This is a genomic window from Cuniculiplasma thermophilum (genome assembly GCF_052315355.1).
Lineage (GTDB): Archaea > Thermoplasmatota > Thermoplasmata > Thermoplasmatales > Thermoplasmataceae > Cuniculiplasma.
Map to the genome: position 1 here is coordinate 1 of NZ_JBLSDF010000003.1, position 57,671 is coordinate 57,671.

Annotated in this window: 51 protein-coding genes and 1 tRNA gene (1 of these 52 running past the window's edge); 22 read left to right on the plus strand and 30 right to left on the minus strand. The window is 38.6% G+C overall.

The genetic code is table 11. The features are described from left to right. The 7 genes from ACNF42_RS00790 to ACNF42_RS00820 form a co-directional block, all read right to left on the minus strand. Window positions 1–128: transposase (locus ACNF42_RS00790; RefSeq protein ID WP_443337946.1), on the minus strand; the 128-nt coding region annotated here is incomplete at its 3' end. Then, complete coding sequence (locus ACNF42_RS00795; RefSeq protein WP_443337826.1) at window positions 128–370, minus strand: transposase; 243 nt, start codon at window positions 368–370, stop codon at window positions 128–130. The genes ACNF42_RS00795 and ACNF42_RS00790, both read right to left, overlap by 1 nt. An 89-nt stretch (window positions 371–459) precedes the next feature. After that, window positions 460–1,800, minus strand: a complete 1,341-nt coding sequence (locus tag ACNF42_RS00800) for a DUF790 family protein (protein WP_443337828.1) — start codon at window positions 1,798–1,800, stop codon at window positions 460–462. Then, window positions 1,763–3,112, minus strand: a complete 1,350-nt coding sequence (locus ACNF42_RS00805; RefSeq protein WP_443337831.1) for a DEAD/DEAH box helicase family protein — start codon at window positions 3,110–3,112, stop codon at window positions 1,763–1,765. Before ACNF42_RS00805 ends, ACNF42_RS00800 begins: the two co-directional genes overlap by 38 nt. Window positions 3,113–3,738: 626 nt before the next feature. Then, complete coding sequence (locus tag ACNF42_RS00810) at window positions 3,739–4,977, minus strand: MFS transporter (RefSeq protein WP_443337833.1); 1,239 nt, start codon at window positions 4,975–4,977, stop codon at window positions 3,739–3,741. A gap of 211 nt (window positions 4,978–5,188) precedes the next feature. Further along, window positions 5,189–6,364 (minus strand): thiolase family protein, encoded by a 1,176-nt coding sequence (locus ACNF42_RS00815; protein WP_443337835.1) that lies wholly within the window; start codon window positions 6,362–6,364, stop codon window positions 5,189–5,191. 75 nt (window positions 6,365–6,439) lie between these two features. Then, window positions 6,440–7,798, minus strand: coding sequence for a PQQ-binding-like beta-propeller repeat protein (locus ACNF42_RS00820; RefSeq protein WP_443337837.1), 1,359 nt, complete (start codon window positions 7,796–7,798; stop codon window positions 6,440–6,442). Window positions 7,799–7,982: 184 nt separating this feature from the next. On the opposite strand from ACNF42_RS00820, the gene ACNF42_RS00825 reads away from it, so the two are divergent. After that, complete coding sequence (locus tag ACNF42_RS00825) at window positions 7,983–8,777, plus strand: glycosyltransferase family 2 protein (RefSeq protein WP_443337839.1); 795 nt, start codon at window positions 7,983–7,985, stop codon at window positions 8,775–8,777. A gap of 117 nt (window positions 8,778–8,894) precedes the next feature. Here the strand turns inward: ACNF42_RS00825 and ACNF42_RS00830 are convergent, their stop codons facing one another. Next, the gene (locus ACNF42_RS00830) at window positions 8,895–9,257 is read right to left on the minus strand and encodes a DsrE family protein (RefSeq protein WP_443337841.1); all 363 of its coding nucleotides are present in this window, start codon (window positions 9,255–9,257) and stop codon (window positions 8,895–8,897) included. 334 nt (window positions 9,258–9,591) lie between these two features. On the opposite strand from ACNF42_RS00830, the gene ACNF42_RS00835 reads away from it, so the two are divergent. From ACNF42_RS00835 to ACNF42_RS00845, 3 genes are all read left to right on the plus strand, one after another. After that, window positions 9,592–11,328: a 2-oxoacid:acceptor oxidoreductase subunit alpha gene (locus ACNF42_RS00835; RefSeq protein ID WP_443337844.1), complete on the plus strand. Its 1,737-nt coding sequence runs from the start codon at window positions 9,592–9,594 to the stop codon at window positions 11,326–11,328. A gap of 5 nt (window positions 11,329–11,333) precedes the next feature. Further along, on the plus strand, window positions 11,334–12,185 hold the full coding sequence (locus tag ACNF42_RS00840; RefSeq protein ID WP_443337847.1) for a thiamine pyrophosphate-dependent enzyme: 852 nt from the start codon (window positions 11,334–11,336) through the stop codon (window positions 12,183–12,185). A gap of 72 nt (window positions 12,186–12,257) precedes the next feature. After that, entirely contained in the window at window positions 12,258–13,559 is a 1,302-nt protein-coding gene (locus ACNF42_RS00845) for a hypothetical protein (protein ID WP_443337849.1), read from the plus strand. A 6-nt stretch (window positions 13,560–13,565) separates the two neighbouring features. Here the strand turns inward: ACNF42_RS00845 and ACNF42_RS00850 are convergent, their stop codons facing one another. From ACNF42_RS00850 to ACNF42_RS00870, 5 genes are all read right to left on the minus strand, one after another. Beyond that, a complete protein-coding gene (locus ACNF42_RS00850) occupies window positions 13,566–14,840 on the minus strand; it encodes an MFS transporter (RefSeq protein ID WP_443337852.1) in 1,275 nt (424 codons plus the stop codon). 163 nt (window positions 14,841–15,003) lie between these two features. Then, the gene (locus tag ACNF42_RS00855) at window positions 15,004–16,047 is read right to left on the minus strand and encodes a DUF5808 domain-containing protein (protein ID WP_443337854.1); all 1,044 of its coding nucleotides are present in this window, start codon (window positions 16,045–16,047) and stop codon (window positions 15,004–15,006) included. Next, on the minus strand, window positions 16,044–16,532 hold the full coding sequence (locus ACNF42_RS00860; RefSeq protein ID WP_443337856.1) for a GntR family transcriptional regulator: 489 nt from the start codon (window positions 16,530–16,532) through the stop codon (window positions 16,044–16,046). The genes ACNF42_RS00855 and ACNF42_RS00860 overlap by 4 nt, the downstream gene beginning before the upstream one ends. Window positions 16,533–16,966: 434 nt before the next feature. Beyond that, on the minus strand, window positions 16,967–17,941 hold the full coding sequence (locus ACNF42_RS00865; RefSeq protein ID WP_443337858.1) for an esterase/lipase family protein: 975 nt from the start codon (window positions 17,939–17,941) through the stop codon (window positions 16,967–16,969). A 305-nt stretch (window positions 17,942–18,246) separates the two neighbouring features. After that, window positions 18,247–19,188, minus strand: a complete 942-nt coding sequence (locus ACNF42_RS00870; protein ID WP_443337860.1) for a bactofilin family protein — start codon at window positions 19,186–19,188, stop codon at window positions 18,247–18,249. A gap of 144 nt (window positions 19,189–19,332) precedes the next feature. Here ACNF42_RS00870 and ACNF42_RS00875 point away from each other — a divergent pair, with 144 nt between their 5' ends. Together ACNF42_RS00875 and ACNF42_RS00880 are read left to right on the plus strand one after the other, a co-directional pair. Then, complete coding sequence (locus ACNF42_RS00875) at window positions 19,333–19,743, plus strand: winged helix-turn-helix transcriptional regulator (RefSeq protein ID WP_443337862.1); 411 nt, start codon at window positions 19,333–19,335, stop codon at window positions 19,741–19,743. Between the two features lie 170 nt (window positions 19,744–19,913). Beyond that, window positions 19,914–21,353 (plus strand): MFS transporter, encoded by a 1,440-nt coding sequence (locus tag ACNF42_RS00880; protein WP_443337864.1) that lies wholly within the window; start codon window positions 19,914–19,916, stop codon window positions 21,351–21,353. 6 nt (window positions 21,354–21,359) lie between these two features. On the opposite strand, the gene ACNF42_RS00885 is transcribed toward ACNF42_RS00880, so the two are convergent. Continuing rightward, entirely contained in the window at window positions 21,360–21,989 is a 630-nt protein-coding gene (locus tag ACNF42_RS00885) for a winged helix-turn-helix domain-containing protein (RefSeq protein WP_443337866.1), read from the minus strand. Window positions 21,990–22,039: 50 nt separating this feature from the next. On the opposite strand from ACNF42_RS00885, the gene ACNF42_RS00890 reads away from it, so the two are divergent. The 3 genes from ACNF42_RS00890 to ACNF42_RS00900 all read left to right on the plus strand — a co-directional run bounded on the left by ACNF42_RS00890 (window position 22,040) and on the right by ACNF42_RS00900 (window position 24,664). After that, window positions 22,040–23,254, plus strand: a complete 1,215-nt coding sequence (locus tag ACNF42_RS00890) for an MFS transporter (RefSeq protein ID WP_443337868.1) — start codon at window positions 22,040–22,042, stop codon at window positions 23,252–23,254. Between the two features lie 49 nt (window positions 23,255–23,303). After that, a complete protein-coding gene (locus tag ACNF42_RS00895) occupies window positions 23,304–23,672 on the plus strand; it encodes a hypothetical protein (RefSeq protein WP_443337870.1) in 369 nt (122 codons plus the stop codon). Window positions 23,673–23,809: 137 nt separating this feature from the next. Beyond that, complete coding sequence (locus tag ACNF42_RS00900) at window positions 23,810–24,664, plus strand: DMT family transporter (protein WP_443337872.1); 855 nt, start codon at window positions 23,810–23,812, stop codon at window positions 24,662–24,664. Here the strand turns inward: ACNF42_RS00900 and ACNF42_RS00905 are convergent. Genes ACNF42_RS00905 through ACNF42_RS00915 form a run of 3 tightly spaced genes read right to left on the minus strand, consistent with a single transcriptional unit; the run spans window position 24,656 to window position 28,376 of the window. After that, on the minus strand, window positions 24,656–25,216 hold the full coding sequence (locus ACNF42_RS00905) for a 2-oxoacid:acceptor oxidoreductase family protein (RefSeq protein WP_443337874.1): 561 nt from the start codon (window positions 25,214–25,216) through the stop codon (window positions 24,656–24,658). The genes ACNF42_RS00900 and ACNF42_RS00905 overlap by 9 nt on opposite strands. Further along, window positions 25,213–27,051, minus strand: coding sequence for a thiamine pyrophosphate-dependent enzyme (locus ACNF42_RS00910; RefSeq protein WP_443337876.1), 1,839 nt, complete (start codon window positions 27,049–27,051; stop codon window positions 25,213–25,215). The genes ACNF42_RS00905 and ACNF42_RS00910 overlap by 4 nt, the downstream gene beginning before the upstream one ends. Before the next feature lie 53 nt (window positions 27,052–27,104). Continuing rightward, window positions 27,105–28,376 carry an adenylosuccinate synthase gene (locus ACNF42_RS00915; protein WP_443337878.1) on the minus strand — a complete coding sequence of 424 codons (1,272 nt, stop codon included), beginning with the start codon at window positions 28,374–28,376 and terminating at the stop codon, window positions 27,105–27,107. A 395-nt stretch (window positions 28,377–28,771) separates the two neighbouring features. Between ACNF42_RS00915 and ACNF42_RS00920 the strand changes: the two genes are divergently transcribed. Together ACNF42_RS00920 and icd are read left to right on the plus strand one after the other, a co-directional pair. After that, entirely contained in the window at window positions 28,772–29,218 is a 447-nt protein-coding gene (locus ACNF42_RS00920; protein WP_443337880.1) for a hypothetical protein, read from the plus strand. A gap of 248 nt (window positions 29,219–29,466) precedes the next feature. After that, window positions 29,467–30,678 carry an isocitrate dehydrogenase (NADP(+)) gene (gene icd / locus ACNF42_RS00925; protein ID WP_443337882.1) on the plus strand — a complete coding sequence of 404 codons (1,212 nt, stop codon included), beginning with the start codon at window positions 29,467–29,469 and terminating at the stop codon, window positions 30,676–30,678. Here the strand turns inward: icd and ACNF42_RS00930 are convergent. Both ACNF42_RS00930 and thiD read right to left on the minus strand, forming a co-directional pair. Continuing rightward, window positions 30,675–31,859: a hypothetical protein gene (locus ACNF42_RS00930; RefSeq protein ID WP_443337884.1), complete on the minus strand. Its 1,185-nt coding sequence runs from the start codon at window positions 31,857–31,859 to the stop codon at window positions 30,675–30,677. The genes icd and ACNF42_RS00930 overlap by 4 nt on opposite strands. Window position 31,860: 1 nt before the next feature. Then, the gene (thiD, locus tag ACNF42_RS00935; protein ID WP_443337887.1) at window positions 31,861–32,655 is read right to left on the minus strand and encodes a bifunctional hydroxymethylpyrimidine kinase/phosphomethylpyrimidine kinase; all 795 of its coding nucleotides are present in this window, start codon (window positions 32,653–32,655) and stop codon (window positions 31,861–31,863) included. 114 nt (window positions 32,656–32,769) lie between these two features. Between thiD and ACNF42_RS00940 the strand changes: the two genes are divergently transcribed. Beyond that, a complete protein-coding gene (locus ACNF42_RS00940; RefSeq protein ID WP_443337889.1) occupies window positions 32,770–33,210 on the plus strand; it encodes a hypothetical protein in 441 nt (146 codons plus the stop codon). On the opposite strand, the gene lipB is transcribed toward ACNF42_RS00940, so the two are convergent. The 6 genes from lipB to lipA are packed head-to-tail and all read right to left on the minus strand — an operon-like array spanning window position 33,207 to window position 39,399. After that, complete coding sequence (gene lipB, locus ACNF42_RS00945) at window positions 33,207–33,875, minus strand: lipoyl(octanoyl) transferase LipB (protein ID WP_443337948.1); 669 nt, start codon at window positions 33,873–33,875, stop codon at window positions 33,207–33,209. The two genes, ACNF42_RS00940 and lipB, sit on opposite strands and share 4 nt — an antisense overlap. After that, window positions 33,841–35,160 (minus strand): dihydrolipoyl dehydrogenase, encoded by a 1,320-nt coding sequence (lpdA, locus tag ACNF42_RS00950; protein WP_443337891.1) that lies wholly within the window; start codon window positions 35,158–35,160, stop codon window positions 33,841–33,843. The genes lipB and lpdA overlap by 35 nt, the downstream gene beginning before the upstream one ends. Window positions 35,161–35,167: 7 nt before the next feature. Continuing rightward, window positions 35,168–36,553 (minus strand): dihydrolipoamide acetyltransferase family protein, encoded by a 1,386-nt coding sequence (locus tag ACNF42_RS00955; protein ID WP_443337893.1) that lies wholly within the window; start codon window positions 36,551–36,553, stop codon window positions 35,168–35,170. 5 nt (window positions 36,554–36,558) lie between these two features. Further along, window positions 36,559–37,533: an alpha-ketoacid dehydrogenase subunit beta gene (locus tag ACNF42_RS00960; protein WP_443337895.1), complete on the minus strand. Its 975-nt coding sequence runs from the start codon at window positions 37,531–37,533 to the stop codon at window positions 36,559–36,561. Further along, window positions 37,530–38,522 (minus strand): thiamine pyrophosphate-dependent dehydrogenase E1 component subunit alpha, encoded by a 993-nt coding sequence (locus ACNF42_RS00965; RefSeq protein WP_443337898.1) that lies wholly within the window; start codon window positions 38,520–38,522, stop codon window positions 37,530–37,532. The genes ACNF42_RS00960 and ACNF42_RS00965 overlap by 4 nt, the downstream gene beginning before the upstream one ends. A 7-nt stretch (window positions 38,523–38,529) precedes the next feature. Next, window positions 38,530–39,399: a lipoyl synthase gene (gene lipA, locus ACNF42_RS00970; RefSeq protein WP_443337900.1), complete on the minus strand. Its 870-nt coding sequence runs from the start codon at window positions 39,397–39,399 to the stop codon at window positions 38,530–38,532. 136 nt (window positions 39,400–39,535) lie between these two features. Between lipA and ACNF42_RS00975 the strand changes: the two genes are divergently transcribed. Continuing rightward, a tRNA-Ile gene (locus tag ACNF42_RS00975) sits at window positions 39,536–39,610 on the plus strand. 217 nt (window positions 39,611–39,827) lie between these two features. On the opposite strand, the gene ACNF42_RS00980 is transcribed toward ACNF42_RS00975, so the two are convergent. After that, the gene (locus ACNF42_RS00980; protein ID WP_443337902.1) at window positions 39,828–40,919 is read right to left on the minus strand and encodes a site-specific DNA-methyltransferase; all 1,092 of its coding nucleotides are present in this window, start codon (window positions 40,917–40,919) and stop codon (window positions 39,828–39,830) included. 628 nt (window positions 40,920–41,547) lie between these two features. Here ACNF42_RS00980 and ACNF42_RS00985 point away from each other — a divergent pair. After that, a complete protein-coding gene (locus ACNF42_RS00985; protein ID WP_443337905.1) occupies window positions 41,548–44,826 on the plus strand; it encodes a YncE family protein in 3,279 nt (1,092 codons plus the stop codon). Between the two features lie 369 nt (window positions 44,827–45,195). Here ACNF42_RS00985 and ACNF42_RS00990 read toward each other — a convergent pair whose 3' ends face one another. Continuing rightward, entirely contained in the window at window positions 45,196–45,492 is a 297-nt protein-coding gene (locus tag ACNF42_RS00990; RefSeq protein ID WP_443337907.1) for a hypothetical protein, read from the minus strand. A gap of 506 nt (window positions 45,493–45,998) precedes the next feature. On the opposite strand from ACNF42_RS00990, the gene ACNF42_RS00995 reads away from it, so the two are divergent. Further along, complete coding sequence (locus ACNF42_RS00995) at window positions 45,999–46,748, plus strand: carotenoid biosynthesis protein (protein ID WP_443337910.1); 750 nt, start codon at window positions 45,999–46,001, stop codon at window positions 46,746–46,748. Window positions 46,749–46,750: 2 nt separating this feature from the next. Here the strand turns inward: ACNF42_RS00995 and ACNF42_RS01000 are convergent, their stop codons facing one another. After that, window positions 46,751–47,683: a deoxyhypusine synthase gene (locus tag ACNF42_RS01000; protein ID WP_443337950.1), complete on the minus strand. Its 933-nt coding sequence runs from the start codon at window positions 47,681–47,683 to the stop codon at window positions 46,751–46,753. Window positions 47,684–47,732: 49 nt separating this feature from the next. Continuing rightward, a complete protein-coding gene (locus tag ACNF42_RS01005) occupies window positions 47,733–48,728 on the minus strand; it encodes a phosphosulfolactate synthase (RefSeq protein WP_443337911.1) in 996 nt (331 codons plus the stop codon). 103 nt (window positions 48,729–48,831) lie between these two features. On the opposite strand from ACNF42_RS01005, the gene ACNF42_RS01010 reads away from it, so the two are divergent. The 4 genes from ACNF42_RS01010 (at window position 48,832) to ACNF42_RS01025 (ending at window position 52,903) form a co-directional block, all read left to right on the plus strand. Further along, on the plus strand, window positions 48,832–49,497 hold the full coding sequence (locus ACNF42_RS01010) for a phosphoadenylyl-sulfate reductase (RefSeq protein WP_443337913.1): 666 nt from the start codon (window positions 48,832–48,834) through the stop codon (window positions 49,495–49,497). 1 nt (window position 49,498) lies between these two features. Then, a complete protein-coding gene (locus tag ACNF42_RS01015; protein WP_443337915.1) occupies window positions 49,499–50,614 on the plus strand; it encodes a sulfate adenylyltransferase in 1,116 nt (371 codons plus the stop codon). Window positions 50,615–50,748: 134 nt separating this feature from the next. Then, complete coding sequence (locus tag ACNF42_RS01020) at window positions 50,749–51,492, plus strand: ABC transporter ATP-binding protein (RefSeq protein WP_443337917.1); 744 nt, start codon at window positions 50,749–50,751, stop codon at window positions 51,490–51,492. Further along, on the plus strand, window positions 51,482–52,903 hold the full coding sequence (locus ACNF42_RS01025) for a hypothetical protein (protein WP_443337919.1): 1,422 nt from the start codon (window positions 51,482–51,484) through the stop codon (window positions 52,901–52,903). Before ACNF42_RS01020 ends, ACNF42_RS01025 begins: the two co-directional genes overlap by 11 nt. Window positions 52,904–53,017: 114 nt before the next feature. On the opposite strand, the gene ACNF42_RS01030 is transcribed toward ACNF42_RS01025, so the two are convergent. After that, entirely contained in the window at window positions 53,018–53,935 is a 918-nt protein-coding gene (locus ACNF42_RS01030) for a hypothetical protein (protein WP_443337921.1), read from the minus strand. A 234-nt stretch (window positions 53,936–54,169) separates the two neighbouring features. Here ACNF42_RS01030 and ACNF42_RS01035 point away from each other — a divergent pair, with 234 nt between their 5' ends. The 3 genes in view from ACNF42_RS01035 to ACNF42_RS01045 are tightly spaced (each overlapping or abutting the next) and all read left to right on the plus strand, a layout consistent with a single transcriptional unit that may run on beyond the window. Next, window positions 54,170–54,670: a PadR family transcriptional regulator gene (locus ACNF42_RS01035; RefSeq protein WP_443337923.1), complete on the plus strand. Its 501-nt coding sequence runs from the start codon at window positions 54,170–54,172 to the stop codon at window positions 54,668–54,670. Beyond that, a complete protein-coding gene (locus tag ACNF42_RS01040) occupies window positions 54,639–56,120 on the plus strand; it encodes an MFS transporter (protein ID WP_443337925.1) in 1,482 nt (493 codons plus the stop codon). Before ACNF42_RS01035 ends, ACNF42_RS01040 begins: the two co-directional genes overlap by 32 nt. Beyond that, on the plus strand, window positions 56,101–57,671 hold the 5' portion of the coding sequence (locus ACNF42_RS01045; RefSeq protein ID WP_443337928.1) for a COG1361 S-layer family protein. 64 nt of this gene lie beyond the right edge of the window; 1,571 of the gene's 1,635 nt are visible here — the first part of the coding sequence; it begins with the start codon at window positions 56,101–56,103; its stop codon lies off the right edge, out of view. The genes ACNF42_RS01040 and ACNF42_RS01045 overlap by 20 nt, the downstream gene beginning before the upstream one ends.

Genomic DNA, 57,671 nt, shown 5'->3' on the forward strand with positions numbered 1-57,671 from the left:
TCAACAACAGCTGAATTTATTCCAGATTTTATGGCCTCAAGGATGCCCTTGAGATGTCTCTTTATGGTTTTTCCAAGCCTGATTATATCGGGCATCCTTGATCTGTATGCCCATGATATCCATTTCATCAGATATGATTCCGCAATGCTAAAATTAAGGTGCCATAACCTTTGAAGTGATATGCATGTGATGTCTGCAGATCGAGAGATTTGACAGACATGAGACGATCCCTTTCCCTTTCTGACAGATCATAATAATTCTTCAGCCATTTGTACCTTGTGTGTTTCAGTATATCATTATCTCTTGCCGCATCCATAACAGCAGGGGTCATATTCTCTGTAATGAATCTTTTAGGGTTGGAGAAGTTCAAAAAGAAGATCAGTAAATAATAATTATTGGGGAAAATAAATTCCAGAGAACATAGGAAAAATATTCCTACGGGATATGAAAAATTCAAATTCACGTCTCTTTTCCTGTAACCTCAATTCTGAGTCCCCTCCACTTTATTTTGTAGCCAAGATTTGAAAGGACGCTGTATGGATCAAGACCCATGAATTCAAGATAATCTACCATTGAGTAGGAATCGGGATATAGGTCCTCAAGATGCCTTATTACATCAGTGCTTACCGTCCTTTTTTCTGTGTTATTTTCCTTTCTTTCCTCTTTTCCGTGTTTCTCAATGATCCTCTCTTTCTTCCCATTTACTTTTTCAATATATTCCTTAACCGAATACCAGTCAACTCTGTTCTTGAAGCACTTCTCCCCGGATGGGCATTTCTCATTATTCCTGAGTAAAGTGAACACAAATACCTGTTTTCCTCCATTTTTAAGGATTCTGGCAAGCGAGTGATTTTCCTCAAGATTGATTGGCCTTGATATGATCACCAAAGCAAAATCTCCTGAGACTTTTATTATATAATCCGCAAAATAGTGTTTTCCATCAACGAGGGTACCCTTAACATCCTCACTAACGAATTCCGGGAGTTCTTCCCATGAATAGTTTTGGATATAAAGCATATCTCTGAGGGCGCTGTTGAAAAAATATCTGTATGTTGATTTTTCTCTTTTTTTTCCAAGTTCTAATTCGGCTTCTGCCTCCCAGCCATCCAGTGTGAGCAGTCTTCTGAGGAACAGGGCAAATAGTGGGCCATATCTCTCAGTTTTTCCTACGTTAGAAGTTGGCCCGGATATTTTAAGTGTCGTAATATGATCATCACGGGTTAAGGAGAAAAGCAATCCTATTCTTCCAAGAAAGCGAAGAAGTGCAGGATCCGAATGTTCCATTTTCAGGTCAATGGAAGATGCCCGCATAAGTGCAGTTTCAACCTGTTCCAGATTAAATTTTCTTATTACTATGTCCGTATCCATTTGCGGAATCTTTTCAAGAACCTTTTCAGAATCAAGATCACCATAAAGATTTTTTTCGATCTCCTCAGGTTTTATCCCTAATTCCCGGCCTATCTTTTCCAAAAGTTTTTCTCTCGATTCGGGTGAAATTACAGGGGTTTCTGGATCCGAGAATACTCTTTTTCTCAAGACGCTGGGTGGAATCTTTGAATAGGAGTAAAAAGTACATTCTCTTGAAATTACAGTGAATATCCCTCTCACAATTTTTGGGTTCTGAGACCTGAGTTCAAGATCCTTTATCCTCTCTTCAATTTCTTCGTAAGTTGATCCTGTGCTTTCCCTAAGAACTTCCATTACAGATTGGGCGTAATCGCTGCTGGATATATCAAGCAGTACGCTTCTTGCTATGCCTGACTTATTCTTCCTTATCATCATTAACTGAGATGGGAACACCTTTTCTCCTCCTTCTTGAGGTACCGTATTCAGAAGTACCCTTGGCAACAATTTCGTACATAACTGCCCTCTTTCCCTGGCTTGGTCTCAGTATCCTTCCAAGCCTCTGCCTGAACTGTCTGCTACTTCCTGATCCACTCAGTACTATGCCAACAGATGCATCGGGTACATCAATGCCCTCATCAAGAACTCTTGAAGTTGTCAATGCCCTGACCTCTCCATTTCTGAACATATCAAGGTATAATTTCCTCTCCGGGCCAGGGGTGAGATATGTTATACACGGAATGAGAAATTCCTTTGAGATCATATATGCTGATTCTGTATCGTCGGAGAATATGAGTGTCTTCTCTCCTCTATGTTTATTCATCACATATCTCACAATATCCTTCTTCACCCTTGCGTTGAACGCCACCTTTCTGGCTTTTCTCCATGCTGTTAGGGCCTCTCTCCCTTCCGGATTCCATGATGACATTATGAATTTTTGAAAGTCCCACGGGCCTTTCATGGTTATTCGATGTCTCCTGAGATAGGAAACAAATATTTCATGATTTTTTTCATATTCTTCTTCTTCCTCCTGCTCAAGTTCAACTGGGATTCGTACGATTTCATAATTGGAAAGGTATTCACTCAGTTCATCATATCCCAGTTCGAATATCTTTCCACCCATGTACCTTTCAAGATCCTCATGAAGCATGTCAACACGCTCAAAGGTGGCTGTCAGACCTATTCTGTATGGAGATGCATACATCTTTCCGATTTCCAGATACCTTTCAGATGCCATATGGTGCACTTCATCAGCCACGAGAAGCTTGAATCTGTTTCCAAGTGATTCTGCCATTAGATATGCCGAGTCGTAGGTTGCAACCGAAATATGCTCAATCTCCCTTATTCCACCTCCTATCTGTCCTATTTTAATGTGAAAAGCATCCTCAAGTCTTTTTCTCCACTGTTGTACAAGTTCAATGGTGGGGGCCACCACAAGTGCCGTTGTTTTTAAGATACTTATAGCCTCAATACCAATGTGGGTTTTTCCAGCAGCCGTTGGAAGAACAACCACTCCACCATATTCGTTCTTTGTCCAGACTTCTATGGCTTTCCTCTGGTATGAACGTAACTTCTCATTGTGCGAAACATTAACTGTCTCATCAGTAAATACATGATCTTCAATCTCAGGAAAGAGTCTTTTTATATCCCTGTATCTGAATGCAAGAGTTCTGTAAGATCCAATTCTCGAATCATATTGAATCCAATCAGGTATTTTTTTATCCATATCGTCAATGAGCAGACTACCTCTGCTGAAATTCATTCTCATTCTAAAAAACAATGATCTTCAATCTTAAAATGTTTTTCAGTTATTTTTTAGGGGGTCGTGTCAAATTTATTTTCGTCACAACTGCATGATCATTTCAGATTAAGATTTTTAGAGGATGAAGAAAATTCAAATAAACTTTGGTTTAATCCTAAATTTTCTCCTCTTTGAATCAATAATATCCCCTGAAAGACGTGTAGAGAGTTTGATATCCAGGTATCTCTGGAATTAGAATCCAGTCAACAACATCTTGGAGGTTCAGAATGCAATGAGATAATGAATTTTGAATATGGATATTTTTGGATTAGGGTTTACATAAGAGAAAGCATTGAATAAATTATGCACAAATGGGCATAACTGGTAATCACTTGTCCAGAAATGGGAATTGTAACCAAGTTAAGATGAAATGAAGTAATTTCATAGGCTGGAAAGATCACAGTGGAATATGAAAGTGAATCCAGAAATTGTAGAGAATGAATAATAACAGGGAGCTTTCCTGAATTGAACATTGTTAAATTCTGTTAAGAATTTCTCACAGGGATAAATGAAATTAGGTAAACAGATACTGAAAATCAGGGAAGGCAGTAATGGAAAGGAATGGTAATAAAAGGAATATATGGTGTTTTCTATTACTGAGCTATTTGATCCTTCTCAATTTTCCATCCAAAGAAGAGAACTGTGGTGATGAAACCGAGGGCGCAGGTTATGGATAGAAAAATTAGTCCTGCACCGGGAGTTAGGAGTCTCAAATAACCATATGCAATAACTCCAGTGAGTCCGCCCAATCTTCCAAACATTTCACTTATTCCCTGTCCTGTCCCCCTGACACTTGTTGAAAATGATTCTGCTGGTGCAATAACCGTTGTTTTGTCAGGACCCAGGGCTCCAAAAAAGAAAGCTCCCCCGAGAAGAAGGACGGATATATATGAAGGAACCGCAAGATTTTCAACTAACAATAACCCCATTATTCCAAGCATTAAGGATCTGAAAAAGAAACCGGTGCTCTGAAGAAATTTTCTACCTACTTTAGAAATGATTATTACTGTTATCAAGGAAGCAGGTATTGTAAACAATTTGACAATAACACTTCCCGTATCGGCTGAATAAAAGGAATTACCTATGAGTGATACAAGGAGAATTGGGAGAAATAGGGTTAAGCTCTGATCGCTAATCTGATAGAGAAACCATGGCACAGAAAATTTGAGTGCATCCTTGCTGTTTTTTCTCTCCATGAATTTTCTGAATATGGATCTTATACTCTGAATGTGAAATCTTTTCCATTCTTCGCTCTCCTGAATTTTCAATCTTAATATTATGGGCGCTATGGGAAAGATAGCTCCCACAATGAAAATATATCTCCATGATATTGAACCAAAGTATAAGGATAAGATTGCACCCGTTCCGTAAGCAAGAAGGATTCCAAAATTGGCAAAGAACATCACAAGGGCAAGTCTCGTTCCATGGCGGCCAGCTGAAGCTTCAATTTCTGAAAGGTATGCGAAAATGACAACGTAATCGATTCCCACTCCAACACCCACAAGGAGCCTGAAAAGGAAAAGTTCATAAAATTCTGTGGACAATGCCGACCCTATTCCAGCAGCAACAAATGTAAGAAGGTCAAGAGCAAGAATACCGATTCGACCAAATCTATCAGAGATTATACCACTGAATGCTGCTCCGAAAATGGCACCTATGAGAACTGCAGAGGCGAGATAAGTCACCTGCTGACCGTTAATATTAATATAATTTTCAAGAGGACCAAGTGCCACGGAGATTGTTGCAATGTTGAAGCTTGCTACAAGTATGCTTAAGGACGAAACAGTAAGTGGAAATAAATCACTATTTTCCTTCCAATTATTGGGAAGCATCCTAAATGCACCCCTTAGGGATAATTTGAAAGTATTCAATCAGGGGGAAATGAAAAGCATATGGAAATTTTCTGAAAACTCCTTTGTATTTCCTTGAGGTATTCACGTAAGGTCTTCCTTACATTAATTCCTCCATTAAAAATTTTGTCTTTTATGTAAGGATAACCTTACATAATAATTCAAAATGAAAATTTTATCTCTTCCAGAATTATTATTTTACAAGTTCTATAAGACAGGCATTGGCCATTCCTCCCCCTTCACATATGGCTATTAGTCCTGTCTTTTTTCCAGTATCCATAAGAGAGTTTACAATTGTACTAATGAGCCTTCCGCCTGTGGCTCCCAGAGGATGGCCAATTGCTATGGCCCCACCATGAATATTGACCTTTTCCAGCGGAACTCCTGTTTCCCTCAACCACGAAATGACAACCGAGGCAAATGCCTCATTTACTTCAAAGAGATCAATATCATCGATTGTGAGATTCTCCTTATCCAGAAGTTTTTCGGTTGCATAAATTGGGCCCGTAAGCATGGAAATTGGGTCAACACCAACAACCGAAAAGGAGGAAAATTTTGCCTTTGCCTTCAAATTGTGCTCATCAAGAAAATCCTGGGAACAGATTATTGTTGCACTCGCTCCATCTGAGATTTGGCTGGAATTCCCAGCTGTTATATCTGGAATGCCTGTGAAAGCTGGTTTCAGTGACGAAAGTTTTTCCATGGTTGTATCCTTTCTTATTCCCTGATCCTGTCCAATTATTGTGGTCATATCACCATTTTTTACACTCACTGGTATGATTTCTTTACTAAGGAATTTTCTAGACTCTTCGGCAAGCCTGTGGCTCCTAAGGCTATATGCATCCATCTCTTCCCTGCTTATCTTCCACATATTTGCAATGATCTGAGCTCCCTTTGCCTGGCTAAACCATTCCCTATCAAGGGAATATCTTTCCCTTAGATTTTCAGTTATTGGAGAAGAATCCTTTGTAATGGAACTGAACATCGGCACCCTGCTCATGGATTCTACACCGCACGCTATATTGATATTATTATTTCCTGTCATTATTCCCTGTGCTGCAAATTGGGCTGCCTGAAGACTTGAACCGCACTGGCGATCAATGGTCGTAGCTGGAACTGACTCAGGGAGACCCGCTGAAAGCCACGCATTTCTGGCAATATTCGCAGATTGTTCGCCAGTTTGTGTAACGCATCCTGCAATAACATCCTCGACGTAATCTGGCTGTATGTGATTTCTCTCAAGAATTTCTTTTAATAGGTTTCCAAGAAGATCCACCGGATTAACCCTTGAAAGTTCTCCGTTTCTCTTTCCAAAGGGTGTTCTACCTGCATCAAGTATAAACGCATCTTTTATGACTCTTTGTTTCATCCAATATATATTGAGATATCATACATTAATAGTTGTGCCCTTTAGTTGATTTCCTATTTATAAATGATAATTGAATCATTTAATAAAAATTGTTGATTTAATATATGGAATACTCTCGAAAACACCATTGGTTCCGAACAGTACAAGGTGGTCTTTCATTACAATTACTGTTCCCGGACCGGCAACTGCGCCTGTATAATATGACATCTTCAAAAACCCGGTGGAATTAAAGACCAGCATGTAACCTGAAAGATTTACAGTAATTATCTGGTTGCAAACAATGGCCGCATTGGAATCATCATACCCAGTATATGAAAACCAAGCAATTTGTCCATTTGTAACATTAATTGCAAACAATTCCTTAAGCGCGGTTGGCTCACTGAACACAAAATTTCCATTTGCGGTCAGCGGGGGTATTTCAATGGGAGGTGATTCCGGTTGAATTCCTGTACCTTCATAGGTTATCCAAGCAACATTACCGCTTGTAATGTTGAATGAAATGACATAGGCCTGGTATATGTTATCGCCCATTGCCACAGTATATCCATCTATTACCTGGCCATGTGTTATAACTGGAGAACCGTCTGTAAGGCCAGATGTGGCATTGGTACAGTATTCCCAGTCTATATTTCCATTCAGTGCATTTAAGGCATAAAAATTGTATGGATTTGCGCCACCGAAGTATACGGTACCATTGTAAATTGCAGGTGATGACATACTTACAAAGGAACCTATATATGTGTTCCATACCTGATTTCCCGTAGTTACGTTTATTCCATAGACAATTCCGCCACCGGTGGGCTCTATAATCAGACCGTTATAATATACCGGGGTAGGCATATCTTCACCGTATGTGCCGAATTGCCAGATGGGGGATCCATTTGATATGTTTAATGCAGCAATGTAGTTAATTCCAGTACCTCTAACATCAGGACTCTGAAACTGGTTATTGCCGAGACCTACAACTATCTCATTACCTATTATAAGAGGTTCCGTCATAACCTCATTTGGAAATGTTATGTTCCAGACCATTTTGCCGGTGGTCGAATTAATTGCATCAAGGCCACCGTTGCAAAGTGTCATATTTGATATTGGGACAAAGAAGGTGCCATCATGGTACGAAGGGTCCACTATGATTTGTCCGTTCAATCTATCTGAAAAATTCCCAACAGTTGCATTTATGACGTATTGATGAATGTTATTTCCTTCATATTGGTAATAATTTGTTCCAATAGATGTGTTTGAAAGATTCAGTTTTTTGGTTATATTGTTTATGGGTGCAGGTTGAACATCCAAACTCTTTATTTCTCTGCTTACTTTTTCGATGTCATAGAATTCATAGGATGAAACTATAACAAGGGAAGAAATCACCAGGATTATCAAAATCCTTAATATTCGAGGATGTTTCATAAAAGCATCAACGATTTTTACCATAAGAATATAATTTTTTTCATTATTAACCTTTATTGGTACAATTGTATGGTATGATGCCAAGGGTAACATTTATTCCTCAATATACTTTATAAAAAACCTTAATACCTGATCTTTAAAGATTATAACATAGGATCATAGGGCATATGGAACAAGATTAAAGATAATCTCGCAATTAAGTGTCATAATGATTTCCTTTTGCGTTACTACCTACAATTCTGTTGATACCGTGGATACATTTATGAAATCCTTTGAAGGTCTGGATTTTCCCTATGAGATAATATTTGTGGATAACTTTTCCAGAGACGGGACATTTGAAAAATTGAAAAAGTATGAAAGAGAAAATATATCTGTAATACGGAGAAAATGTTCAAGAGGGATGGGCAGAAAAATTGGGATAGAATACGCCAGATATGACTATATTTCAATTCTTGACGTTGATGTTCTCTACCTTAAACTTAATCAGAAAATAAAGTATTTAATGGAAAATTACAGAGATCATTTCGTTCTGTGTTCAGGAAAAGATAAGGGGTCCCTTATGAGTTTCTTTCCAAAGTCTTTGATACTATTGATGGGAAATTTTCCAGATTTTAATTACGGAGAAGACGTATATATATGGAATATAGCTAAGAAAATTGGAAAATTTGTAAAGGACCCAGAAGATTCTGAATTTGCCAAAAATATTTTTAGGGCAGAATTTGCCTCTGACATATCAACGGAGAGAAGATACGAAAGGGGAATAATTAAGCTGTTTATAAGAAGAATTTTAATAACAAGGGATATAATTTTTATCTACAGGTTAAATTTCAAGGGTCTGCTTGAATTTTACAGAATCAGGAATAGTGGAAAGAAAAAAATCATTGCGGCTATACTTTTCGCAATAGGAAAGGTCTTAACCTTTTCCATCAGAACTCCAACATCAGACGAAAAAGCAGATGAAATCCTGCATAAAATTTCAAGCAATGAAATAAAAAATGAATAATAAGATGATCTGATTTTTATAAAATGGGAATCCTGACCATTCTTATTTTTTTGATTTTACTCTGCACTCCAATCTTATTGACAGCAAAGAATAAATGGGACAGGGGGAACTTTAAAATCAAACGTGTATGTAAAACCAGCCTTCCTGCTGTCTCCTTATAATTTCTATGAATCCGCCCTGAGGTGTTGGTGAAACGCCATTTACCAGGTCTGACGGTTTGATATTATTCATTTCCATGGAAGTTTTGCATGCCATCAATATGGCCTTCTTCTCTTCAAGTAAAGGTTTTATCATCTCTTCGTGGGTTGTTGCTACTATGGCATTTTCCAGAAACACTACCTCTACAGTTTCAACATCCTTCAATACTGATATATGCGTTCCAACAATATTTCCCATCGGGATTTTTTCTTTTTCTGATACCTGTATCACAACTTTCATTCTTACATATTGTGAGATTATGCCATAACCTTTGCATTGCAATGTTTTTTTTACAAGATATTACTTACAAACATTTAATGGGATCACATTGCTAACACAAAAGAAAGTATTACAATTTTTGGAATTCTTGTTTTCAATATTCACAACCCTTGTTTTTCATATTAATGTGCATATTAAGAACCTTCGACTGATTCTTATTCTTATATGTGATTATACCAAATTAAAGATCCTTAATTTTTGGAACGACAACTTAGGATAGTTTTCATGAATTTCTAAATACTACCATGCATAGTAGTAAAATAAAAATTTACATAAATAGTAGTTTTTCTTTTTAAAAAAATTTATAGGTTAATGAGATAATGGTGTGTGATTTGTAATGGATCAAAATGAAGTTATCATCAGAGTAGGCGGAGCAGCCGGTGATGGTGTTCAGTCCGCTGGGCTCATAATAGGCAAGGTTTTTTCAAGAAATGGATTGCATGTTCAAACGTACAACTATTATCAGAGTATTATCAGAGGAGGTCAGTCGTGGTATCAGATAAGGGCTTCAGATAAAAGAGTAAAAAACCAGGGTGACGGTCTTGACATATTAATTGCACTTAACAAAGATGCCCTGGAAAGGCACACAAACCCTGAAATAAACGAGGGTGGCGCTTCACCATTGGATGGCATAGCAGTCTATGATACAGGTCTTGGCGATTTTAAAAAATATGACAATGTGAAATACTGTGGTCTACCGCTTGGCGAAATTGCACAGAAATATAGCAGAAACACTCTTCTGAAAAATACGGTTGCCATAGGGGCAGTTTTTGGATATTTATCAATGGATTTTGAAACTCTTGCCGGAGTTATCAGGGATCAGTTTGGCGGAAAAGGTGATATTGCTGAACTGAATGTAAAGGCAGCAAAGGAAGGTTATGATACCTTTGTGGAAAAGTACGGAAAATCAAACAAAAAATTGAAAACACAGAACAGGAAATTCTATCTTATATCTGGAGGAGAAACAGCTGGAATGGGTGCTGTAAGAGCAGGACTCAAAGCATATTTCGGATATCCAATGACACCAGCATCTTCCATAATACATTACCTTGCTGCGCATAGCAAAAAACTAGGTGTATTTGTTAAAATTACTGAGGATGAAATTTCCGCCATAAATATGGCAATTGGTGCAAATTATGCCGGAATCAGGGCAATGACAGGTTCTTCCGGTGGAGGTTTTGCCTTGATGACTGAAGCTGTTGGTATGTCAGCAGAAATGGAAGTTCCCCTTGTAGTGTATGAAGCTCAGAGAGCTGGGCCATCTACAGGTCTACCAACTAAAACAGAGCAAGGGGACCTGTTCCAGGTAATAGGGGCCTCTCAGGGGGATTTCCCAAAGGCCGTCTTCTCCCCAAGAAATGTCGAGGAAGTCTATTACATGGCAGGAGAAGCACTTAATCTCGCTGAAAAATTCCAGATGCCCGTATTCTTAATGGTCGATCTGTATCTTGCGGAACACTATGAAACTATCGAAAAACTGGATTTGAGTCCAAACGTTGTTAGAACAGGAATAGCGAAAGGTGATGAGAAGGACTATAAGAGATATGCATACACAGAGACCGGAATTTCAATGAGAGCTCTTCCGGGAACACCCAACTTGATGCATAATGAAGATTCCGATGAACACGACGAGAAGGGAGACGTAGTAAGCGATGCAGTCACAGACCCTGAAATCAGAAGAAAAATAATGGAAAAGAGAATGAGAAAACTGGAAACCTACATGAAAGAGTTACCTCCAACTCCAACATACCTAATTGATGATGCGGAATATGTTATAATTCAATGGGGTTCAACGCAGGGAGCTGTTGAAGAGGCCATCGATATCCTGAGATCCAGGGGTCTTAAGATTGGGGCAATAGAGGTGAACAGGCCATATCCAGTGAATCCAGATATTAAGAATCTGGTAAAGGGAAAGAAGAAAGTAATATTTGTGGAAAATAATTATACAGGTCAGCTTAGAAGACTCATATCGTCAGAGATAGGAGTAACAGGCGGACTCATTACGAAATACGATGGGGAATCCTTCTACCCAGGTGCACTTGCGGCACAAATTGAGAAGGAATTGGGGAAGTGATTTAAATGGTTACAATGAATGATTTTAAGGGAAGTGTAAAGGCTGACTGGTGCCCAGGATGTGGAAATTATGCCCAATTGACGGCAATACCGATGGCTCTGTCTCAGCTGGGAATAACTCCAGAGAATACTGTTATTGTTTCGGGTATAGGATGCTCAAGCAATATGCCTGAATATGTAAGAGCCTATGGTTTCCATGGCATACATGGAAGATCTCTGCCCGTTGCGTCTGCCATAAAATGGGCCAATCCCGCCCTTACTGTTATAGCATATGGTGGTGATGGGGATGGATACAATGAAGGTACACAGCATTTCTACCACAGTGCCAGAAGGAATCCGGATATAACCTATATTGTTTCAGATAACCAGATATTTGGACTGACTACCGGTCAGGCCTCCCCAACATCAATGCTTGGCATGAAAACAAAGACAACTCCGGACGGAAATATTGAGCCACCTATAAACCCTCTGTCAATGGCTCTTTCAGCAGGTGCCACATTTGTTGCCAGGGAGTTTTCAGGTGACGTAAAGCATATGGTGGAAACCATAAAGAGAGCAATTTCTCACAAAGGATTCTCCATTGTGGATGTTTTCAGTCCATGTGTTACATACAACAAGGATAACACATTCGACTTCTTCAGAAAGAGAGTTTACCATCTAGAGGATGAAAAGCATGATACCTCAGACCTTATGGCAGCATTTAAGAAAGCCGCGGAATGGGGAGACAGAATACTCATAGGTATATTCTATGAGAGCAATGATCCTACATATGAATCCAGAGATGAAGTTCTTAACACATCATTGATAAAACAGCCCATTAAAAAATTGGAAGAGGCTGACCTGGAAGAATTTCTCTGATCCTGTTGAAAATAGTGAAGTTTACTTCACTTACATAAAAATTTATTTATTTGAAAGTATTCGTAATTCCCAATGAAAATTACCTTCACACATGTACTTTTTCAATCTTTTTCATCCATTGGTCCCTTTCTTGATTTTGTTGCTCTTTTTCCACTGATGGCTCTGTATGGTGGAAAGGCACTTCCGGAAGTTACAATGGTCTCATTTGCTATTTCCTTCCTGACCCTGCTTCCTATCATCATTTTTACGGGCATATCACATTCCAATGAGGGATATGCCTCATATGCCTCACTTATCCTTGGAAATAAAATTGGAGGTTTCACTGGAATAATATACATTCTCTATTCAGTTCTTGTTCTCCCAAATATAATTATGTTCCTGTCTTCCTTTGTATTTCCATTTAGTTCTCTCAAAGATTCATTTAAAGTCTACTTTTACTTCGCATTTTCATTTATTCATCTTGTGGTCATTATGGCTCTTTTATCAAAGGGTCTTAGATGGACAATCACCCCCATAGTAATTCTTGGTTTAATTGAGGTGGGAAGCATTATTGGTCTCTCCCTGTTCATGATATACACGAGCCACGGTGTAATTTCAAATTCTCCAATAACTGAATATTTTACAGGTAATTTCTGGGATGGTGTGATGGTTGGAATACTCATGTTTTCAGGTGGAGGTAGCGGAATATTCCTACAAAGGGATGCAGATTTAAGCAAAATAAGGATACGAAAGCCATTGATAATATCCTATCTCATGACCGGTTTTTCATTAATTATGGCATCATTCGCAATCACACTTTTTCTTGGAAGTGGAATATATCAGTACGGCCTTGATCCTGGAAATCTTTTCAATAGACTGGCTGATAAAAGTAGCAGTTTTTTAATAATTTTCCTCATGCTTCTTCTCTTCATAAGTGGATTTAATTTAACTCTGTCCTATGGAAATGCACTTTTGCAAATGTCACAGGAATTCCTTTCCAGGATTATGGAAAAAACACCCACAAGATTTATTCTTAGTCTTTTTCTCCTTATTCTATCATCTATTGTGCTGGCAGTATCATACCTCACAGAGGGCTTCTATACATCATTCCTCATAATTGCAGTTTTTATCAGTATGTTATATGTAACAGTTCATATAATCACTGGCATATCTCTCGTAAAGGCCAACTTTTCTTTTAAACTAAGGTTAGCAGGGTTAATATCACTGGTTGTTCTCCTTTTTTCCATAATTGAATCAATGGAAAGTTCTTCAGTGTATGAATCAACACTTCTTCTATTCTATACCATTGCGATCCTTTCATCCCTAATGCTTGTAATGAGAATAAAATTCAAAAGTTATCCGTCAAAGAAAATAGATTATAATGATTTCAAATAGGAATGTTCAATCCTTCATTCTGATTGTTCCACCAGATGGATTTCCTGGCATCTTCTGTCTGTACAAAATGGAAAAGAGTGCAATGGGAGTCCGTCCTTTCTTCTCCGGTTCTCTTAATTTTAAAAATAGAAATGAAGTTCCAAATCTTCCAAGGAATACAATAATATAAGCAACCATTAGTGCTTTTCCGAGGGGTAGAAAAGTTTCTGTGAATTCCAAAAGATACCCACCAGTGAGTGCCCCAAGCAGGTAAACAAGACCATTGAAGCCGTTTATTATAGAGATATATTCAGCTCTTCTTAAATTGGGTATTACATCAAGAAGATATGAGTTCATAACTATATTTTGAAGTGCCCCAAGGAAACCTGAATAAACCTCAACAAGAACAAAAAGGAAGAGTGAATTGGAAAATGCATAGAAGATTGGGATTAAACTCAGCATCAGCCTGTTCAGGAAGATTAAGGGTGGTCTCTCCTTTTTGTCGTTGTACTTTCCGAGAAAGGTCATTATTAATATGGAAACGCTGAGGGAGACTATAGTGAGAATTGCAACATCACTGAGGTTGAAATTCATAAGAGATACAATGGTAATAGGGAACATTGGCCACGCCATTGACCAGAAGAAACCCTGGATATTCGTGGCCTTAAAATAGGGGTAAAAATTTTCATCATCTCTTATGTGTCCAAGTGTCTTAATCATGGAATACTTAAACTGAGGCCTGTGTCTATCCTCCTTTAGGAAAATCATCATTATTGCAGATATGACATATGTTAAAGCTGCAAGATAAAATGGTATTTCTATGTCCCTGTGAGAGTTACCATTGAACAGAAAAATCATTGCTATTAATGAAATAATGGTTCCAACAGATGATACGTTATTGATAAAGGCCAAAAATTTACCTCTGACACTTGTATCAGAAAGATCCGCAATCAGGGAAAACCAGTTGACCGTGATCATGGATCCGAAAAGGGCAATTAGGGAATAGACAATAATGAGGTAAATAGGCTGAGAGGCCATAGGCATCAGAAACCAGAGGATGGCAAGTATCAGACTACCCAGTGCAAGAAAACCCTTCCTCCTTCCGGCCTTGTCGCTTAACTTTCCCCAAAGTATCTGTCCGCCGTTGGATATGGAATTAACAGATGACTGGAGCCATCCCATTTCGGCAGCTCCTGCCCCTATAATCACAGCGTAAATTCCAACAAAGGTAGATGCAGCTGTTGCCCCTAAAGAGGACAAAAAGGATCGTGATCCTATTATGAATCTGTTTTTATTAGGCAAAATTTCCTGCCAGTATTGGATTTAAAATCATAAGATTTTTGTCTCATCTTTAATTCGTTTGATTTCTAACTCTTTGATTCACAATCGCTGGGATGTTGTGAACAATAGATCCAATATAATTGCCTTGTTAAGGTTTAAAGAAAAAAATCTTTTTCTTATATATTTAAGGAAAATATAAGGCATATGGAATTAACACAGTTCCAATAAGTATCGCGGTAATCAGAAGAAGGCCAAGGGGATTTCCAAAGTTGAGAGTGTAACCGAAACCAAATCTCTTTGGAACAAGAATGGCTGGATCCTCCCTATTGTGGTAAATAACACCAAATATCCAGAGATTGTCATCATCCCTGGAAATCTTTCCAGATCTGGTTTCAACCGCCCAAGGGAACAATTTCCAACCTGTTTGACCATATCTGTATCCAATAATCATTACGCCCAGGAGAAGAAATGAAGGAAATAAAAGATCAATATATACATAGACTCTCCCATTCATGCCTGACATTAAATATGGTGACAGTATTATATTGAAGTTTATGATCAACGATATTAAAATTATAAGGTAGAAATTGGCACGATTAAACTTTGACATCTGTAAGGCACTTTTAACTGGAGATTTTGGGTTTTGAAATGGAGATGCCCTGAGAATAAGGAATGCCATAACCTCCATTACTGAGGTTAGAATTATGGGAAACAGTAATAAGGAAAGGAACCGGGAGGGATGAAATAGGTAATGAATATGGGGATTAACAAATGATGCCGTGATCAGGAGAATTAAAATCTCGATCCAGGGAAAAACCCCTACCCACTTTTTCACTTTTACAGTTTCATCAAGTATTACCGCATTCATTATTACGCTCTCTTCTTGTTTTTCTGAAACTTTCTTAATGTTTCTGACCCTCAGCCTAAATATTCCATATAGTATCCACGAAAAGGCAAGGAATATGAAGATTCCAAAAAATTCCACACTTAAATTCAAGCCAAAAATATATGTTAGAACAGCAATTGTAAACGAAACACCAACTATTTCCAGGACTGCATACTCATACTTCATATACCTGATGCTTCTGGATTTTGCATCTGCAGATCCTATTCTTATTCCAAATTGAATTTCAGGAGGTGTTATAAGGGGAGTCATTGCAAAGAACATGGAAATAATTATTAAAGGCAACAGTCCAAGGATATAGTATATGTAAATTTGGTGAATCATTTACTTTCTCCATTTTCAACATCTTCAAATATTTTCTTCAACGAAGCCAGAAATTCCTCCTTTGAATAACCTCTTGACCTGGCATCAACTGCAAGATTTTTGGCCCTCATTTCCCAGTTGTCATTAATTGGAGTAACTTTTTCCATATTTTTCCTATTAAGAACGATTACCTTTCTCTTCTCCATTATTGCGTAACCTTCCCTTATCAATACCTCATAGGCCTTGTTTACTGTATGATAATTAACACCAAGAAGTGACGCAAGTTTTCTTGTTGATGGAAGAACTGTACCTGATTTAATTTCTCCATAATCTATGAGTTCTCCTATATTTTCCACAATCTGTTCAAATAAGGGTTTCTTTGATGAAAAATCAATAGAAATTATGAATCTTTTACCTTCCTCTTCATTGTTCACCATTTGGAAATCTTCGTTCACCACACTATTTTTGATGGTGTTGGAATGATTGGAGGAATTTGCATCTATCATAATACTATGATTTCAAAGAGCATAAATAAACATTCTCTGACTATACATATTTTCAATCAGGTAAAAAATATTACTGAAATAACATTCCAAAAATAATGGCACTTTCCAGGTGAAATATTATTCTTCATCTTCTCATCGACTATAAAAGGAAGTAAACATGAAATACCTGTGTCAGAGAATTATATTATCCTTGTTATTTTTCATTTGAAAAATATCCTTTCAATATATTATGGTTATAAATAAACCATTAAAAAGGTTCAGTTAAGTTGACAGGTTTATTTTCTATACTTTTTCAATTTAAATAGAGCAAAATAGTCAAGAGTTATGACAGCATTCCAATTCAAAAGCCGTAAGTTAAATAGTAGGGTATTAATAATGCAAGAAACTGGATAAACAGGTTAAGTGCTTTAAGAAAGGATTGTAAATATTTAAAATCAGTAGTTACCTGCAAAATTTTCTAAAATTGTGTTCGCCACGGACTGATCCTGGAAGTAACTGATACCCGACCATGTAAAATCATCAAGTGATGCTGTATGTATATCCCCTGAAAATGTGTATAGATGATCATATCCGAAATATGTGGCAGAATGCTCTGAAACTACACCGTCATTCGCTCCGCTGAAAAATACATAACCCCACCATGGATCGTATGTTCCAGCATAAACAGTCCACACTGTTGATCCGTAATTTGTGTACATACTACCAATGGAAACCGCCAAACCATTCAGGAAATTGGAGCCCTGAACCATTTCATTCACCTCTGTTCCGGCATAACCAGACAACCCAAGACACTGTGCCACGCCAGCAAGGGGAGAGCCATCAAAGGGTGATGCCATAAATATAACGTTTTTCAGATTTATGTTTGTCAGATGGTAATGTTCAAGTGCATACGCTGTAACAAGGCCTCCCATACTGTAGCCAATCATATCAACATTGTAGTTGGAACCCTCAAATATCTCTTGCAGGGCAGTTCCAAGTTCATTTCCAATGGAATAGATTGGAGTGTTTGATGTGCCAAAGAATGAGGAATCGGTAAATATGTAGCCATTACTGAACTGAATCTGAAACTCACCATAATACTGTACACTTCCCACAAGATAACCTGCATTCACAAGCTGCTGGTATATATTAACTCCAGAATGCCATGTGCCTGCGCATTGGGCTCCCGATGTATCTCCAGGCTCAAAACCATGTACTAGTATTACCACCGTCTGGGAATTGCTTATTAGTGATGGTCCTGCCATTTCAATTTGATTCCCATTTCTGTCATTGGTTCCCGAACCATTAATGCCCTGCTCCACAATGAAGGAAAAACTGAACAGAATTACCATCATTATGACGATCGCACTTAATTTTTTTGAATTCCATGTAAAACAAACAATTTTGCCATATTTATATTTTCCTTTCATTGCGAAAAATAGGCTCAGATGGGTATGATATAATATATAACCCAAGTGGGAAAGGAAGGAAATAAATTTAAATCCTCATGTGCTTTATTTTCCTATTTCATTTCAATATACTTCAACGTTTGTAAAGATTATTCAACACTGTATATATAATTTGGAAAAACTTCATCTCAAAGTTTCAGCAAATCAACATAAACGGATGCAAATAATACACCCAAAACAGGAAATTGATTTGATTTCATTTAAGGACGCCTGCGGTTGATTGGGAATACCTGCAAATTTATGGAATATAAGAATATTCATGGTAATCACATCGTAATAATTTTCTTTTCTTTCACTTTAGCCTTTTCTGAGACTGTAATTGACTTAGCTTCAACATAATCTATCTTACAGCCTTCTCCAATGAAAATTTCATCTCCATAGACATATTTCGCTGTGGTAAATTCCATCTGGGCCTTTTTGCATATGATTTTTTGGAAACTTGCCTCACCAGCTAAAAATCTTCTTCTCCTGGCCTCTATATTTACAACTTCGGCTCGAAGTTCACCTACATTGCTGTTTGCGTTATATATCTCCATATTGAATGTTCTGCTGATGATTGATTTTGATTCTATCTTCCCAAGGATATATGCATCCTCACATCCTATATTTTCACATTTAGTTGAACCAGAAGATTTCAGTGTTGTGCACTTAATTGTTTTTGCAGTAAGGGAACCTGAGCAGTCAAGGGTATTTGCCTCTATTTTTTCCTCTATTCTGGCTGATCCCGATATCTCCCCATCTGTACAGATAAGTGATCTTGCGGTCAACAGCCCTGAAAGCTCCAGTTCTCCTGAGTTTACTGAACCATTGACCCTAATAGAACCTGATGAATCCACATTACCAGCTGTCATGTTTCCTTCAATTCTTATGGAACCAGAAGATTTTAGTACGCCAGAACAGAGGAGATTTTTATGAACTATACACCCGCCTGAAACATCCAGTCCCTCAGAATCCAGATCTCCCTCAACTGTCAGGGAACCTGAGACACTAACGCTCTTGGAATATATTGCTGAAAATTTACCAGACCCTGAAATTTCCACCCGGTCAGATCTGTCTGTACTACCCTCCTTCTCCTTTTCTTCATTTCCGCCATCCTTCTCACCCTCTCCTGATTGATTCCATCTCTTCAGAATCTCATCATACATTTCCTGGCTTATCTCCCCATTCTCAAGCATTTTCCTTAATCTTTCACTTCTTTCCCTATCCATGGTATCTCTTGATTATCAGTGGCATTTATATAAATATATTTAAAACTACAAATTTAATACATTGAAATTTATCATTTATAATTTCAACTTGAAAGTTAATAATATGAACATGAAAGTTTAATATGTTTTCAATGATCTATTGATATGATTTCTGATATTAACATCCTGACCTCCCCAGCAAAGGTTGAGATCACACATATACTAAGAACGCCCAAGACTCCCGATCAAATTGCCGCAACTCTACACATAACCAGGCAGGGTATTGATAAGCATCTGAAGGAGATGGTGAAGTATGGAATTGTTGACAGGAAATGGTTTATGGGTTCCAGGAGACCAAGAATTGAATATTTTTTAACAGAAGCTGGGGCCAAATTTTACAGGGAACTCGATTCAATCTGGAAAAACCACATAATTCTTTCAGAGTCCTACATAAATGAGAAGATAAGAACACTTGATCTGAAACTTGCAGATGGTGCCATAGATGGTAAAACTTACTCAGACGAGATTAAGATTTTAAAGGATTCCCTTGAATTCATGAAAAAACAAGGCGACTGATAAATTAAGGTATCAAAAATTTTACTTAGGAACCTTACTATTTATCACTTAATTATAAGATAGTGTTAAATATCGTCTTAAAATCCTGAATTATACTTGAAAAACAGATATTGGTTCAATGCCGGTTTTTCTGTATTATTAAGTAAGATTCAATATAAAAGATGATAGAAATGGTTGAAAAGAAGAATCTGATTCTGACGGCCGTCCTGATTGGAATGCTGATGTCTGCAATAGACACCACAATAGTGATCATAGCGCTTCCAACCATATCATCCAGCTTGAAGGCTCCTTTTCTCGATACGATCTGGGTAATTCTGATTTATCTTTTGATACTGGCTTCATTCACAACCCTTTTCGGAAGGCTGGGGGACATTATTGGAAGGGGAAGAATATTCAATATAGGCTTCCTTATTTTCATCATAGGATCAGCCCTTTCAGGTGCTGCGCCCAATGTTTATTTCCTCATAGGTGCCAGAGGCTTTCAGGGCTTTGGTGCAGTAATGTTGCAGTCAAACAGCAGCGCAATTATTGCAGATAATTTTGAGGCTCATGAGAGGGGTCGGGCCTTTGGATTTACGACCATGGGATGGAACATAGGAGGTGTTCTCGGCATTCTTCTTGGTGGAGTCATAACTTCCTATATTGGATGGAGATACATTTTCTACATAAATGTGCCCATTGGTTTATTTGGTTTCTATTACTCCCTAAAGTACATAAGGGACAGCAAGAAGAGAACTGTATCAATCGACTATATAGGAAACACACTTATGGTTGCCATGCTCCTATTAATAGCCTATGGAGGAGTGGAGATTGCAGGCAATGGGATTTCAACACTTTACGTGTTGATGATCATAACAGGTCTGATTCTCATAATTCCCTTTGTTTTCGTGGAAAGCAGAGTCAAGGATCCACTCATTTCAATAAAGGCGTTCAAGATCAGGGTGCTTTCCTTTTCACTCATGGCTTCTCTTCTACAGGCTATAGGATATCTTTCTGTTCTCTTTATTCTCATCATGTACCTTCAGGGTGTTCGGGGCTATTCTCCACTTGATTCCTCACTGTTACTGGTTCCCGGATACATAGTTTCGAGCCTGATTGCTCCGAGGATGGGAAGACTGGCCGATAGAAAGGGCACTGGTCTTATAGCCACCATCGGCATAGCAATTATGGATATGGGTATACTTACATACCTTTTACTTGGGGTTAACACTCCCATATACGTGGTTATCATCGGCTCCCTTGTGAGCGGTTTTGGGGCATCCATGTTCTGGCCTTCCAATAACAGTGCAGTTATGTCAAGTGCCACAAAGGAACTTTACGGTTCCATTTCCGGGCTCCTCAGGATGCTGTCAAATATAGGGACGCTAATGAGCTATATAATTGCAATATCAATTGCATCTCTCTCTGTGAGCAGATACGTTGCCTTTGAAGTATTCCTTGGGACAACCCATCTTCAGGGTGGCATATCTTCAAAATTTGTTGTTGGTATTCATTCTGCCCTTCTTGCCAGCTTCTTTATACTTTTCATTGCAGGTGTATTCTCCTCAATCCGTGGCAAGACTGATCACGAAAAGAAGCGGTCCACAGCATCTGCAAACCCCACAAAATAAACACATCTAATCTGACTCTTTTTTCAGGGAACCGAACAGATAGGAAGGTAGGGCCAGTATTAGTATCATATTTCTTGAATCCTCATTTTCTTTTTTGTTAATATTGAAATTCTTGGGATTCCCCACGTAATCAAGAAAAGGTTTCAGATTTGTGATCCCTTTCTTAAAATGTTCATCGGAAAGTGTGCTGAATGAAGCCACCATCTTGCCCTCCATCCCTTCCTCAACTATCTTCTTTATTTCTTCATTAGAGGAGTTTCTCACCTCCTGTGCAATAACACGAAGTGTAAGGGATTGAGTTAGAAGAAATGTTGCAAGAATTTCTCTGGCTTTTTCCGGATTCATTCTTTTGAATTGGTCATCCATCTCGCTCTGTGAAGTTTCGTTAAATGCCGATTCATTCAGTGAATAATACTTTTCAACATAATTTTTTTGAACTATGACCTCTGGAGGATTTACAAATCCCTTTTCCTGAAGGTCCGAGATTGACTGGTAAAGATTTGATCTGCTCGTCTTAATGTGTTTTGATATCTGTGTTACTGTCATCTTTCCCTGAATTGCAAGCAATGCAATTATCTGACTTTTTGTTTGACTTGAAAGTATTTCAAATAAATCATCCAGGTGATCAGTTTTCACTGGTGAATATTTATATATAAGATATAAATTTACGTATAAGGTAGAATTATATGATCAATAAAAAATTACACGACTATCCTCAATGGACAAAGTTCCGTAACTACCTGATTGGAAGAAATCTCATGAGGGTGGCATTCTATATTTTTAACATATTCTTCGTATGGGAGACAATTGTTCAGTACAATTCCGTATTTCTTGCCGGATTGATACCTGCACTTTCCGCTATTGGTTATCTCATCATTGTAATTCCTGAGGGGTACATTTTGGATAGATACAATCGTGGGATGGTTTTTAGAATATCCGCTGTTCTGTCGGCAATAACATACCTGTTTCTCATATTCCATCAGATTCTTGTTGTTGTCTATATGGTTGCGCTCATTTCCTCTGTACTTTCAATTGTAAATTCCGATTCCTTCAATACAATAATGAAGGAAATCGTTCCGGAAAACAGAATACAGTCTGCTGTCTCCATGAGTCAGGGAACAAACGCAATCTCCGAACTTGCAGGAATCATAGCAGGTGGTGTCCTTCTTTATTTTCCGCAAATGTTCATGATGATCACCCTGATCTCCCTTCCACTTTTATCATCCCTATTCGGCTTTGGCAGAACTCTGAATAGGAAAAATTCAACTGACAGATATGGATTTAAGGGAGCCTACAGAATTATTGCCGTTATGATGCATTTCCTTCTCCTAACCCTAATAATCAACGGTCTGTTTATTTCCCTTGACGTTTTTGGCTCCGGATTAATTCATATAATACTACATGACCCGCCTTTGGACTATTCCATTTTCATAGCTGGATTTCCATTTGGAGCAATTATTGGTTCACTGGTTTCAGGAAAGATTTCTTCTTACTTATCAAGCATACGAATCATATCTTTGCTCATAATTCCCATAGGTCTTTATCTATTGATTATAGCCACATCCAGATCCCTGTATATTGATATCCTTATGACTATACTGCTTGGAATATTCGTAATATTTGTAAACATAGGTCTTCAGACAATATTTTTCCATCTGATTCCAGATTCAGTTATGGGAAGAGTCAATTCACTGACAATGATATTTTCCATTGGCGGTTCTCCAATTATGGCAACCATGTTTAGTATACTTTCAAATTATTTTTATTTCCCAGATATAATGGCTGCTGCAGCAATCTGTGCCATATTTATCTCACTTCCGGCATACAGAATATTAAGAGGTCTTCCTGAAAGAGTTTCAGGTATAGTCAAAAAGATAGAGGAGGAGAAACCCTCTCCATGAGGGTGAATAAAATGGAATTATTTATTATGCATCAAGCATATGTTGCATTATGAACACAAACTATGATGATCTTGTGCACGGGGATGATGAGACCAGAAAGACTGCGTTTAAGAAATTTTACGATGAAATCCTGAAACTTAAGAAAGAGGAACAGATAGAAAAATTTCTTGAGATGATCCAGAGGATTGCAAGGGAAACCAATGATGAGGAGTATTCACATATGTGTAAATTGAGCATGGAAGTCCTGCTGTCAATGAAAAATGTGAACCTAAGGGAAATAATGGCGGTTAGACTGGAAGCCCAGTTTGAATTACCTGAGGAGGATAAGCTAGTTGACAGTGTAAATCTCTTAAGGGCAATTGAATCCATGCCGGAAAAGGAAAAGCTGCTGGATCTGATCAAAAGCATAGAGAGATAGATGGTTTTCAGATTTGAAATAAATCATTTCAAATTTTACTCAAACAACTCATGTTTATTTCGCAAGTTAGAACAATAGGGTAATGTAAATTACCATGAAAAAGGTAAATAATCCCATATCCATAACTCGCAAACTCGATGAAAGAACTTAAGTTTTTAATTGCCTATGTCCTGATGACCTCCCCATCATATTTCTTTGCCAAAAGCGGTCTTGCCTTTTCCTCACCCATGTTTTTTATGGCCATAAGGTATGCCATTTCCGGCGCCATACTAATGCCATTTTCCAGGAAGATTCAATTGAACAAAGATATACTTGTTCTATCTGCACTGACCACAACCAGCACTATATTCTGGGTTTACGGCTTAGTGTACGTTTCTCCGGCACAGTCTTCCGTTCTGAGTTATTCAATGCCCCTTTTTTCCCTTCCCATAGCCTTCCTTGTGGTAAGGGAAAAACCATCCCTTTTCGAGACACTTGGTATAATAGTTGGTTTTGCAGGTATATGTGTTTACGGAATCCCATTGCTTGGGGGATTTACAGAATTAGGAATGATCCTCACTATTGTAAATGCGTTCTTTTGGGCTTCCTTCACAGTGTATTACAGAAAGATGAAGGACATGGATCCTGTATCAATTAACAGCGTTCAGTTCCTTGTTGGAGCTGCCATTATGTTATTACTTTCTCCACTGGATTTCTCCTTTACCTACACAAACACTTTCCTTGTGGACCTTGTCTGGATGGCAACCTTCGGTGGAGCCTTTTCCTTTATTGCATGGAACTACATGATAAAACTCTCTACGGTCAATAAGGTAACAGTAATGGCCTTTTCAGTGCCAATTTTCACAACTGTTCTTCAGGCCTTTGTAAGTATGGCCATACCAAACATACTTTTCATAATCGGAATCATACTGATGTTCGCCGGTATTTATATTTCGAGACTGAAGGAAGGAATCAATATAGTTGACAATGGAAATGAGGTGAAATCAATCTGACTCTGCACTGGTGCCAGCAAGAATACTTCTATAGTAATCTCTTCCCTTATTGAATGAATCCATATTGCCCGGTGCAATCTTCTCTGAGAATACCTCTGAAATTGCCCTCATAATATTTTCTGGTTTTGGAAATGGGTCAATGGCACTGAAGACTCCGAGTAAAAACATATTATGAGAACGTCTGTCCATATCCGGAGCAATTCTAGAGGGATTGATTTTAATGCATTCCAGTCCATCAATTTTCTCCTCCTCGTGATCATATTCCTCATAGGAAACTGAAATACAGATACCCTCACTTTTCAATGAGCCTTTATTTGAGAAAGCTTCATCGAGATCCATTGAAAGAATGTAATCAGCTGTGCCCGACATTATCAAGGGAGAGTAAGAATTTCCCGACTTAACATCTGTAACAACTCCTCCACCCCTCTGTGAAAGTCCGTGTATTTCCGACATGATTCCATTTTCTCCGGAATATATTATGGCCTGTGTCAGAACCTTTCCCAGAGTGATGACTCCCTGTCCTCCTCTACCCAGAATTCTGTAGGATGTCATAGTTTCACCTCGTGTATAGCCTTTACAGGACAGACATATACCTCAGAGCAGGCTCCACATCCGTCGCACTCATATGGATCAATTTTTGCCACATTGCCATCCTTTGTTATGGCGGGGCAATGGAAATTGTCAACACAGTTCATGCATCCTGAGCATTCTTCTGGCGATACCTCATAATAGGATTTTTTCTTATGAGGAAGAAGTGCACATGGGCCTCTTACAATTATGACCTTCAGTCCGGGTTGCCTCACTGAATTTATGGTTTCCTTTATTATCATTCCTTCGTCGAAGGCGTCCACAGTGGAATAATCAATGCCTATTCCGGATAGGATAGATTCCATACTTGTCCCATTGAATTTTTCCTCTCCAATTGAGAAAGGAAATTCCGGAGTTGGTTCCTGGCCAGTCATTGCTGTTGTGGAGTTGTCCAGAATGAAGATGAGCATGTCTGCATTGGACCTACGTGCATTTATGATTGCAGGTATACCGGAATGGAAGAACGTTGAATCGCCAATGAAGGCAACAGTTTTTTTACCTGAAGCAATGCTTATCCCTGCACCCACGGATATTGATGCACCCATATCCAAAATTATATCTGCCATCTCATAGGGATCGTAATAGGACAGGGAATAGCATCCAATATCTGATGAAAGAATGATATCACTCTTCCCTGCCATCCTCAGGGCCCTCTTTATGGAGAAGAATGATGATCTGTGTGGGCATCCCGGGCAGAATTCCGGTGGAGTGCCCTTGCTTTCCCCATCATTGACAGTTGACTGGACTCCTGCCATTTTGAATATACTCTTCATCACAATGCCCTCTGAGAATTCAAGTGACCAGGGGAGGATCTGATCAAGCTTTCCTGTGATCTTTGATATGCCACCAAGGTTATCGTTGAAAGCACGTATTTTTGTCTCCAGATATGGATCCAGTTCTTCCACCACAAGAATTCTTGGATTGTCTCTCATAAATTTTTCAGTTATCTCAATAGGAATCGGGTTGGTCATTCCAAGTTTTAATATGTTTGCCTCTATTCCTGCGTGGGAAAGTGCATCCTTAACATAATTGTAGGACGCACCAGAAGTGATTATGCCAAAGGTACTTCCTTCGCTTCTTTCACTCCTGTTTAAGGAATCAAAGTTATTATCATGGGAGATAAGGTCCATTTTGTGGGTAAGCTGGGGCTTAAGTTTTCTGGCATTTGAAGGAACGGAGCTGTATCTTGATCTTTCTGCCTTAATATTAAGTTCATTATTAATTATCTTTCCAATCCTGCCAAGATGGACAGGTGCCCTCATGTGGCTTACCCTTGTTGTTGTCCTCAACATAACAGGAATTGAATATTTTTCACTCAATTCGAAGGCTATTTTGATAAAGTCCTTTGCCTCCTGGGGGTCAGATGGCTCAATTATTGGGGCATGGGCAAGATCACCATATCTTCTGTTGTCCTGTTCATTCTGTGAGGAAAACATTGATGGGTCATCCGCAGTCATAACAACCATTCCTGCTCCTATACCTGTATAGAGGGATGTGACAAATGGATCAGATGCTACATTCAGTCCCACGTGCTTCATGAATACAAAACTTCTCTTTCCAGACAGGGATGCCCCATAGGCCATTTCATAGGCCACCTTTTCGTTAATTGAATATTGAAAGTACATTCCTGTACTTGGAGCCGCCTTCATAAGAATTTCTCCGACTTCGCTTGAAGGAGTTCCAGGATATGTTGCTGCAAAACCCACACCTGCCTCAATGGCTCCTCGTGCTATAGCCTCGTTTCCTAGCAGAAGCATCAACTGATCTGAATCTGAAAGAAAATTTTTTAAAAATGACATGATTCATTCATGTCTTTGTTATACTTTTAATCAATACCTAATATATTTGGTACTTATTTTCTTACAATTGTGCTTTCCCTTATTTGCCCTATGGACACTATCTTTACAGGCTTTCCGGTAAGTTTTTCAACGGTGGTGATGTATCTTTTCATCTCTTCCGGAACTGATTCATAACCTTTTCTAACTATTTCCTCAATCTCACTCTCGTTCAACTTTCCCCAGCTATCCATCTCAATATACTCAGGAACAGCCTTTTCCTTTCCCAAGAGTGCGTTTATTGGTTCCTTAATATTTTTTCCATAGGAGGTGCATATCTTAATATTTTTGAATTCTCCCAATACATCAAGCTTTGTTATTGCTATTTCATCAACATCGTTAAGTGTTGCAGCGTAATTTACAAGTGGTATGTCCAGCCAGCCAACCCTTCGAGGTCTCCCAGTGGTAGTTCCGTATTCTCCACCCGCCTCCCTAAGCCTGTCAGCTTCGTCTCCATAGAGTTCTGTTGGAAATGGCCCTTCACCCACTCTGGAGGTATAGGCCTTGACAACACCTATGATCCTGTCAATTTTCCTCAGAGAGATGCCTGAACCTGTATGAAGTGAACCTGAAATTGTGTTTGATGAAGTTACATAGGGATAGGTACCAAAATCAATGTCCAGCATTGTTCCATGGCCACCCTCGAACACCATGTGTTGATTTGTATTTACGGCATTAAACAGGTAGTATTCAGTTCTTGTTACAAAACTTTTGAAATAATCCCATTTTTCGTGGAGATCATCTGCCATCCTCTCAAGTTCTTCATCAGTAAAGGGTGAATTTACCAGTTCAGAACTTCTTAAATCCCTGATAAATTTTAACTTTTTAAGTATAATTTCCCTTTTTCCAAGATCTTCCACTCTGATTCCATTTCTTGAATACTTCTCCTCGTATGTGGGACCTATACCGTGAGATGTTGTTCCAATCTTCATGTCCCCTCTCATTTTTTCCTGCGCTCCATCCATATATTTATGGAGCTTCGTTACAACGTGGGCTGAGGAGCTTATAAAAATTTTGAGATTTGGATTCTCTGCAAGCACGTCTCCAATCTCCTTAACAAGTGCCTCAGGTTCTATTACCATTCCGTTTCCCAGAACTATGCTGGATGCCTTCAGAGATCCTGCAGGAAGGAGGTGAAACTTGAATTTTCCCTTTTTTGTGACTACAGTGTGACCTGCATTTGTTCCCCCATTATACCTTATTAACACAGAATTTTCCTGTGATATAAAATCAGTTATCTTTCCTTTCCCCTCGTCACCAAACTGCAAACCAAGAACAAGATCTCTCATGTATTTTCATTGGTATTTCTTTCAGCTATTAATTAGGTTTTATTTTCTATAAAAATTAGAATGATTCTAATTCTTTTGAATCTGATAGGGATGATGAAATGAAAGGTGCCAAAATATTTAGAACAAGCACCCTTTTGTGCCTGTTTTCAATGATCTTTAAAAGCATTCCATTTATCATTAATTGAACATTTCAAGGGAATTGCATTCTTTTTAACTTTATTTATTTTTATGCCATTTTTCTTCAATGCATTGGTATATTTGCTGAAAATAATTATCCTCGTCTGGAGGTTCGTCTTAAAGGAAAGAATTTATACTATTCCTATTTTTTAACTCTATCCCTAACATATATGGTGTAAGATTTACACGCTGATCCACATATTTACTTCGGTGGTTCGTTGATTGAATATAGGACCAAAAAAAAGGTTAATGCAAATACAAAGGAATGCAGGGAAATTCTGAGATCACCAAAGACCGTTATGGAACATGGAAATGTAATTTCATCTGTTGAATCATTGGATGATGGCAAATACAAAGTGACTTTTGTATGGAAAAGATTTGGGATGTCAAGAACCAATGTGTATGAATTCAGGATAGAGGAAACAGATGAATCTGTCATTTACAGAGGAATAAATTCTTCAAAGGATTCCTTCATGTTTCAGTTTACCATATATGGAGATAAGGATGGTAATTCAATAGTTTCTGCAACATTCCAGATCGCTACCGGGTATTTTAGAGGGGATTCCATTGTGAAATCGGAATTTATAGAGGAAATGAATGAAATGATGAATCGGGGAATACACAAAATCGATGATTTTGATTTCACAGCAATCAAAAAAATTTAATTATTAGATTTTTTACTTATTTTTGACGGCAGTGTGTGAGATTGCTTATTAAGGGAAGAATTTTGCAGAACTGTTTCGTCATATTCCAAATATCTCCACGGATCAATGTGATCTGTGAAAAGAATTCTCTTTATGGAAAATATTGCATACCCTGCTGTTCGTAGATGAAATATATTAAAGATATTAAATGATGCATGGGAAAATAAACCATACTAAAGGTTTTCATTGAAATAGGCATCATGGATTATATGTCATATATAACAGTTGAAAATGGAAAACTGAAAATTCCAGAAAAACCAACCATAGGATACATAGAAGGTGACGGTATTGGCCCGGATATTACAAGCGCCATGATTAAGGTGGTAAATGCATCCATTGAAGTTGCATACAATGGATCTAAATCAATTGAATGGGAGAAGATTCAGGCCGGTGAAGAAGCCTACGAAAAGACGGGAAAGCATCTTCCACAGCAGAGCCTTGATCAGCTGGCGAAATGTGTAATTTCCATTAAGGGGCCCTTAACGACACCTATCGGAAAGGGTTTCAGGAGTCTTAATGTAACATTGAGACAGCATTTCGATCTGTACGCCAATGTTCGTCCTGTTAAATATTTCCCGGGAGTTCCGTCCCCTGTTACACATCCGGAAAACATGAACATGGTCGTATTCAGAGAGAATACGGAAGATCTGTATGCTGGAATAGAGTGGAAATACGATTCTGAAGAGGCAAAAAAGGTAAGGAGTTTTCTTAATTCCCAGTTCAATATTGAACTTACTGACGATACAGGCATAGGTATTAAGCCAATCAGCAGATTTAAGAGTCAGAGGCTTGTCAGAAAGGCTATAGAATTTGCAATTGCCAATAAGAGAAGAAGTGTTACTCTTGTTCATAAGGGAAACATTATGAAATACACAGAAGGGGCATTTAAGGACTGGGGTTATGAGGTCGCCAGCAATGAGTTTGGGGAACAGACAGTGAAAGAGGAGGAATACTTACAGAATCCGGATGCCTTCTCAGGAAAGATCGTCATGAAGGACAGAATTGCTGACAATATGTTCCAGCAGGTCCTGACGAGAACAGCGGAATATGATGTGATTGCAACCCCCAACTTAATTGGGGATTTCCTTTCTGATGCCATAGCGGCTCAGGTAGGTGGTATAGGTATAGCTCCTGGTGCAAACATTGGAGACATATATGCAATATTTGAGGCTGTTCATGGAACTGCTCCAAAATACGCAGGAATGGATATTGCAAACCCAACGTCCCTGATACTTTCCGGAGTAATGATGCTCGATCATATGGGATGGCATGAAGCTGCCCAGATACTGGATTCGGCTGTTACAGAGTGCTATAGGGACCAGAAGGTAACACAGGATCTGGCAAGAATAATGAACATAAAGGCACTGAAATGTTCAGAATTTGCCGATGAAATCATTAAAAGAATGAGAAAGACTGATTAAGCAATAAAATCGGTCATCATTTCATTGGTAGATTTTCCATTAATTACCATTTTTCTTGCGCCAAAGAATTCCCTGAGAAACTCCAGATCGTTCATGGAGTCACCGAAAATGTTTATTCGATCTCCAAAATCCATTCTTTCTATACGTTTCGCGCAGTCCATAAGGGATGAATAGTGCATTATCTCAATCACAGGGCCATCTAACATCTCTATTTTCTCGGGTATATCTCCGTACTGATCAGCAAGAACGTGAACGGTCTCAGGGAGATCTTCCAAGTAATCCCATCCCGTTCCAAGGAGAGAAGCCACTCTCTTCCTGGTATTCTCTGCGTGACTCTTAGATGAGAAATAATTCACCGATGATTCCGGTCCGTAATATTCATCTGCGGTTCGCTTTAACAGCTCAGTGACCCTGTTCCTGAAAAAGACAAAATCCTTGTCCTGTACTAGGTAAATCTGTCCTCTTAACCCATTGTTTGAAATTGAATTTAGAGACATATTCATAATTCTATCCAGGGCTGAAGAAATACTGCTGTAATTTCTCACTATAACAGGATAATTTGAGGTTTTTCTCTCATTTACCCTCCTGTTCATGAGTCTCTCTAGTTCTCTGATTTTATAGTCACTGCCCCATATGTATGCCTTATCCACATTAATGTTCAGTTTCTCATTTATTCCCCTTTCACCAATAAGGTGATAGAAAATAGAATTTGACGCATCATAAATGTCTGTGATCTGCTGCACAAGGTACATTGTAGTTAATGGGGCATTCTCACTGTGGCATATGACATTTGCCCTTCCTTCCATCAGGTTTCTGAGGATCTGGTTTGTCATTGAGAAAATGGGAATTCCTTCGTCCAGAAATGTTGCGGTATCCTTGATGAATGACCTTGAACTAACCGATCTTTCCCCGTACTTTTCATATATTTTCCTGAGGCCACTGATCTCCAGAAACAACAGGGTTGTATCTATCTCCTGCTTGCATGATATTATGGTCTTTCCCGTCTCATGGCTGTATACATTCATCATATCCCTGTTTTTTCTAATATCTCTGAGACCTTCTGATATTAATCTTCCAATTTTCAGTGGATTTATTATACTCTCTTTGTCTGAAATTGGATCATTTTCTGATCCTTCAGCTTCCCCAAGCAGGCTTTCATCAAATTTGCTGTAGATTTTCATTTCACTCCTCTTTTAAATTCCAGAAATGGCACAGTGGTCCATAGCCTCTTCCCATTGGGAAAGAATGCTCAATTGCCCCCTGAAGGTATTCCTTTGCCTTTTTTACAGAGTTTTCAAGATTGTTCCCAAAGGCAAGATTTGTAGCTATGGCGGAAGAGTATGTGTCTCCAGTTCCATGGGTATTTTTTGTATCTATTCTTCTTCCATGGATTTCAATAACCTTTGAATCTGTGTATAGAATATCGGTCGATTTTTGGTCTTCTGAGTGACCGCCCTTTACAAGTACATCTGTACCGTTCATATCACTAATTATTTCTGCGGCCCTTATCATTTGCTCCTTATTTTTAATGGAAATGCCTGAAATCTTTTCAGCTTCAGGAATATTTGGTGTGATCAGTTCAGCAATTGGAAACAGCCTCTTTTTAAGGGCTTCAATCGCTTCTTCTCTCAATAACACAGCACCTGATTTGGATATCATCACTGGATCAATCACAATATGCTTTACTCCGTATTCAGTAAACTTTCCTGCAACTGATCCTATTATGTTTGAAGAGTAAAGCATCCCTGTCTTTGCACTGTCCGTACCAATATCTGACAGAACTGCATCCATCTGCTTTTCAATAAATGATGGTGAAATGGGAACTATGTCCAGAACTTCAGTGCTGTTCTGTGCCGTAAGTGCTACGATCACCGAGGTTGCGAAGGCCTTCAATGAGGTTATTGTTTTTATATCTGCCTGAATGCCTGCCCCTCCACCTGAATCGGAGCCGGCAACAGTCAGTACTCTTGGAATCATACCTCAAAATAACGGAAGAGTTAATTAGTATTATTTTATCAAATAATGCCTTATAATAAGGTACTTCTTCTCAAATCAAAAAAGATTAATATATGGACGTTTGATTAATCCTATATGGCGAGAAGATTATTCGCTGAACAAAGGAGCAATGGGAGCATCGGGGTTGGAATATTTGCAACCTTTATTTCACTCATTTTCATGGGGCCTTCTTTTGGAATCGGCTGGTTAATATCAGGTTTTTTTGGGGGCCTGGTTGCAAAGGGTAAGCTACCGGGCTTTGCTGCTGGACTAATAGGGGGCCTGATTCTAACAATTGCACTTATTGAAATTTCCTATTATGTAAATCCAAGCACAATAACGACAATAACATCATACACCGGAAATTTTTATTTAACCAATGTTATAGTTAAGGTATACACAGAGACAAGGGCAGCAATTACCGGTTCAAATCCAGTCAAGGCATTGATAGGGCTAATTGTTGAGGGTGTTGTAGTTCCTGGACTTGGGGGCCTCATAGGAGGAGCAACACTTAACAGAACATCAGAGTTGGATTAATCCCATTTTTCTCTCATTCTTTCAAGGGATGTTATTGTAAGTTCCGGGTAAACTTCTCCTATGCTTTTTATAAGGTTTTCCTTTAACATCTCTTTTGATATGCCCAGGTACCCCATGACATTGGGATCAAGACCACAGGGGTGAATCTTCATAAATCCTTCAAGGCATGTTTTTGAATAATTCACGGAAATGCCGTGGAATGAAACTCCATCCCTGATCTTCATACCAACGGAACATACTTTCCTGTCTCCCTCCGGCGAGTTGTAAACCCATATACCGGGCTCATCACCAAAATGAGTTTTAAAATTCATCCTTTCAAGGGCACGTATAACAATATCTTCCATTCTTTTAACAAATAGTGGTATATCCATGCTGTTATAGGAATAAAAGACACGCACGATAGGATACATTACGAGCTGGCCTGGGCCGTGATAAGTTACATCACCTCCCCTTTCTATCTCGATAGCTTCTATTCCTGGAAAATTTTCCTTCTTAGAATTCCTGCCTATGGTATAAACACCTGGGTTGTGCTCAACAAAAATAAATGTGTCAGGTATAACATCCCTGACTCTTAAGGAGTGGATCTCTCTTTGAATAATTAATGCCCTTTCGAAGGGCATTTCGCCCAGATCAAGAAATTGGCTTGAAGTGAAGTGGTTTATCATATGCAATCTGAGCAGATTCCTCTATTCCCTCTGAAATTGTGGGGTGTGGATGTATTGTGGCACCGATATCCTGTACATTGAGACCAGCCTCGACTGACAGGGAAAGCTCAGATATCATTTCTGAGGCGTGTGGAGCTGCAATACCTGCTCCCGTAATTGTACCGTCTGCATTATAATAAATTGAATAGAAACCCTGGGAGCTGTTTAAGCCCTGACTCCTTCCATTTGCTGCGAGTGGATACCTGGTTGATTTTTCTCCCTTTTCACCTGTGTATGCTATTTCAGGATCTGAAAATACTACGATCGGCATTGCATAATAATCGAGGGTTGCTTTCTTTCCTGCTATGTTTTCTGCTACAACCTCTCCCTCATAAAAGGCCTTATGGGCAAGCATTGGACCTCCAGATACATCGCCCACTGCATATACTCCTGTTTCGCTTGTCATCTTTCTGTTGTTAGTCTTTATGAATTGTCCGTCCATTTCAAGTTTGAGGTTTTCAAGGCCAAATCCTTCGGTATTTGGTTTTCTGCCTACGGTAACAAGAACTGCATCTGCAGAAAGATTTGCTCCAGATTCCATCCTGACATAGTATCTGTCTCTCCTTTCAACTGACGCCACCTTAGCAGAAAGCATTACTCTTACACCCAGTTCCTTCATCCTCCTCTCCACTGGCTTCACAAGTTCAGGATCAATTCCAGAAAGTATGTTGGGTAGCATTTCAATTAATGTTACCTGTGATCCAAGTTTGGCAAAGGCCGTACCTAGTTCAACTCCTATATATCCTCCGCCTATTATTATAAGATCTTTTGGGATTGTCTTCAGATCCAGTATTTCCCTGTTGTATAAAACATCCTTAAATGTTGGAATCTGTACAGGTGATGAACCGGTAGCGATCACAAGATTGTCGCACTGATGAACTTCAGAACCAACTCTAACGTGCTGTTTGTCTTCTATAAAAGCTTCTCCAGCAATGATTCTTACACCATAGACTCTGCATAAGGTTTCAACACCTGATACCAGTCTGTTAATCATTGTCCATTTCCAGTTCTGCCATTGGGACATATCTATATTATAACTAATTCTCACTCCTGGAAGGCTCTTCAAATATCCAAGATCGTTTGCCATCTCAATAAGTGCTTTTGAAGGAATGCATCCATAGTTAAGGCACTCTCCTCCAATTTTGTTCTTCTCTACGAGAAGCACACTTTTACCTCTTTGACCCAGTCTAATTGCCGTGGCGTATCCGCCTGGCCCTCCACCTATTACGATAGCATCGTACTTCACTTTTTTCTCACCTTATGAGGAATGATATGGGGTCTTGAAGATATCCTTTTACTTTGATTATGAATCTGGCTGCATCAGCCCCATCTATCAGTCTGTGATCACATGACAGGGATATATACATTATGTTTTTTGAATTGGTTCCATCTGATTCGTTAAGCATTCTGTGTACAGCGAGTATAGCAACCTCCGGATAGTTGATTATTGGTGTGGATATAATTCCCCCAATGGTCCCAACATTTGTTAGAGTGAAGGTGGAATCCTGAACATCCTGTAAGGTAAGCTTGTTTTCCCTTGCTTTTCTTGCCAGTTCTGAAATTTCATCCGATATTTGAACTACAGATTTGTCAATGGCATTTTTTATAACGGCGACTGTGAGTCCATCGGGCGTATCAATTGCAACTCCAATATTTATGTTCTTTTTAAATATATATTTCTTCCCTGCCTCATCGTAATGGGCATTAAATTTAGGAAATTCGGATAATGCCACTGCAACAGCCTTTACAAAGAATGGTGTAAGGGTAACCTTTGATCCCTTATCCTTAAGTTCATTCATTTTGGAGACTATCTGGGTGATATCTACAGTTTCAGCGACCATAAAATGTGGCATTAGTTGCTTTGATTTTGTCATTTTCTCAAATATAAGTCTTCTTAAGCCCCTTGGTTCAAATACCTGGTCCCCCTCTACAGACTTTATTTTATCGGCATTTTCCTTCGTGACTTGAGGACTAAGGACTTCTGGCGGTTTTTCGTCTGTTTTAACATCCTTAACTGGAGCGGCCTCTTTCACTGCCTCTGTTTGAACCGCAGGTTCCTTTGGCTTTTCTGCAATAGTCTTCTGTGGCTCCACGGCCTTTGTGGCAGCGACTCCTGATTTTTTGAGTTCTTCTGCCTCCTTGAGTTCTCTCTCGGTTCTGTCAAGGTCTTCAATGGTAACCCTGCCATTTGGCCCTGTTGGTTTTACCAAATCGAGATCTATTCCTCTTTCCTTTGCTATTCTTCTTATTGTTGGTGAGGCAAGAATCCTCCTTTCATCTCCATTTTCTGTCATTTTTTTATCACTTCCAGATATGCTTTTTTCCTCAACAGACCCCGGAGCAGTTTCATTTCCTGGCTTTTCATCGGATTTCACTTCCGAAGGCCCTGCTTCAGGATGATCCTGCCCATCGTCTATTTCTATTATTTCTTTTCCTACCTGCACTACGTTGCCTTCCTGAAAGAGTATCTTTGTAACTTTTCCTTCGACCGGAGAAGGTATACTTATGTTAACCTTATCGGTCATTATTTCAACCATTTCCTGATCTTTTTTGACAGTGTCACCCTCCTTTACCAGCCATTTTATTATTTCTCCTTCTGTGACACCTTCTCCAATATCTGGTAACTTAAATTTAAACATTTCTATCACCTGAACTCCTGCAATTTTTTAACAGCCTTTAAAATTCTTGTCTCATTTGGCATATAATAATCCTCCAACCTGTACGGAAAAGGTGTATCTGGTCCTGTAACTCTGAGAATTGGGCCCATGAGATAATCGATTGCCCTTTCTGATATAAAGGCGGATAATTCAGCACCCATACCAAGAGTTCTTGGTGCCTCGTGTACTATTATCACCTTCCCGGTTTTTTTGACCGAATTCAGTATGGTTTCACCATCATAGGGCATAATTGTTCTGAGATCAATCACATCTGCATTGAGGTTATTTTTGGAAACTGTATTCACAACCAGTGGAACCATTGAACCGTATGTTATGAATGTCAAATCATCACCTTCGTGGATTAGGGAAGCTTTTCCAATCGGAATTTCATAGTCCTCATCAGGCACATCTGACTTTATACTCCTGTACAGTCTCTTTGGTTCGAGAAATATTATGGGATCATTGGCCTTGAGACTGGATGACAGCAGACCCTTTGCATCATAGGGATTTGATGGGGAGATGACTGTAAGACCTGCAGTGTGGGCAAAGTACGCCTCTCCACTCTGGGAATGGTATAGACCCCCCTTTATCCCCCCTCCATATGGAGTTCTCAGAACCATAGGTACTGTATAGCTACCACCACTTCTGTATCTCATCTTTGCAGCCTGATTTACCAGCTGATCAAAGGCTGTGAATATGAAATCCTGGAACTGTATTTCTGGAACTGGCCTTAACCCACTCACTGCCATACCAATTGCCATTCCCACAATACCAAGCTCCACAAGAGGTGTATCAATTACCCTTTCTGTTCCATATTTTGCCTGAAGGCCTTCTGTTACTCTAAACACACCACCGTCTTTTCCGATATCTTCTCCAAGGAGAATCACAGAATCGTCCTTTGCCATAAAAGAATCAAGCGTTGCATTTATGGCCTGAACCATATTCATTTGCTTTGAACTCATAGTATCTCACCCTTCTCTTCTTCTATAATCCATGTTGCCTTTTCATATACATCCTGGAACATTGTTTCAGGAGAGGGGGGTGCCACCTTCTCTCTTTCCTCAAACTTTCTGTCCACAAGCTCCTTGGCATCATTCTTTATCTTCTCAATCTCCTCGTCATTCAGGTATCCTTTTTCCTTCATTTTTTTCTCTGCTATCACAATAGGATCACCTTCAGAGCCTTCCTTTATTGTATCTGTTCTGTATTTAGAGGGATCGTCTGATGTAGAGTGTGGACCCATTCTGTAACTTACTGCTTCAATAAGCACAGGCTCTCCAGAGGTCCTTGTTCTTTCAACCTCTGCTTTTGCAACTTCATACATTGCAAAGAGATCGTTTCCATCAACCTTTACACCCTTCATTCCATAGGCCTCTGCCTTCTTCCAAATCTCAACCTTTGTCTGTTTTTCAACAGGCAGGGATATTGCCCATTTATTATTTTCACACAGGAAAACAACCGGCAGATCAAAAACAGCTGCCAGGTTCATGGCTGCGTGGAAATCTGGCGTTGATGTAGATCCATCTCCAAAGGTTGTCACAACTATATTTTTCTTTTTTCTATATTTTGTCGCATATGCTGCTCCCACTGCAAGTGGAAGGTTTGTTGCGACTGGACTTTGAACCGACATGAAATTATAATCCTTTGCACTGTAATGGGATGGCATCTGCCTCCCCTTTTCATTATCCATGCTGTTGCCCATTATCTGATCTATCAGGGTATCAATTGGAACTCCTCTATGGAGCATAAAGGGCACATCCCTGTAGTACTCATAGATTAGGTCATCCTTCTCCAGTGCCATTGACATTCCAACCTGGAGGGCTTCCTGTCCCATAGTAGGTGTATAAAAACCCACTCTTCCCTGTCTCTGAGCTGTTACAATCTTCCTGTCCAAAGTTCTTGCTAGAACCATGGTCTTGTACGCATTTACAAACATCTCTTTTTCATCCATAACCTACTCACCTCTCATTTAGCGTAATATTTCTCATGGCCCAGCCCTCAAATGCTCTGTATGAGGTTCTTACCAGAGGACCAGAGGCCACGAATCTGAATCCTCTTTTGTATGCCTCTTTTTCTAACCTTTTGAATCTCTCCATTGGGGAGTATTCAAAAACTTCTATCTGCTTCTTGGAAGGCCTCAAATACTGACCTATGGTCAATATATCAACCCCCACTCCCCTGAGGTCATCCATCGTTTCCAAAACTTCATCATCTCTCTCACCATGCCCTAGCATTACGGATGATTTTGTGGTTAACTCAGGGAATCTATCCTTTGCATATCTGAGAACATTTAGGGACTGATCATATCCTGCCCTTGCGTCTCTTATTTTTGGTGACAATCTCCTCACGGTCTCCACATTATGGGCTAGAACGTCCGGCCTGGATTCCAGAACAATGTCCAGAAGATCCTTTCTACCCTGAAAATCAGGTATCAAGGCCTCAACGAGAACATTAAGCGACTTTATCTCACTAATGGTTTGAGCATAATGGTTTGCGCCCTGATCAGGAAGATCATCTCTGTCAACGGACGTTATCACGGCATATTTCAGACCCATAGTCCTTACAGAATCCTTTACTTTTCTTGGTTCTTCTGGATCCAAAGGTTCCATTCCTCCATGGGTGACTGAACAAAACCTGCACCCTCTTGAACAGTTTTTTCCAAGGATCATAAATGTTGCGGTTCCGGATTCCCAGCATTCGGAGAGATTCGGGCATCTGGCCTCCTCACAAACTGTATGAAGAGAGGATTCCCTCAAAAGATGATTTATCTGTGTGAAGTTCTCTCCACCTGGGAGTTTAACCTTAACATAATCCGGCCTTAAAGTCACTGAGGTTATATTTTTTCAATATATACTAAATTATCTCTTTTTATATGCTTAGTAAAACGTAGGTTTAATTTCAATTAAGGATAAGAGTGCATTATTTCGAAACTTTTATTACTTTATGAAAAATGCACTTGGTATTGGGGCTGTAGCTTAGCATGGTTGGAGCACCCGGCTGATAACCGGGAGGTCACCGGTTCGAATCCGGTCAGCCCCATTTAAATATGGGGAATATAAGGCATTTCCTCCAACAATTATTGGATTTATTAATTGATGTATACCACGTCTAAATTGTTTCCATGTTTTTTCTAGGTATTTATGGGGGGTTCATCCCATTCTTTCAACCGGTAAAAAGTTATTTTTACCTCTACGCTAATTATTTATTAAATCTTGATTCTAATATTTATTTCTTTTTTCCATTTCATGAATGGCAATCATATTTCATTTAATGATTTCTTCCTTAAATCGTTTATACTTACATACCTGTTATCTCTTTTAACATACCAGAAAGTCCATCCATTATTGGCTTGCTTGTTTAATATGTATGCACTTACTCTGTGGATCGAACCTTTTATATTCTCATAGGATAATGTCCCATTTGCTAAAATTAAGGCTCTGTGCTCTCCATTTTCCGAATATAAGTATTCCCCTGCTCTAACATACCCCCTTTCAATCAAACTACCGAATGGCAATCTTTTATTTTTAATCTCTAAGGGATTGTCCAATAAATTTCTCTCATATGAATTTGTACTCTCTAATCTTATCCTGACAAGTTCAATATACGATGGCTCCCTTTCAATTCCTACAAATTTTCTTCCCAATTTTTTAGCGACGACCAGTGTTGTTCCAGTTCCTGCAAAGGGATCTAAAATAATATCATCCGGCTTTGAAGTTGCCGTAATAATCCTGTAAAGCAAAGCTTCCGGTTTTTGGGTAGGATGGGCCTTTTGTCCGTCAACCTTGATTCTTTCTGCTCCCTGGCATATTGGAATATACCAATCACTTCTCATTTGTAAATCGTCGTTATATGTTTTCATAGTTTTATAATTAAAGGTATACTTTGACTCTTTATCCTTAGAGGCCCAAATTAAAGTTTCCTGCGCATTGTTAAATCTGGTCCCCTTAAAATTTGGCATAGGGTTTGTTTTAATCCATACTACATCGTTTAATATCCAGTAACCCAAATCCTGCATTATTTTTCCTATCCTGAAAATATTGTGATATGTACCAATAACCCAGATGGCGCCATTTTTTTTCAGAATTCTTTTGCACTCCTTCAACCAATCTCTTGTGAAATTATCATAATCCTCAAAGGATTTAAATCTGTCCCACTCTTCATTCACACCATTTACTCTGGTTTCGTTAGGCCTGTACAATTCCTTCTCCAATTGTAAATTATAGGGAGGATCTGCAAAAATAAGATCAATGCTCTCGTCTGGGAGTTGTTTCATAATTTCTATCGAATCGCCTAAAATTATAGTATTGATCCTGTTTTGAAATTTTAACATATCTTCATTCTTTTTCATTTTATCTCATCTTAATATTATTTCCTTTCCTTAAACAAATCTCTTTTGACCTTCTCTCATCACTTCTATCTGTTCATTCCAGACAATTATTCTATAATAATGAGTATTTCTGATTTTCCTTTATTCCTTAGTTCTTCCTGCTTTCATCGGGAACTGCATAGGTATAAAAAGGAAAGTATGTAATATAACAGGGGAGTTTGAATGCAATATATGAGACTTCTTTCAAGCACTAACTGTTTGCACTGAAACTCAAAAAATAAAATTTTTATGGATCTATGGTAAAAACCATATATGCAAAAGTATGGTAAATTGAATAAGTAATTCCAATTCTCAAAAAGGTGACTTGGCTTGTTAGATAATATGAAGAATAGTGAAATTTTGGTTCAGGTTTAAACCTGAAATTTCTGAGTATTGGTAACACTTAAAGCTTTTTTCACAAATATGTATAGATAAATAAATTGTCACTAAATTTGACACATAAGAGTTAAATCTTTACTATTTGTATATAAACATGGTAAAAAAATTTCAAGGAGCAATAGCCATAGTGCTATGCTCTTGTATGCTTCTTGCAGGATTTGCCTTTCTGGAACCGCAATCAAATGATTGAAAGATTCTTGTTCACAATAATGTGTCCTTTAACTATGGGACCATAACTACATTTTACATAATAAATAATATGTCAAGTCCAACTCCCCCCAATTTTGTGGAACACATAATTGTAAACAGCTCCAGATATCCCTACGAGAATCCAAATCTTTCTAATGTATTTTTCATGACAGGTGGAATTAATCTAGTACCATCGTGGCTTCAATCTGGAAATAGTAACCAGGCCTTCAACACATCCTATTGGTTAAGAATAAATCAGAGTATACCTGCGCACGATTACATGCAAATCTATATGGATTACGCCACAATTGGTACAAATATACTGAATAATTATTCCATTGGTGAGGCACCACAGCTCACAAATGTATACGGATTATACGACGACGGCGCTCATATATTCAATTTTTATGATAACTTTGCAGGTACAAAACTGAATACAAGTAAGTGGTTATACGAAAATAACAATTACAAAGTAGATAATGGAATAACCTTCACAGCTTCAAACTCCTATATAACCTCACGAAGTCAATACGGATATCCTTCCTGCGTTGAGGCTTACGGAATAATGAACAGCCCTAAGACCAATGGTAGTACTTCCTACGATCTTGGTGGCGTAGGTTTCGGAGGAAATGGCTTAGATTACACCTATCCAGTTATGACCTCTGGATGGGCAGAGAACCAAACCAATGGACTTGGATTAACGGTATATAACAGTTCTGGACCGTTTGAATATAACTACTCAAAATCCATTGACACAAATGCATACAATATTTTTGGAACTGGATTCATAAACGACACGTATACAAGAGGTACAGTAAATAACATCTATCAAAACTCATCGTCAATATGTCTAAATATGGGAAGTAGAAAAGGGTTGAACATAACACTGGGTTTTCAAAGTAACGATTTCCCCGCGGTGAATAATTTTAGGTACATAATGGAATTTAACCTAACACCTCAGGGGAGAAATCTACCCTATTCCTTTATATTGCATAATGTGGATTTGAATGAAGAGGGACTACCCAGTTGTAGTCCGTGGAGTTACGACATTCTAAATGTGTTCAGCGCACTTGGAAACAATGGTGAGACCACTCTATCACAGGTTAGTATGTTACTTCCAAATGGTGTCTATAACTACACAGTATACTCAGATCAGAGTGGCTATCAGGCAACGAGCAATATGGGGACATTCACAGTGGCAAATCAGAACATAATTGTGAACATCTCCTTCACGGTTGCAAAGACAGATACCACTTTCCTTGAGAGTGGGCTTCCTGATGGCACTCAGTGGAGTTTTAATATATTTACAAATTCAACAAATTTTACAACTTATGAAACCAATAAAACATCACTCACAATTCCACTGCAAAATGGAACATACACAGTAGACTTTAAGGAAACAGCCAATATGTATGTACCATTACCTAATTATACAAGGGTCCTTGTCAATGGCCAAAATCGAATATACAGGGTAATATATGATAGCCCAGCAAATCAATCTCTGCTGGATCCATTGAAATCATTCAACCCCTCACTGAGAGAGATGAACAACGGTTACAATAATATATTAACTGGCGGAGCCAATCCGTCTTCTCTCGTTCTTGACAGTTCAACCAATGTAATTTTCTCAATAATTCAATGCCTTGGAGTTATTGTTCCTTATAACATATCCAGTGGAGTTTACATGAAAAATATAACCCTTGGATCAAATTCTTTCCCGGCTTGTGGATACTATGACCACCAAAATGGATATCTGTATGTTAGTAACAGGGGTACAGGAAATCTTACCATAATAGATGCGCAGACTCTTTCCATAATAAAAAATATTACACTTCCTTCTTTAAAAGGTAGCGACTTTGCAATAACTCAATCAACAAATTCCAGGGACATATACATATTCGGCTTTAATAATACGAATTCTGATAATGGCACTTCATTTATCCTTTCAAACACAGGTGAAATTCTTACAGAGCATAACTACACAGGACTGTGTCCACAGAATTCAATTTCCGGATATTCCATTCTGCTTTTACCAACCATCTACAGGCAGGATCTGCTCATCGCAAATGGTACTGGCATCGATGTCCTGAATCTTTCCAGTGGTCAGAAGGCTTTTTATGCAGCTCCAAAATATTATTGCACAGATTTACTGGTTGCTTATGGTCAGCAGGGCAAATTTATTGTGAGCAATGAGATAAATAATACCAATCTGATCTTTAATGCAACTTCATCAAAGTTCTGCAGTGGCCCGACTATACCTGGTGAGGTTTTGGGAGGTTACTTTGATCCATTAAATGGGTATCTCTATGTTTCCAGTGAAAGTACATCATTATTTGCATGTACTGGAAATATTACCATAATAAATACAGACAATGGACAGGTGAAAATGTCTCTTTTAACATCGGAACCACAGTCTAATATAGAATTCAGTCCAACAAATCAATCCATATTTGGTTTAAATCATAATGGGGATGAAAGCATATTCCACTCCTATGCTGTGACCAAGGGATATAATGTCACCTTTGAAGAAAGTGGATTACCAGCCAATGAAACATGGTATCTTAACATTACGGGCATTAAATCTTCCGGGGCATTGATATCTGGTTCCATATATTCGGTGAATCTAATAGGAGGAAACTATTCGTATACTGTAGGGACAGCAGATAAAAAATTTACTTCGATTGGGGGAAACATATCTGTAAACTCCGTAGAAACAGTCCAGATAAAATTCTCATCTGTCAATTATCCTGTTAACTTCATTGAAACAGGACTTGGGTCAGGAATATCATGGTCTTTCATAATAAATGGCTCCTCTTACACTGTCACTGGTTCTGAGATATCTCTGACTTTACCTAACGGTAGTTACAATTATAATGTAAATTCCATAAATGGATATTCCATCAGGAATAAGGCCGGCCCTGTGAATGTTTACGGAAAAGAAGTCTCTGTTTACATAGAATTCATACAACTGACATACAAGGTCACTTTCAGTGAAACAGGTCTTTCCAATGGAACAACCTGGGAAGTAACATTAAATGGATTGACCCATAATGTCACTGGTTCAAGCATTTCTCTCTATCTGCCCAATGGAACCTACACATATTCTCTGCGTCCTGTAAGTGGATATACAACAGGGAATAAATCAGGTAACATTACAATAAGCGGAAAAAATACAACCATCGAAATAAAGTTTTCAAAATTAGCAGTTTCGACGACCATGTCTTACATAGAAATTGGGGTTGTTGCCGCCGTAGTAGTTGCAGTGGTTGCTCTGTTTGTGTGGAGAAAAATTTCAAAATAAATCAGGGTCACGAAAACTCGGAGTACCATAAAAATAAAATTTTCAATTTTAATCCAAATTTTCTTTGATTTCTTATATGGCATTCCATAGAGAGAATTCATTTTCCATAACAATATAATAAATATAAATAGGAAAGAAGTTCTGGAATTTCGCATCCTCGATATTTCAATAAAAATCCTTAATTTCCGTGAAAGTCTTCAGCAATATCCTATGAACTTATAAGAATATCAAATCAAGTGAAAGATAGATGTTTCTGATTTCTGAAATTAAATTTTTGACCGTAATGATCTCAATAAATTAAATCGTGCAAACCTTAATCCTATGGTGGAGTGGGATAAACCTTTTTTGGCAATGAAATTATGAGCATATTCAGATAAACTGAAGCCACAGCATAACTGGATCGTCCTCACCTTCCAGTTCAGTCTCGGTTTCTCCAAGTGAACTTACGGTTTTAAACTTTGTAAAATAGATTACACCTTTTTCCTTGAATCCAAACATAATGTGCTCAACAGGTTCTCCGTTTGGAAAATGTGCCACTGCCTCTGGCATTTCCGGGGAGAAATGTAATTCAACTGATCCATCATCATTTTCATATAAGGAGTATGATCTGTTCTGTATTATGTAACCCTTTAACTTCCTTTCATCTATGTTCGGTTTATCCACCATAATTTCATATTTCCCGATCAGTTAAATTTTTTTCTCAATTAAATCCTTACATGAAAAGGGTTCTCTTGAAATTTTTCCAATCCCTTTTCACCCTATTGACTTAATTGTAAATGTGCATTAAGATTTGCTCATCAAGGCGATTTATCCAGGAACAGCATAAAGGATTAATTTAACCCATTGAATCAAATCTGCCCCTCACCAGCTATATTTCCCCTGAACTTGCCAATTGTATTGCATCTCCAATTGCATTAATTGGAAGTGTCAGTTAAATGGAGGCTTAGAAAACACCAACTCCATTTTCCATATCCTACATGTTAAATTTTCTGAATCCGTGATCGACGCTTAATTTATAGTTTAAACACTCTTTCAAAATTACTTTTTTTCTTTATTGAAAAGATCCAGAAAATATCATAGGATTGTTAATATATCAAGCATTTTCAATATGGGAATAGGAAATGCAATGCATTAGGCAAAAATTATTACAGGGAATTATTTATCCTCTCTGAATGAATGAGGAAAGTATAAGGGAAAGGTGGAAAATAGCCTGGGTTGTAAGCCTTCTTTATATTCTATATCTTTTCATTGGTCAGATCCCTCAAATCGGAAAATTACCATATTTCAATTCAATGATGGTCTCATTTTTACTTATCCTGGTTTACATAATAAGTTCTCTTTTGTTAATTGGCTGGAAAAAGACTATTGAACTTCTGGCTCTTGGCTGGGTAGTTGGTTACTCTATGGAATTCCTGAGCATAAACACTGGAATACCCTTCGGAACTTATTATTATACTGCGGCTCTTGGTCCAAAGATAGGCCCTGTTCCAATTTTTATTCCCTTCCTCTGGTCTTCCCTGTTCTTTTACGCTATGGAAGCCTCTTCGCTCTTTCTGGCACCATTCCTTATGGTTTCCTTTGATCTGAGTTTTGACCCAAGGTATTCCAGAGAACTATGGCACTGGACAGTCCCAACCCAGTACTTTGGAGATCCAATTTCAAATTTTATTGGTTGGTTCTTTGTTTCCTTCATAATAGCATTCATTCTTTATCTCACCAATTTCAAAGTAAATAACAGGGGTATGGCAATTTTACCGGCACTTCTCTTCTACATTTTATTTGGGCTGGATAATACAATAAGCGATATCAAGGTCGGCCTGGGAGAACCTGGAATCATATCTCTGACCCTTATGGTAATTGTATTCATACTTATGTTTTTCACGAAGTATTTTCCTGAAAAAAATGTTTTAAGATTCAACTAAAACTAAAGGAGAGGGCCTATGAGAACTGGAAGTATAAGGGTGACATCTCCATATACATTTACAAATCTTGCATCAGGTTTTACCTTCTTCCAGGATATTGCCTCCTCCAGTTTGGCTCCTGACAGTGAACCATCATATTCCTGAGCTGTGGTTATGTAAACTGAATAATCTAAACCACCACGGAATTGATTCCACCATATGGTATGATGTTTTGATATCCCACCACCTATCATGAGTGAGCCTGTCTTCTTTGCGTCAAAAATAATGTCCGATAGCTCGTGTTCGTCAGCAAGAACATCCACCATGAAGTCATGATTCATTTCGCGGAATGACCAGAGTTGGGATCCGAATGAGCCATCTGTAATTCCGGGTACGAATACTTTTATTCCATTCCTGGCAGCATTATAGAGAATTGAATCCTCATTGTTAAGCACTAGTCCGATTCTCTGAATTATCTCCCATGTTGCCCACGTCTTCTTTTCACTGTACAGTTTCTCCAGTTCAGGCTGCATGAATGATTCCATTATTTCTCCATAGGATTCATCAGGAATTACCACACTACCAAGCCTGTTTATCCCAAGATCCTTCAGTTCCCGATCAGGATAATCAAAAGAACCACAGTAATAATCCTTGAACGTTCTTGCAATATCGTGATCAAGAGTGCCAGTGGTAGTAATTATTACATCCACAAGCTTGTTCTTCACCAGTTGATTTATCACCCCTCTTGTTCCTGTTGAGATTATGTCAGCGGGAAAGGATAGAAAGGTTGTATTTTCCTCATTAAACATATCCTTTAAAATTTCATAAGCCACTGAAATTTTCGAAGTGGTAAATCCACCTGAAACTTCCATCATCTTCATCAGATCACTCAGTGTGGTTTTGCCATTAACCGATGTGTCTCTTACTGGGGTTGAAAGCAAATCCTTTTTGTTCATGGTCATGATTAAAGGATGTCATTCTCGTACCTATTCTTTTTCCTCGAAATTATAAATTCCTCTGGGCTTTAACCCGGTATATCTTTCTTCTCAAATCCCTGGAATCTGGAAATTCTGAAATCATTCCCGTCTTCAAGAGTTCGAAAAGTGAGTTCTGAACTGTACGCCTGCTCATCCCGGTTATTCTCATGATCTTAGCCTGATCGCTGGAGACTGAATTTTTGATTACATGATAAACAAATCTTGTAGCAGGACTCCCATGAAATTCATCGCCATGGTAATCCACCCCGAAATTATCACCTCTCACACCGAATCTCTGTGATGCCATTGCAGGTATGGAATACAGTGAAATGTTTCCAAGATTCACCTGATTTCCTAGCCTTATTATAAGTTCAGCCTGCTGAGACTCTATGGGTGCCTCAAACATCACCCTTTCCAGAGGTATTTGGTCCAATATCTCTTCCACCCAGTCCCATTTTATATTTCCCTCGTGATCATATATTTCCACATCCTTTCCTGATTCTCTCCCTTCTATAATTACCATAAATGGATTAAATTCCATATCCTCATGAATTTTTTCAATTGTATCCTGCAAACTTAACTGATCATTTCTATTCTTTTTTCCAACCTCCATTATGAGACGCATATTATTGGAACCAGCAAATTCGCTTATGATGTTTTTTTCCTGTCTGGATACATCCATTATTCCCTCGCTTAATTCAATATAATCAAATCCAAGAGATTTGATGACTGAAAGGCCCTTCATCAATTTGCCCCTTATCATAAAATTCTCCAGGAAAGTGCCTCCGTTGCTAACTCCTATCCCTTTTTCTCTTATGGTCCGTATTCTCTCCTTAACATTCACTTCATTCAGAAGAAATGGTATACCCCAGCCCAACTTTACATAGGTAACAAAGGGTGCAAACCTATCAAGAACTGACAAATCATATGCAAATCTGTCAATTACCATTGTCTTACCTGACATTTTAATTCTTTCGCTGCTTAATCCAGAAATTTCTTGCCCCAGAAAAGATTCTCTGTCCATAGGATATAATGATTTTTTTACTTATAAATATGCGTAAAATATGTAAAAAGTTCGTATATTTTTCCTAAACGTATGTATTTATATGCATATTATTTGAGCAATTGTGTATAATAATAAGGTTGAGGAGACGGTGCAGGCACTTCTCCATTTCGATCAAATCTGTAACGGGAAAGAGTTTCTGTTAAGCAGTTTCAGCAAGGAAGATATGATAATTCTCGATCTTATGATCAAAAACGATCTTACCAGAGATGTGTATACAATAGACACCGGGATGCTAAATCAAGAAACCTACTCATTTATTCACAGCATAAGGAGGGAATACAATTTGAAAATCAAGTTTCTTTTCCCAAATTCAAGGGATGTGGAAGAAATGCTAAATACATATGGCCCAAACCTTTTCTATGAAAGCGTTGAAAAGAGGGAAATGTGCTGCAATGTTAGAAAGGTTATGCCTCTTAAAAAATTGCTTGATGAAAGAAGTGACTGGATAACGGGCATAAGATCAGAACAGACCTTATGGAGAAGGATGAGTTCAATAATTGAGATAGATAAATCATACAGAAAGTGCAATCCTCTCTTAAAATGGACATTAAGTGATGTGGATCAATATGTAGACAGGGAAAAAATACCTTTAAACCCACTCTATTCAAGGGGCTATAAAAGTATAGGGTGTGAACCATGCACATTACCCTCAAAGGGCGAGAGAGACGGCAGATGGTGGTGGGAGAGTGGTGTAAAGGAGTGCGGGATTCATAAAAGGGGTAATTAGAATGATTCCGGAATACCATGGTCGAAGAAAAGTAATAATAAATGGCCCAGGAGAGGATATGGGAAAGACGGAAAAAAGTATTGAAGTCTCATATTTTTACGTTCACAGCCTTTGGAATATAGGGAACGGTTATTTCAGCCCCTGTGATGGTTTTCACGGTCCTGAAGAGATAAGGGGAATACTTGAGGATAATTCACTCCCGAATGGTACAAAGTGGTCTTTTCCAATTATTCTCCAGATTGAACCAAATGCATGGGAGAACATAGGAAATGGTGATGTTGTTCAATTAACCTATGAAAATAAGCCAATAGGAATAATGGAGATATATGAAAAATTTGTCCTGGATATGGATTGGTATCTTACAAAATTGTTTGGTCCAAAGGTGGAAAAGCATCCTTATACTCTACCTATGAGGAAAAATGGTGAAAAGGCCATCTCAGGAAAGATACTGTGTGTGCTAAGAGAAAACTTTCCATTTGTAATAAAATCAAAAGACACAGAATGGGTAAGGAAGAAACTGGCAGAAAGTGGGTTTCAAAATGTGTGTGGTTTTCAGACCAGAAATGCACCACACAGAGGGCATGAATTTCTTCACAAAATGGCACTTATGAATTGTGACTCTCTTTTGCTGACGCCTTCACTCGGTCCCAAAAAGGAGGGTGATCTCCCTGACGATCTGATTGTAATGGCCTATGAAACCTATATTGAAAATTATCTACCAGTGGGCAGAACTCTTCTTTATCCACTCAACTATGCCATGATGTATGGGGGGCCAAGGGAAGCATTCCTCCACATGATAATGAGGAAAAATATGGGCTGTTCCAGCTTCATTATTGGCAGAGATCATGCGGGAGTTGGAGATCTTTACGGTCAGATGGAATCCAGAGAATACCTGAAAAGTATGGGTAATATTGGAATCACTCCAGTGTTCGTGGATGAAGTATTTTTTTGCAGGAGATGCGACGAACTCACCACAGATAGAATATGTTCCCATTCTGAGGAATATAGAACAAGATTCAGTGGCACAATGATAAGGGAAATGATACGGGGTCAGCAGATACCTGATAAAAATGTGATGAGGGAGGAAATATATATGACAATAAGGAAAGGGATTTGAATTTAAATTGTATATTCAAAAACAAATCCATTCCATAGGTCTGAGGCATTTTCATTTCATAACCTTCATTAGGTATCTTTAAAGAAGGATTTCATTTTCTTAATCTATTTAATGGAGTTTTAATTCTCCTTAATATGGATTCCATGGCAACCTATGATCAAGTGAACTCATCCGCCCTTTTCATGGAAAATGTGTCAAAAAGCTATGGAAATATTAAGGCGGTAGACAACTTCTCCCTTGACATAAAAGAAGGCGAAAGAGTGGCCCTGTTGGGAGAAAATGGGGCAGGCAAATCAACCTCACTTAAAATTATCTCTGGATTGATGAAACCCGATACAGGAAAGGTAAGAATATTCGGTTATATACCAAGTTCATATGAAGCAAAGAAACTTATAGGTTATCTCCCGGAAGATGCAAGTCCCTATCTCAATCTTTCAGTAAGGGAAAATCTTGAATACATTGGGGCCATAAGACAGACAGAGAATCTTGAATCAAAGATCGAGGATCTTCTTGACATATTATCACTCAAGGCAATGTCAAAGCAAAAGCCCTTATCCCTGTCAAGGGGAAACAGGCAGAAACTCTGTCTGGCCCTATCCATAATTCATAACCCAAAATTTGCCATAATGGATGAACCTCTTAATTATCTTGATATTCCAACCCAGGAGGTCATATTCCAGTATTTTGAGAAGATGAATGCCACATTCTTAATATCAACTCATATTCTATCAATTGCAAAAAGACTGACACAGCGTATTGTTATAATCTCCTCAGGAAAGAAGGTTTGGGATGGTTCCCTGAAAGAACTTGAGAATATGGAAGAGGAAAACAGATCAATTGAGAGTGTAGTCTCAGGATTGATGAAAGATGTTCATTAAGGTGATGAAACTCCTTGTTAAGTCTCGCTTTTCCAGAGCTTTCCTCCTTATATTATTCGGCATTTTCGCATACTCATTCTTTGTCATAAGTTTCGGCTTCGATTTTAATTCAGAAAAAAGCTTTGGTTCCTATTATCTTGCCTTCTTCTTTTTGTTGTTTCTGTTGAGTGCCACAGTTGGTGGTGGTCTATCTGTTACAAGGGCAGATCTTGATTTTCTTCTGACATCTGCCGTTCGTAACAGGGATCTCATTCCTGCATTTTTCATAGCTCAGGCTCTGTCATCATCCCTTATATTCATTGCAGCAGCATCAGGGGCCATAGCATTTTTTAGAACAAATTTATCAGGCTTTATTCTGGGAATTGTGGCCATTATATGCATGGCCATTCTCCCAATCTCCATGAGTTTAAACATGGCGGGAAAGGGAATGAATTTAAAAGTACCTGTGGCTGCAATTGAAGCAGGATGGATAGTATCTTCATTTATCGGCTTTCCATACGGAGCGCTCTCCTTTATAACCTATCTTGATCCTTATTCATCTCTCACTGTTATAATTCTAACAATCGTTGCAACAGCTGTTGCAGCAACAACAATAAGAGGAGAATCTCTCCCATTCAGGATTTCTTCATTCTCAATGCGGACAAAGAATTCCTACGATAAGAGTTTCAGTTTTAAGGAGAAGAGTCCGGTGGAAGCCATAATGTCACTTCATTTCAGGCAGGTGGACTTCACCAGCAGAGTGGCCTCAATGGGAAACATCAGGGTGAAGGTAAACAGGGTAAGTATCTACATGTTGTTTGCAATTCTTAGTGCTATCGCATTTGTAGTTACCTTCTTGCTCATTGAGTTTCAAGGGAACTTTCTGAGCACATTCGGTTCCTTCGGTATATATCTTTTAGCTGCCTATTTTGCGTGGTTCCTTTCTCTTATGTTGAGTACGGGAACACTGTCCAAGGAAAGGGCGTGGCTTTCATTCACATCCATCCCAATTGAAATATATCTCAGAAAGGTCATGGAGGCAAAAATTCTCCAGACACTCTTTGCATCAGTGCCATTCATAATATCTTTCATAGTTCTTGGAATTTATATATCTCACACATTTTTTATAATGACCATTGTCCTGATTCTATTCCCTCCACTCTATTCAGGAATAAACTTTTCCCTCTCATTTCTTAGAAAACCGTACCAGATTTTACAGGAAAATATCCTTCCATCCACGTATAACGCCTCACAATTTGCAGTATTCCCCATAACTTTTACAATGCTTATTGCACTATTTGTGGTGGTAATATTCCCAGTGACAATACCTCTTATATTTGCCATTGATGTGTTGATTCTTCTCTATCTGTCATTCAGAAAGAGCTACTGGCAAAAGAGATTGTATCAATGGATCGAAAGAGGATATCAGTGACTGGATTTTCATTTGAAACCTTGAAGTTATATTGAATGTACGTTTCAGCAGAGGTGTGAATTCAAATTTTATCCTGAATTTTTCTAAAATACAGAAATTCCTGATTTATAATCTTCACACTTCCCATGGTTTTCCGGTAGCCTTTTCAAATCTTTCTTTCAGTATATCTGGAATATAGAAATTGCTTTCAAAGGGAAACACAAGAGTCACGCCCATGGCACCATCAATCTTATTTAGTTTGTCTAACACGGGTTTTCCATCATCAAGGTGAGGTAGGCTTGTTAAAAACACAAAAATTCCCTTTATATTCCTTCTTTCCTGGATTATGTAGTCCCCAAGAATTTCCATTATCTGTTTCTTAACTTCTTTCTTAAGATCTTCACTATAGGCTACACTTATCACTGCAAGGTTTAATTTCCTGTATCTGTAAGCATTGAAGTTTGGCCTTATAGTTATAATGTCACCAGAAGTCATTCTCTCAATCTTCTTCTCTACAACATTTCTCGGAATTCCTGTGGATAATGAAATTCTGTTAATACTGTCCATGGGTCTCTGAATTAAATATCTGACTATTTCAAGGGTTTTTTGATCCAGTGTTACGTTTTCGTAAATTTCATAGGTGGAATAAAGTACATGGCAATCCGGAACCATTCTGACAATTTTATCCATTACTTCCCTCATCTGATCGTCGTTTTCCTTATACATCTCAACATTTATGATCTCTTTTCTCACTCCTGAGAAATGAATAGAGTAAATCCCACCTATTTCCCTTCTAAAGTCTTCGCTCTCAATAATTTGTGAATTTTCACACATAACCACAAGAAAATAAGATTTGAGACCGATCATAGTTGGATTTATAAACACTGACATGCCTCTGAGGGATTCGTTATGGAGCATTTCATCAATCATGTTCTTCACATAATTGGGGCTCTTTCCTATCTTTTTGGCTATTTGCCAGTAAGTTGGCCTTTCACTCATCAGGGGACTTGGCCATTCCATATATTTAACAACATCTTTGTCAGGAATGATCACATTTTATAGATAATCTACTCTTATTTAATTATAGTGAAAATCAACCGAATATGTTCATAACTGCAAAGATTTCATGGCTTTCAAATTTAATATCATGGGATCAAGAGAGAAATATTTTGAGTCTTTTCCGTAGTTCATTCATATATTAACATTCATTTTCCTTAAATACAAAACGATAAAAATATGTTAGATTAAAATACTTTAAATATGTCAAATCAATGTCGAATTCGATATATGACAGCAGGAGAATATCTGGATAGTGCATTGTTCATAATTTCCCTAAAACCTATGAGTGGATATGAGCTTTCCAGAAAACTGAAATGGGATGGATCCATGGTCTCAGGGGGTACAATAAGACCACTCCTGAAATCACTGGAGAAACAGGGTTTTATAACATACGATACCAGAGGCAGGGCAAAGGTTTACAGATTGACTCAAAAGGGCGAAAGATACGTGTCAAACCTGAGGCTTTTCAGAGAGACCATGAGAGAAAAAATGCTAAAGGCATCAATGGGGCGAGATATTCTATTTCCTGAAGTACTTACTGACATAGAGGACACTGCGATTCTAAATGAAGCAATAGAAGAGATGGCAAATCTCATAATAAAACAGGTTAAAATAGCATTTGCCCTAAAAAAGAAAGGTGAAGAGGAGGGGCTGAAAACTCTCAAGACTATGATAGAAAGGGATATGAGTGAGATCCTTGAAGCCAGAAGAAGCAGAATTCACCAGTGAAGAGATTCAAAAACATGCTACATCGACAATAATAGTGATGGCCCTGATGGGTACTCTTATAACCTATGTGGAAACAATGGTTACCCCTGCCATCAATATACTGGTTCATGACTTTCATACCACATATACACAGATTTCATGGATAATAACCGCCTATGTTATAAGTGGTACAATATCAGCGGCACTTTTCGGAAGACTTGCAGATATTGTGGGCCGAAAGAAGATATTTGTTTCCCTCTCAATTGTATACACAATTGCCGTTTCCCTGGGAGGTTTTGCCACAAATCTTGGAGAATTGATTGCCATAAGGGCACTTCAGGGTCTTGGATTTGGGATGTTTCCGGTTGCCTTTGCACTTCTGAATGATCAGGTACCAAAGGAGAGACTTGCCCTGGCACAGGGTATATTGAGTGCCACATTTTCGGCAGGAGCGGCTCTTGGACTTGTTCTTGGATCTTGGATAATCAACAATCTTGACTGGGAATGGTCATTCCATTCGGCAATACCCGTCGCCATAATTCTTTCAGTACTTTCATGGGTAATATTGAGAGATAGCAGGGCTCCGGCAGGAGAAAAAATAGATTATCTTGGAATAGCATTTCTTTCATACACCGTTTTCGCGTTTATACTTGCAGTCTCGGAGGGTCAGGACTGGGGCTGGACATCCATGACCATAATAATGCTGTTTGTGAGTTCATTTTTCTCCCTGATCTATTTCCTTATCTCAGAGAGAAGTCTATCAGATCAACCATTCATAAATCTAAACACCCTCAAAATAAGAAATGTCTTACTTGCAAACATATCTGGATTGTTCTCACTCGCATCTCTCTATTTCCTCTTCTTTACAGTACCAACACTTCTCCAGGCTCCTGCACCTGCCGGCTTTGGAATGTCAATATTCGACTCCGGACTTATACTTCTTCCAGCAGCAGTACTGAGCATGCTCATGGCTCCAGTTGGGGCAAAGATCACACTTGTACGTGGACCAAAGGTCAGTATAATCGTGGGTAGCGTTGTTCTGATGTTTTCCTATGTTTTTCTGATATTCTTAAGATCAAATGTCCTCTACATAATAACAGGAGCCTCCATTCTGGGTGCCGGTCTTGGAATGGTTTTTGTAGGAATAATAAACATACTTCTGCTTTCTGTGCCACCGGAAAAGGCTGGTGAGGCCACTGGAATGAATGTGGTTTTCAGAAATGTTGGAACCGCAATAGCCCCGGCAGTAGCAGGGGTCTTTGAGACCATATACTTTGAAAATGTTGCGGTGGCCTATATTCCATTTAAGATGGGATTATTGCCCGCAATTCCATACTATTACAGTTTCCCATCTTCCAGCGCATATACTGTGATCTATGGAATTGGAATAGTGTTCATAATTGTAAATCTCGTAATAGCGTCTATGATGAAAAATATAAAGGTGAAAAAAAATGAAGAAATACCTGTTTAGTTTTGTAATTGCGTTTATTGTCTTTGGAAGTTTGCTGGGCGCCATATCAACGACATCCAGTGCAACAGGTGGGGGACAGCCCTTCGTCGAAACTCAGACATATTGGGTCAATCAGTCAAGCCAGCTGGTTGTGACGCCCGGTATGAATGACATTCCTCTATTTGCCAGTTTCGAGGCAACTAGTTCATCCATGAACAACCTTCTGGTAAATATGTCCATAGGTCTGAACTACAACGGTTCAGGCCCATTGTCTGAAAGTTACGTTCACGGTCTGAACAGGAAGGTCACGGATTATGAGAATTATATTTACCAGGCCGGAAAAACCTATACTGCATATCAGCTGGTGAATATATCAGCCAATTACAGTTCAGGTCTCTACACCGAATTCCTCAACTACACAGTTACCAATATCACAAAGGGAACTCAGGTTGCCAGAGGTCAGATTCCTTTCCAGATCGATATTGCTGGAAGTATTAACCTTGAAGTTTCCGCAGTCTATTTTACATTTGACGGCCAGATGATAGAGCCTGAACCTGGATTGCATAACGGGTTAATGCACATTGTGCTGGAAAATGCTGGAACAGGATCAATAGTAAACGCTTCTATTTCGTACATGCCCCAGTATCCTTTTAGTGGGCATTCCTATGTGCTGAATGTACCTGGAATTGAAGCCTTCGGAATCCTTAATATTACAGTTCCTGTCAACATAAGTGAGAGTGCGGGATACGGTAATTATAACATAAGCCTGAATGTGAGCTATGATGGCACAAATCACTACATAACAAGGGATGTGGTTATAACAGGATACAGCTCCATAATGCTGATTCAGTATCACACCAACCCACTCATAGTATACGAGGGAGAGAAGTATGTTGCTCTCGATGCTGAGATCATAAATAATGGAACTTCACCACTTTTCAATGAGCCTGTATCGTTCAACGGCTCGTTTAAGACTCTGGCTGGTAATTTCACTCTTCCAGCCCTCATGCCAGGAGCAGTAATGAATCTCACATTTTATTTTAACAGTCCTTACGCTCATGGAATGATATACCCATCGCTGAAAATTGGATCATCCATATTCAGCATTCCAGTGTATATACATGAAGGTGCCAAAATATCCGTTACCTCTGGCAGTTTTAATTTCAATCCAGGTCAGTCAAAGGCAGTTATGACCTTTGTTTTTACCAACGCAGGAAACAGAACTGCGTATGATATTCAGATACATCTCCTTTCTCCATCCATACTGAGTATTCACGTTTCATCATCCAATCCACTGGGTGCACTTACTGCCAATAATGTGACCATAGGAAGCCTCGCCCCTGGAACGTCGTTCACTGTTACATTTATTGTTGATCTTTCAGGATCCGCAAGCACAGGTACATACAGTTCACAGATCGCCTATTCCTACATGTACAACGACAGTACAAGCCGTTTCAATCAGTTCTATAATTTTGACTTCCATGTGGTTCCAACAGAATTACAGAATATACAGCAGACCGTAAATCCATCAAATATTATATTCGATGGTGTTATCATAATTCTGCTTGTTCT

Coding starts and splice junctions, on each gene's coding strand:
- ACNF42_RS00805 (WP_443337831.1), bottom strand. CDS start 3,112: ATGAGAATGAATTTCAGCAGAGGTAGTCTGCTCATTGACGATATGGAT.
- ACNF42_RS00810 (WP_443337833.1), bottom strand. CDS start 4,977: ATGCTTCCCAATAATTGGAAGGAAAATAGTGATTTATTTCCACTTACT.
- ACNF42_RS00815 (WP_443337835.1), bottom strand. CDS start 6,364: ATGAAACAAAGAGTCATAAAAGATGCGTTTATACTTGATGCAGGTAGA.
- ACNF42_RS00820 (WP_443337837.1), bottom strand. CDS start 7,798: ATGGTAAAAATCGTTGATGCTTTTATGAAACATCCTCGAATATTAAGG.
- ACNF42_RS00825 (WP_443337839.1), top strand. CDS start 7,983: ATGATTTCCTTTTGCGTTACTACCTACAATTCTGTTGATACCGTGGAT.
- ACNF42_RS00835 (WP_443337844.1), top strand. CDS start 9,592: ATGGATCAAAATGAAGTTATCATCAGAGTAGGCGGAGCAGCCGGTGAT.
- ACNF42_RS00840 (WP_443337847.1), top strand. CDS start 11,334: ATGGTTACAATGAATGATTTTAAGGGAAGTGTAAAGGCTGACTGGTGC.
- ACNF42_RS00845 (WP_443337849.1), top strand. CDS start 12,258: ATGAAAATTACCTTCACACATGTACTTTTTCAATCTTTTTCATCCATT.
- ACNF42_RS00855 (WP_443337854.1), bottom strand. CDS start 16,047: ATGATTCACCAAATTTACATATACTATATCCTTGGACTGTTGCCTTTA.
- ACNF42_RS00860 (WP_443337856.1), bottom strand. CDS start 16,532: ATGATAGATGCAAATTCCTCCAATCATTCCAACACCATCAAAAATAGT.
- ACNF42_RS00865 (WP_443337858.1), bottom strand. CDS start 17,941: ATGAAAGGAAAATATAAATATGGCAAAATTGTTTGTTTTACATGGAAT.
- ACNF42_RS00870 (WP_443337860.1), bottom strand. CDS start 19,188: ATGGATAGGGAAAGAAGTGAAAGATTAAGGAAAATGCTTGAGAATGGG.
- ACNF42_RS00875 (WP_443337862.1), top strand. CDS start 19,333: ATGATTTCTGATATTAACATCCTGACCTCCCCAGCAAAGGTTGAGATC.
- ACNF42_RS00880 (WP_443337864.1), top strand. CDS start 19,914: ATGGTTGAAAAGAAGAATCTGATTCTGACGGCCGTCCTGATTGGAATG.
- ACNF42_RS00890 (WP_443337868.1), top strand. CDS start 22,040: ATGATCAATAAAAAATTACACGACTATCCTCAATGGACAAAGTTCCGT.
- ACNF42_RS00895 (WP_443337870.1), top strand. CDS start 23,304: ATGAACACAAACTATGATGATCTTGTGCACGGGGATGATGAGACCAGA.
- ACNF42_RS00900 (WP_443337872.1), top strand. CDS start 23,810: ATGAAAGAACTTAAGTTTTTAATTGCCTATGTCCTGATGACCTCCCCA.
- ACNF42_RS00905 (WP_443337874.1), bottom strand. CDS start 25,216: ATGACATCCTACAGAATTCTGGGTAGAGGAGGACAGGGAGTCATCACT.
- ACNF42_RS00910 (WP_443337876.1), bottom strand. CDS start 27,051: ATGTCATTTTTAAAAAATTTTCTTTCAGATTCAGATCAGTTGATGCTT.
- ACNF42_RS00915 (WP_443337878.1), bottom strand. CDS start 28,376: ATGAGAGATCTTGTTCTTGGTTTGCAGTTTGGTGACGAGGGGAAAGGA.
- icd (WP_443337882.1), top strand. CDS start 29,467: ATGTCATATATAACAGTTGAAAATGGAAAACTGAAAATTCCAGAAAAA.
- ACNF42_RS00930 (WP_443337884.1), bottom strand. CDS start 31,859: ATGAAAATCTACAGCAAATTTGATGAAAGCCTGCTTGGGGAAGCTGAA.
- thiD (WP_443337887.1), bottom strand. CDS start 32,655: ATGATTCCAAGAGTACTGACTGTTGCCGGCTCCGATTCAGGTGGAGGG.
- ACNF42_RS00940 (WP_443337889.1), top strand. CDS start 32,770: ATGGCGAGAAGATTATTCGCTGAACAAAGGAGCAATGGGAGCATCGGG.
- lipB (WP_443337948.1), bottom strand. CDS start 33,875: ATGATAAACCACTTCACTTCAAGCCAATTTCTTGATCTGGGCGAAATG.
- ACNF42_RS00955 (WP_443337893.1), bottom strand. CDS start 36,553: ATGTTTAAATTTAAGTTACCAGATATTGGAGAAGGTGTCACAGAAGGA.
- ACNF42_RS00960 (WP_443337895.1), bottom strand. CDS start 37,533: ATGAGTTCAAAGCAAATGAATATGGTTCAGGCCATAAATGCAACGCTT.
- ACNF42_RS00965 (WP_443337898.1), bottom strand. CDS start 38,522: ATGGATGAAAAAGAGATGTTTGTAAATGCGTACAAGACCATGGTTCTA.
- ACNF42_RS00980 (WP_443337902.1), bottom strand. CDS start 40,919: ATGAAAAAGAATGAAGATATGTTAAAATTTCAAAACAGGATCAATACT.
- ACNF42_RS00990 (WP_443337907.1), bottom strand. CDS start 45,492: ATGGTGGATAAACCGAACATAGATGAAAGGAAGTTAAAGGGTTACATA.
- ACNF42_RS00995 (WP_443337910.1), top strand. CDS start 45,999: ATGAATGAGGAAAGTATAAGGGAAAGGTGGAAAATAGCCTGGGTTGTA.
- ACNF42_RS01000 (WP_443337950.1), bottom strand. CDS start 47,683: ATGAACAAAAAGGATTTGCTTTCAACCCCAGTAAGAGACACATCGGTT.
- ACNF42_RS01005 (WP_443337911.1), bottom strand. CDS start 48,728: ATGGACAGAGAATCTTTTCTGGGGCAAGAAATTTCTGGATTAAGCAGC.
- ACNF42_RS01015 (WP_443337915.1), top strand. CDS start 49,499: ATGATTCCGGAATACCATGGTCGAAGAAAAGTAATAATAAATGGCCCA.
- ACNF42_RS01020 (WP_443337917.1), top strand. CDS start 50,749: ATGGATTCCATGGCAACCTATGATCAAGTGAACTCATCCGCCCTTTTC.
- ACNF42_RS01025 (WP_443337919.1), top strand. CDS start 51,482: ATGTTCATTAAGGTGATGAAACTCCTTGTTAAGTCTCGCTTTTCCAGA.
- ACNF42_RS01035 (WP_443337923.1), top strand. CDS start 54,170: ATGACAGCAGGAGAATATCTGGATAGTGCATTGTTCATAATTTCCCTA.